Source organism: Fibrobacter sp. UBA4309 (genome assembly GCF_002395745.1).
Lineage (GTDB): Bacteria > Fibrobacterota > Fibrobacteria > Fibrobacterales > Fibrobacteraceae > Fibrobacter.
Genome location: NZ_DGUN01000016.1, coordinates 1 through 47,708 on the forward strand (window position 1 = coordinate 1; position 47,708 = coordinate 47,708).

Below are 47,708 nucleotides of genomic sequence, written 5' to 3' on the forward strand. Positions count from 1 at the left end.
CGGGGGGCTTTTTTTATATACCCGCAATTTTTCGCGGTGTGGATAACCTATCAACGCTAATAATATATCGATGCAAAATCCTGTACCGTTTTATCCCCTCAGAATCTATTTTCAACTAGAGTACATGAGGTTTGTGAATGTATCGTTGTTTGGGTTTGATTTTTTTCCTTATTTTTGCTGTTGCCGCCAATGCCACATTGACGGTGCACTTGCAGTCGCCTTATCGCGACGATGCCACGCGTGCCGAATTTATTCCGCATGTACTGGGCGGAGCGGGCGGTGGTTATAACCCGATTTTTGGGGAAGGCTCCCCGACAATCATGAAAAGCGAGGGTGACGGCTGGTATTCGTACACCTGGGACAAGACGATTGCCGACTTCCAAGACTGGATGACGTTCAATATCGGTTTTTACCCGAATACGGACGACAACAACTACAACAACAATAACGGTGTCTCGTGGCTCCAATTTGGTGAGATTAAGATTGCTGCGTTCTTCGGTAATGAAACGGAACTGTGGCTCTACACGAATACGACGAGCAAGAGCTATACGAAATCCTTCATGGCTCCGGGTTCCAAGATTGTCTGGTTCAAGAGTCCGTGGGGCAATCGCGCTCTCCCGCAGATGCGGTTTGGTGCCGACTCCGTGCTTATGCGCTTTGTTGAAGGGGACGCTTCGATGTGCGGATGGTTCTACGGATCCATTACGCCCGCGATGATGGCGAACAATCCGATCCAGACTGCATATTTCAATCGTTACATGGCACCGTGGCTTTCGGTGCCTACGGATAGGGAATCTACTATCGACTTGTCCGCTGCCCTCCAGATTCAAGATACGATATTTGTCGATGGGACTGCCGCAAATGCGGAGATTTCGTTCGAGAAGGGTTCCGCCGGGCAGTGCTTCGATCCGACGCGCAGGCTCCATATCTACCATCCGTGGCGCAACAACACGAGCTTCCGAGACAGTTCCTTCTTTATCACGATAGACAACAACATCATGAACACGCCGACCAAGCTGAGTGACGAGGGCGAATATCCGTTCTGGTACCATGTGGATTTCCCGGACACCCTGGTTTCTTCTGCGCAGTGGAATTCCACGTGGGCGTGGTTCCAGATTCTTCGCGGCAGCAACGAATGGCCGCAGCATCCCTACTTTGCGCAGGAAAGTCGCCCGCTTGCCCAGGACCTTTTCCCGACGGGCGTTTACGAGGTCTGGTTCTATACGAGTACCAAGATGGGCGTGAAGGATTTCGTTTACTATCCGCCGGAACCGAAAACGGTTCGCTTGCTTTCTCCCTGGGACAACATGTCTCCCTCGATGCTTGTGGGCGGCGATACGGTCAAGATGGGACCGATTTCTCCGGATACGTGCGGTTGGTACCAGGGAACGTACTACAAGCATACGGACGACTGGGGTGTAGTATTCAAGCAGTCCTTCGGTATGGAATTCTACGGCGGCAACGGTACCGTAGAGGAAGGAAAGATTGTAGACTCGCTGATTTCCCTGGACGAGGTGCTGGCTGCCGTTGATACGGTCTGGGTCTATCCGTATCCGGTGTCGAACAGCGCGCCGAAACTGGATTTGGCGTATCCCGAACGCCTGGGTGTCTGCCCCACGATGAAGATTTCTGCGCTTGTGGTGGACTGGGCCGGCGAATCGTTCCATGACAGCATCGACGTGGATTTCGGCAACATCTACGGTGGTAGCGAGTATACGACGGTTACCTACCTCGATTCTACCGGAACGCTTTCGACCAACAAGGTTTGCGGCGGGCTCGTGAAGGGGATGGTGCAGGACACGCTGGTGAACGGCCTGCCCGCCCGCGTTGATTCGTCCAAGTACCCGTGGGGAATGTGCTCGGCTGCGCGCGAAATCGAGAAGTGGTTCGTTCCCCAGGTTGTCGCGAGGAACAACGGAAAGGAATACACGAATGCCGTCTGTCGCGATATCGACCTGACGCTCGACGAGGAGGGCTTCTGGCTTGCCGATATCACGAACCCGACGGACTGTAACGATCCGCAGCATCCGGGATTCTACCCGATTGACGATTTCGAATTCCTGGACGAGGCGAAGACTATTCGCAATCCGAAGTACGACCACGACATCAGCGGTTGCAACCACAATTACAGTTTTGCGATGAAGGTTTCGGCCCAGTTCCGTTACGTGAGGGGACAGTACTTCGAGTTCCGTGGCGATGACGATGTGTGGGTGTTCATCAACAACAGGCTTGTGGTGGATATCGGTGGTTGCCATAATCCCGAAGAAGGGGCAGTGGATCTCGATACCATGGGACTTGTCGAGGGTCAGGAATATCCGTTCCATATTTTCTTCTCTGAAAGGAATGCGACCGGTTCGAATTTCAAGATGCGGACTTCCATCAACCTGCAGACGCAAAAGACATACTTGCCACGCGAGGTACCGCATACCGACGGCCTGATAGAATACAACATTTTGCAATTGCTGATAGACGAGTCCATCAGCTGCGACGTATCGAGCACGACCAAGATCGATACCACGCTTGCGCAGTCGATATTCGTGCTGTACGACGGGAACGGGTTCTTGCCCAAGGAAGGAAAACTCCTGGATCCGGGAACGAACTATGGCGGAATCTACGTCAACGAGAACATGGCCGGGTTCATTATCGATACGAGTGCAATTGTCCGCGCCCGCGCGCTTCCTTCGGGGAATTACCTGCTCCGCTATGCGCTGGCGTCGGATCCGTCGCAGTACAGCGAACTGATTTTCTCCGTCCCGGAATATCCGCTTTCGGAAATCGCGTTTGTCAACGAACAGGATGAACCGATACGCGACGTGGAAGGGAATATCGTCGAGGTCATCGACAATGTGGCCCTGGGCGAGTATGCTTTCGTGACGTATCCTGTAAGGATAACGCTCCTATTCTTGAATACGATTCTCGATTCCAACGTGGTGACGCTAAACCTGTCGACTTCGGATTCCCTGGTATTCTTCAACAAGAACAACGAACAGGTGACATCGATAGAGACGGACGGTACGGGCTTTGCCGATTTCTACGTGATGGGTACGGCCGACGTGGTGAACGGTTCGTTCACTATCGGCGGCAACGCGGTCGGGAATACGCTCACGTGGAAAAACATCAATCTCAAGAAACCTCCTGTCCCGTATGCGACAAAGGGCTGGATGTTCGACCGCAACGGTGACGGTGTGGGTGACAGCATCTGCGTCGTGTACAACGAGATATTCGATGAAGACGTCCCCGATACGCTCGACTGGATGTTCGGCGATTCGGTGAGCCACAAGATTTCTTCTGTCGCAGAAGTCCAGAAATATATTGAGCAGGATTCGATGATTGTCATCACTGCCGATTCCCTGCTCAACCATGTGTTCACGGGCAAGGACAACGATATATACAACGGCATGTTCCGTTACCACTATACTCATGTGGACGACGAGTCGGGAGATGTCGTGCCGCTGGATATGAAGGCCTCCCTTCAGGACAAGATTGGCCCGGTGCTCATGAAGGCGATGATTGTCCCGCAATCCGAAACGTATAGCAAGCTCACGCTTACGCTGAGCGAAGGGATGAAGTTCAACAACGAGGATGCCCGATCGCTCTTTGAATTCAAGATGTGGCGTATGGGCGAAGAGGCGTCTGCCAGGGCGGTAATTTCTTCTATAACGCAGAAGCGCAACAAGGCGCAGATGGAACTGCTTTTCTATGCTCCCGAAGGCGGCGTGATTCCGACTGTCGGCGACAGCGTGCGTCTTGTGCCTAACGGAGTTTTTGACCTGAGCGGGAATCCTTCCCATATAAACAATGCCTGGGTGCGCATCACGGGCGAACCGCGAGCCGAAACGGAAGTCGTGAATTTTGTGCGGGTCTATGCGGATACCTTGCCGGAATGGACGTACGAGAAGCCTGTAAAGCCGATATCGGTACCGATGGGCGAGTCGATCAAGGATGTCATGGGTCGCGAAGGCTATCCGGGATACTTGTTGCGTTATGAATTGGGTGAACTCGTCTTGTCCGATGAAATGCTTTCGAAGGTGAAGATAAAGTGGGAAATCAGCTACTTTACCAATCTGGGACAGTATGTGAACAGCGCGAGCGGCGAAATCGCCTGTAACGATTCGTCCGTGTTCAACCTGGAACCGTCCTTGCCGAAAAACTGCCGCGACAACCCAGGGAATATATTCCTGGAATGGAACCTGCGCAGCAAGGGCGGCCGTATCGTAGGGACGGGAGCGTATATCTCCAAGTTCTATTACAAGATTGTTGCCGGCAAGGATGCCGTTACGAGCAAGGACGACACGTACACTCTCGGCATCAAGCGGGTTAAATAGGATATTTGTCCTTGGCGGCCTCGAGTTCGGCGCTCGTCTTTTCCCACGCTTCGTATAGCTGGTCGACTTTTTTCCTGTTGTCGTCCATGTCTTTTGCGATGGCGGTGATGGCGTTGCCGTCGCCGCTTTCCGATGCGGTGACGAGTTTCGCCTCGAGTTCGCCACCGAGCGATTCAGCTTTCGCGATATCTGCTTCAAGGCGGGCGAGTTCCTTTTCAAGCGGCTTGATGACCTTGGAACGTTCGGCGATGTAGTCGGCACGGGCCTTGCGGTCCATGCTGGCGCGCGGTACGGCTGCCGTTGCGGAGGCCTTGCCGGTATTGGATGCGTCGCCTTCCACGTCGATGTTCGAAACCTTGATGTTCGCGGAATTGGATCCGCCCGGTTTCTTTTCGGACGCCCAGCCTACCTTTTCGAGGAAGTCAGCATACGTGCCTTCGAATATACGGCATGTCCCGCCGTCAAAGACGACGAGGCGGTTTGCGAAGGCGTGCAGGAGTTCTTCGTCGTGGGTTACCACGAGGGCGGTGCCTTCGTAATCTTCGAGAGCGTCGATAAGGCTCTCGATGCTTTCCATGTCCAGGTGGTTCGTCGGTTCGTCGAGCAGGAGCATGTTGCATGGGCTCGCGAGAATCTTTCCGAGCAGAACGCGGCTCCGCTCGCCACCGGAAAGTACCTTCACCTTCTTTAACGCGGCGTCGCCGCTGAACATCATGAGACCCGCGAGGCCGCGGGCGCGGCTCTTCTGCGAAACTTCTTCGATGGCGGTCGCGATTTCTTCTTCGACGGTATTGTCGAGATTCAGTCGATTGATGTTTGTCTGCCCGAAATAGTTTATCTGCAGGTTCGGATTGTAGCTGATTTCGCCTGCGCTCGGCTGTAGCTCCTTGGCAATCAGGTTCAGGAGTGTCGTTTTGCCGCGTCCGTTCGGGCCGATGACTGCGATGCGGTCGCCCTTGAAAACTTCCATCGTGAGATCGGTGATGAGTTCCGGACCGTTGGGGTAGGCAAAATGCAGTCCCTTGATTTGTAGCATTCTCTTGCCCGGGAACGGCGTCTCGGTAAAGCTGAAGTCCAGGTTCCTTTCGTGCGTGAGACGCTCGCCGTTGGCAAGTTTTGCCGCGGCCTTGATCTTGGACTGCACCATGGCGGCTTTCGCGGCCTTGTAGCGGAACCGTTCAATGACGCGTTCCAGCTGTTCCTTCTTGCGCTGCTCGTTTTCTTGCGTGCGCATCGCCACTTCTTCTTCTTCGGCGATGGTTTCGCGGAGCTTTTCGACGGAGCCCTTTACCTTGCGCATCTTGTGGCGGTGAATGCCGACGGTGTGCGTGCAGACTTCGTCCATAAAGTGGTGGTCGTGCGTAATCAGCAGCACTTCGCCCTTCCATGCGCGCAAGAAGCGACTGAGCCAGCGCATGGATACGATGTCGAGGTAGTTCGTGGGTTCGTCGAGCAGCAGCATGTCGGGCTCGCTCGCCAGTACTTTCGCGAGGTTCAGGCGGATCTGGAAACCGCCCGAAAGGAGCATGGGGCTTTTGTGCATGGATTCTTCGTCGAATCCGAGACCGAAAAGGATGGCTTCGACCTTGTGTTCTTCAATCCATCCGTCTTCGTTTACCTTGAGTACGCTGCAGGCTTCTTCGTGTACCGTGGCGTGCGTAAAGTTTATGTGCTGCTGCAGATAGCCGATCGTATAGTTCTTGGGAATGTCGATGCTTCCGCCGTCAATACATTCCTGGCCCAGGATCATCTTGAAGAGCGTGGACTTGCCGCAGCCATTGCGGCCCACCAGTCCGACACGTTCGTGGTCGCCAACGAGCATGCTGGCTCCGTCGAGCAACACTTGTTCGCCAAAGGATTTAGAAACGTTCTGTACCTGGATCACGTGGACAAATTTAGAATTTTTTATAACTTTTGGAATGATTTTATACAAAAAGGATATTACGCCCGTGATAAGTGGAAAACGTCTCTGGATAGGTATATGCGTGCTGGTTTTGATTGCTGCCTCGGCGGTTGAAATCTGGTATTCCTGCGAGAAAAGCTCAGAAGAAAGCGCCCTGGACGATGGTTCCCGGGTAGTGTTCAGCGACGAGGCCTTATGGAAATCCATGCTGGCGGTGAAGACGGACAAGGAGCTGGGCGAACCTTACAAGGTATATCCCATAGATGTCGCGTATCCGGACGGGAACAGCTATCATGCGACGCTTGTGGAATACCCGTTCGGGGAATCCCCGCGTGCCGTAAAGACTGCGACGGATTCCGTGCGGGTCGCAGAAGGTGCCGATAGCGCTAATGTGGTGCCGGTTGTAAAAGAAGAGAAGTTCCCTCGCGGTATTATGCTGTACCTTCACGGGTTCAACGATTATTTCTTCCACAAGGAGATGGCGGAGAAGGCCGACTCGGCCGGCTTTGCCTTCTTTGCGATCGATATCCATAACGCCGGACGTTCCTTGAGGGAAGGCGACCCGCGCTGCGATATGCGGAACATAAGGGAGTTCTTCCGGGAACTGGATTTTGCCGTGGCACTTAGCCGCCAGGTGGTCAAGGAACGCGTAGAGAAGATGGCTATCGCGCGGATGCGTGACAGCATAGGCGATGGCGTGCCGGATTCTTTGGCGCAGCAGTCGCTTCTCGATGCAGTGAACCGCGCGCTTGCGCTCCCGTACGTGCTGGAAGGGCATTCGCAGGGCGGGCTGATCATGTCGCTGTATGCGGATTCACGCCAAGGAGAAAATTTTGCGGCTGTCGTATTGAACAGCCCCTTTGTCGAGATGAATTTCAACTGGATCATGCGCAAGGCGGTGGCTCCGTTGCTTTCGGAACTGGCTATTTATTTCCCCGACGCCGCGCTCCCTGCTACGGGTAACGACAATTACGCAAAATCGCTGCATCGCGGTGATTATGGCGAATGGGAATACAATACGGAATACAAGACGCCGCTCCGCCCGAAACAGTATATCGGGTGGGTGCGTGCGATTCACAAGGGACAGCGGAAGCTCCAGAAAGGATTGCATATAAATTCGCCTGTCTTGGTGATGCGCAGCGGATGCAGTGTCGACGAAGACGAATGGGTGGAAGACTACATGCGTTGTGACGGCGTGCTGGACGTGGAGCACATCGGGGAATTCGCTCCGGGGCTCGGCGGCAACGTGACGCTGGAAACTCTCGAGGGGGCCCTGCACGATGTCTTGCTTTCTAAACGCGAGGTCCGCGACGACGCCTACGGGCGTATGTTCCGCTTTGTCGACGGCGTTCTAGGACGTCCGTAATCTACATTTATGCGAATATTTGCATAAATGCATTGACAAGATATAGTCTTTTTCTATATTTGCCTATCGAACGGATAGGAATGTTTTGCGATTGTGGCGACGGCCTGTGGCGAATTATCTTTCGTCTTTCGTCTATCGTCTTTCGTCTAACATACCTCACTATCTATATTTTAAGGCTATAACAAACAAGAGGCAAAAATGTCCAAGATCGAAACTTTGTGCGTACAGGGCGGCTGGCAGCCGAAAAACGGCGAACCGCGCGTCCTCCCCATTTACCAGAGCACCACTTTCAAGTACGAGTCCAGCAACGCGATGGCCGACCTGTTCGACCTGAAGGCCAGCGGCTACTTCTACACGCGCTTGCAGAACCCGACCAACGATGCCGTGGCATCCAAGATTGCGGCCATGGAAGGCGGTGTCGCTGCGATGCTCACGAGTTCCGGTCAGGCGGCGAACTTCTTCGCCGTGTTCAACATCTGCGAGGCGGGCGACCACTTCATTAGCACCAGCGCCATCTACGGCGGTACGAGCAACCTCTTCAGCGTTACCATGAAGAAGCTCGGCATCGAATGCACGTTCGTGGACCAGGATGCGAGCGACGAAGAAATCGAAAAGGCCTTCCGCCCGAACACCAAGTGCTTCTTCGGCGAGACTGTGGCAAACCCTGCCGGCAAGATTCTCGACCTCAAGCGCTTCGCCGACATCGCCCACAAGCACGGCGTGCCGATGATTGTGGACAACACGTTCCCGACTCCGATTCTTTGCCGCCCGATTGATTTCGGCGTGGACATCGTGACGCATTCCACCACCAAGTACATGGACGGTCACGCGATGGCCGTGGGTGGCTGCATCGTGGATAGCGGAAACTTCGACTGGGAAGCCCATCACGACAAGTTCAAGGGCCTCACCGAACCGGATCCGAGCTACCACGGCCTTGCCTACACGAAGGCTTTCGGCAAGGGCGCCTTCATCACGAAGGCTACGGCCCAGCTCATGCGCGACCTCGGCAGCATCCAGGCTCCGCAGAATGCGTTCCTCCTGAACGTTGGCCTCGAAACGCTTCACCTGCGCATGCCGCGCCACTGCGAAAACGCTCTCGCCTGCGCGAAGTTCCTACAGAACCACCCGAAGGTGGCCTGGGTCGATTACGCGGGCCTCGAGGGCAACAAGTACCACGAACTTGCCAAGAAGCAGTTCAAGGGCGGGCTCCCCTGCGGCGTGCTCACGTTCGGCATCAAGGGTGGCCGTGAAAAGAGCATCCAGTTCATGGACAACCTCAAGATGATTTGCATCGTGACCCACGTGGCCGACGCCCGCAGCTGCGTGCTGCATCCGGCAAGCCACACGCACCGTCAGCTCAGCGACGAACAGCTCATCGAAGCAGGCGTCGCGCCTGACTTGATCCGCTTCAGCGTGGGTATTGAGAACGTCGAAGACATCATCGCCGACCTGACTCAGGCTCTCGACAAGGTGTAATTGTCGACGTACATTTAAAAAGGCGACCGCGAGGTCGCTTTTTTTATCTGCTTCGCAGATTCTAAACATTGCGCCTCGGTCATGTGCAAGCTAGCTTGCACGCGACTCTCGGCTTGTCGCTTTTTTTTGTGCGCGGTATTCTTATTTCAGCCCGTTGTTCCTGTAGAAGGGAATGTCGGCGAGGACTTCTTCTACCCAGCGGCTCCTTGACGGGTTCTTGCGCCATTCGCTGTTCAGCCCCTGCATGTCGCGTAACGGGTAGAATGCGGCGATGGCGTCTTCTGTATTCTGGACGCTGTCGAGCGCGACCTTGAGCTGATGGGCTCCGGCGAAAATCTGTTCCAGCCCGTAGCCGGATTCGATTGCGAGCAGTCCCTTTTCGTGGTTGCTGCCTTCGTAATTGAAGTCGAAAGAAGACGTATGCCGAATGATGGACATCAGGAGTGCGGGATCGATTCCTTCGCGGATGCTCGCTTCCATCGCGGGTAGGCCGCAGAGCTGTTCATTGTCCCAGAGCTTGCCGCGGTATGCCACCTTGAGTTCGTGGCTGGAATTCCCGTTGATAATCTGGACAACATAACGCGGACCGAGTTTCTTCTGTATGCCCTTGACGATATTGATGCTGCGGTTCTTGAACTGCTTGTAGCCGTCGAAATAGATGACGATAATGTCGTCTATTTGCGAAAGGCGTGGCTTGGTAGGATTCTTTACGATGTCGTTGTAGACGCCGAGAATTGTCGGGAGCACGTAGGCGAGTTCCGGCTGGGGAGCGTACAGGTCGCAAGTGGAATCCATGATGAAGGCGCCCTGTTCCTGCAACGAGAGTATAAGCGATTGCGCATAGCCTTCGAAGATCGGCCTGGAATCGATTTCCTGGTCCTCGTGCGACGGGAGCAGCGCATAGACGACGATAATGGTGGCTATGGTTAAAATGACGACGACGAGCGCCTTGCGGACTTTGGCGCTCCGCCAGAGAATCCTGAGCCATCCCCTTCCCTTCGGGGTCCGCCCGAGGAAAATGGCGAGGAATAGGATAATCGCGAGCCATAGCGATATGAGGATATGGAAGACCACGATTTCAATATAAATTCTATTTTTGTACCGTATGATGGATCCGTTGAAAAATGTTGTGGTAATAGGCGATCGCGTGCTGATTAAACCGCTTGAAGCATCGAACAAGACCGATAGCGGGCTTTTCTTGCCGCCCAGCGTAAAGGAAAGGAATGCGGTGCATACGGGAATCGTGATGCGCGTCGGCCCCGGCTACCCGGTGCCCGTCACTCAGGATCCGGACGCCATGTTCCGCGAGGATGGCGGAAACCAGGTGAACTACGTCCCGCTGCAGGTGCACGAAGGCGACGAGGCCCTGTACCTCCATGCCAACGGCACCGAGCTGGAAATAAACGGGGAGCAATACGTAATCGTCGGGCAGAATGCGATTCTACTCGTGATGCGTAACGAGATTCCCGACAGTGTAGACGGCCTGTAACAGGCTAGAACGTCTTCTGGTTCGCGATGAGCTCGTGGGCCTCTTTGATCTTGTTGATGATAGTCTTGGTCGATTCGAAGAGATCGGTGACCTGTTCCTGGGATTTCTTGAAGAATTCCTTGTGACAGAAAAGGTCGTCCTTCGATGCCTTGATGTCGTTGAACACGTTGCGGAGAATCTGGAGGTTCTTTGTCTCGTGTTCTGCCGCGGCCTGGATTTCTACGCGGATTTCTGCCAGCAGTTTCTTCTTCTGTTCAATGACCTCGGGAGAGTTTTCCATGAGGATGTACGTGGGGAGCGTTCCGAAGTCTTCGAATTTGCCTTGCGGCTTGGTCTGCGAATTCTGGAGTCCGCGTGCGTACGTGTTGCGTAGGCCGATGCTCTTGACGGCGGAATCGATGGAAATGGTGCAGCTGGACGTTCCGTGGTAATTGCAACGGACGCGCTTCTCTTCTTGCTTGAGTTCGTTCAACGGGTTGAAATCGCCGTCACTTTCGACATAGCGGAGCGGGACATACAGAGGTGCGGGTTCGCCGGCGATATTTATTTTGTACAAAACGCAGGGCTCGTTGTTGAACATCTTGGTTTCGTACAGGTTGTTGCTGGTAAACAGGATGTGCTTTACTCGGGCGAGCAGGTCGTCGGCATCGTAAGGATTCTTGATGATATCGGGGATTTCCTTGAGAATCCTGTCGCGGACGATATTCTTGTAGTTGTCGATGATGGTCGTGTTCGACATGGTACGACCCCAGATGGGAGTCCCGAGGAAGAACGTGTCGGTAATGCGGGTCTCGGAGCGTCCGTTGAAGAACGCGGCGGCCTTGATGATGTTCGTGAGCGCGATCCACTTGCGGATAGGGACATAGATGTTGTTCTCGTCGCAAGTCTTTGCGATTTCGCCGATGATGTAGAGTGTATCTTCGGAGAGGGCGACCTTCTTGATTTCTTCGTTCCACTGGGTCACTTCGTCGGCAGAGACGGTTAGTCCGGCGGATACGTGAACGCTGGTGGTGTCGCCCTGGGTCATGAGCAGCTTGCAGAGCGCATCCGAGGAGATGCTGTCGGGGAGGGCGACGATGAGCGTAATCTTGTCGGTAATCTCGGTGCGGTTCAACGCGACTTCGGGACGGATGTCGCCCGAGATGATGAGCGATGCCTTTTGACGGTCCTCGAGGGCGATGTGGACGTTCGATTTGGATTTTTCTTCGAACGGGTTGAAACTTTGGAAAATAATCAGGTTGTATGTCTCGAGAGCCTTCGGCAGTTCCTGCTCGCGCTTGCCGAGCTTGAGAATCTTGACGTTCTTGAATGCCGCGGTGATGCGGTCAATGACGAGGGACTTTCCGGAACCGGAACGTCCGTAGAGATAGAATGGTTCGCCGACGAGTGTCGTGAGAAAGCCCAGCTGGATGCAGAATTCGCGTTCCGGTATGCTTGCGGTAATCGCCTGCATGAGCTCGGAGATTCTTTTTGTGAGTGTCATTTTCAATCCTTCTTCATTCCGTTATCAAAAAAAATAACATGATTTGCTTGGCGAGAACGGCCTTGCGTTTAAAAAAGGGCCGAAATGGCTCTCTGCGCGCTTGCCGAGACGACCGTTTCTTGATAGGCGATGTAGACTTGCCGGTTCTTGAGAGTCTGCGCCGCGAGCCTCGCGGAATCTTTTTCGGTGATGACGACGGTACTGCCTTGACACAGCAGTTTGGACAAACGTTGTCCCAAATAGGGGCTGTGGTCGGGCATCGCGATGTGCCGGACAGGCTTGATTCCCCGGGTGGCGAGATCCCTGACAAACCTTTCCGGGGAGCCGATGCCGCACAGGGAATAGTCGGGATTTTCCGGACAGGCTTCTCCGTCGGAATTGCGAACGCTGTCGATGCGGAACAGGATGTCTGGTTCTTCCAGTATCAGCGCCGGCTTGTCGTGATCCTGTTCCAGGCTGCGGTTCAAGCCTGCGGGCACGAGGTCGCGGATATGGCGGGGGAGGTCGCCGCGGTCTAGGCGGATGACGGTGGCGCCCGTGAGCCTGGAATCTTCGAAGCCGTCGTCGCACAGGATTATATCGAAATCGCGGTCCAGCTCGTGTGCGGTCCGGTATCGGTTGCCTGTAGTAAAGACTTTTACTTGCGGGGCGCCTGCCAGTTTGCGGCGGAGCATCTCGGCTTCGTCCTTTGCCTTGCTGTGGCAAAGGATGGCGACGTGCTGTCCCGGTTTGCCGAACGAGCCTTCGTCGAGCTTCTGAGCGAGCCAGGCGCAGAAGGGTGTTTTGCCCGCTCCGCCGATCCTGAAGCTTCCAATTACGTATAAAGTTGCGTATTCAAGCGGTACTCCTGGCCGCAGGAATAGTCGATGATGCAACCGGTAGGCTATTCGATAGCATTGCGCGAGGAACAGCAGCAAAAAGCGGAGCATTGTCTTGGACAGCTCGGGGAAAAATCCGAGACTAAAGAATGATTTTGTTCCGCAACTGCTGCAGGTACAGGTCGGCGAGTACGAGTGCCGCCATGCTTTCGACAATTACGGGCGCGCGGACGGCAACGCAAGGGTCGTGGCGACCCTTGGCGGCGAGTTCGCCGTTTTCGCCATCGCGGCTTGCCGTTTTCTGCCTTTGCGAAATCGTTGCCGTCGGCTTGAACGCCATGCGGCAAAGGATGTTTTCGCCATTGCTGATGCCGCCTACGATACCGCCGGCGTTGTTCGTGCGGGTATGGTAGGCCTTGCCGTCAAAGAAAATTTCGTCGTTGTGTTTGCTGCCGTGCATGCGCGTCCCGGCAAAACCGCTCCCGACTTCGAATCCCTTGCAGGCCGGGATGCTGAGCATTGCTTGGGCGAGCAGGGCGTCGAGGCGGTCGAACACGGGTTCGCCGAGCGTCGCGGGAACGTTTTTCACGACAAGGCGGACCGTTCCGCCGATGCTGTCTCCGGCGCTCTTTGCCGCAAGCACGGCGGCTTCCATCTGGGCGCTTGCCGCCGTGTCGGGGCAGCGTACCGGCGAAGCCTCGATGGCTTCGCGGCTAATCTTGTCGGCTTCCACTGCCGGGCATTCGATTTCGCCGATGGAGTCCACCCAGGCGATGAACTCGGTCCCTGCGAGCTGCTTCAGGAGCAGCTGCGCGACCGCTCCCGCGGCTACGCGGCCTATCGTCTCGCGTGCGGAGCTCCGTCCGCCGCCGCGATAGTCGCGGAAACCGTACTTCTGGTCGTAGCAGAGGTCGGCATGTCCCGGACGGTACCATTTGGCGATGTCGGCATAGTCGTTGCTATGCTGGTCCTCGTTGAACACGACGAAGGAAATGGGCGTTCCCGTGGTTTTTCCTTCGAAAACGCCGCTCAGGATCCTCACCTTGTCCTTTTCGTCGCGGGCGGTGGTCGTTTTGCCTTGCCCGGGACGCCTACGGTCCAGGAATTTCTGGATATCTTCCTCGCAAAGGGGGAGTCCGGCTGGGCAGCCGTCCAGGACGGCCCCGACGGCGGGTCCATGTGATTCGCCCCACGTTGTGACGGAAAAAAGCTTACCAAAAGTGCTTGCCATGCCCAAAATATAGATAAAGACTGCAAAAATCCTAATTATCCTTGTTTAAAACGCCAAAAGTTTATTATCTTTTACATTGGTTTTTAGGAGATGATTGTGCCAAGATTAGGATCCATAATTGCGCTCGTCGTGCTCGCACTTTCTATGGAAGTGTTTGCGCAGCGCCATACTGAGTTGGAATTTGCCGGCATTCCTTTTGGCGTATCTCGTGAAACAGTCGTCGAGGAACTTATGAAAATGGGCTACGACACCTATGACCAGGGCGGTCATACCCAGGTGCCGGTGTTCAAGTTCGGCGACCTCCCTGTCCAGGTAGACTTTATTTTTAACAAGAACGAGAAGTTCTATGCCTTCGAAATCCGCACGGGCCGTGTGGAAGAAGCCCGCAAGGGCAAGGCTTTCGAGGCAGTGGAATACATGTCGGAGCAGTTTACGCTCAAGTACGGCAAGCCTTCCGCAGACCCCACGATCAAGGAACATACGCTCCATTCGGGCCGCAACATCTACCAGGAATGGTACGGCGTGAAGCTCCTGAATGCCGCGACTTCCGTTATCAAGCAGGGTGAAAGGTATTTCGCCGTTGGCGTCGTCGAGCATCGCACGCTTGCCAAGGAAGCCGCCCCGACAAAGAAGGCCAAGGAAAAAACTTCGGCCGAACCGGTGTTCTAGGTCAGACCGGACCGGACACCTAAGTCCAAGTCAGAAAACAAGTTAAGAGACCGGACCGCCAGTGCCGGTGTGACCTACGTCACGCAAATTAGTTTGTATGAATGTCGCTAGGGCTTGGCGGAGTTGCACTTCGGGCAACGGCCGCGCAGGTAAAGGGACGCGCTAGAAAGGGAGCTCCCGCGGGGGAGCATTTTTTCGCATTCCGCCGGGGATTCCATGATGTCGATGACCGCGCCGCACCGTTCGCACTGGAAGTGGCTGTGCGGTATGGTTTCCCCATCGTAACGGAGATAGCCTTCGCCAAAATCGAGCGGTACGACAAGGCCGCACTTTGCCAGGAGCTCCAGCGTATTGTAGACGGTCGTTCGTGAAAGTCCCGGGTGTTCAGGCAACAGCGCCTGGTATATGGAGTCGACCGAGGGGTGGACCTTGTTTTCCCTCAGGTAGTCGAAAATCACCAGCCTTTGAGCGGAAGGCCTTATATGGTGATTCTGTAGGATTACTGCGCTCGATATCATCTTGAAAAACGGGGTGCGGCTAACTTCGGCAGGTCTGCTTCTCAAGGTAAATTGTAATAATTACAATTAGCTCTTGAACTTGTCGAGGGCGTTGTTCGGGCCGATAAGGAACAGTACGTCGTCTTCCTGGAGCACGATGTCGGCCAGGTTACCGATCTTGGGGGTCGGTTCCTGCGGGTCGCGGATGGCGATGACCTGTACCCCGTACTTGTGGGTGATGTTCAGGTCCTTCAGCGTCTTCCCGATGAATTCTTCGGGGCACACCACTTCCACGATGCTGAAGCCTTCCATGAACGGCAAGAAGTCGAGCATGTTCGGGCGGTTCAGGCGTTCGGCAAGTGCAATGGCGCTGTCGCGTTCCGGGTGGAAGATGTCCGAGACGCCGAGCTTTTCGAGGATGCTCGAGTGGGCGGCGCTACTGGACTTCGCGATGATGTGCTTGACACCGAGTTCCTTGAGGTTCAGCACGGTGAGGAGGCTTGCCTCCAGGTTCTCGCCAATGCAGACAATCACGGAGTCCGCCTTCTGGAGCGGGATGCTCGCGAGCTGCTTCTTGCGGGTGGAGTCGGCGACCATGGCCTGCGATACGGTGCTGGAGATGTCCTGCACTTTTTCGGGATGGTTGTCCACCACGAGCACGTCGTGCCCGAGGCTCGTCAGGTGACGGGCGAGGAAGATGGCAGAGTTGCCGAGACCGATAATGATGTACTGCTTAGATGCCATGGGCTATAATTTAGTAATCAATCCCTAATTATCAATTATCAATTATCAATTATCAATTGATGATTAGCCCACCATGATGTCTTCTTCGGCAAACCAGGTGGTGTTCTTGACCTGACCGGCCACTGCCGAGATGAGGAAGAGCGGCCCCATACGTCCGATAAACATGACGCAGCATATGACTATCTTGCCGACCGTGCTGAGCTCGCCCGTGAGACCCATGGAAAGCCCGCAGGTACTGTAGGCGCTCACCACCTCGAACAGAACCTTGAGGAAGGGGGTCCCGTTTTCGTTGAATCCGATTCCGGCGGGGATTTCGGTGCAGAGCAGAACCATGGTCGCAAGAGCGATGACCACGATGGCCACCACGAAGATTCGCACGGCCTTGTCGACCGTTGTTTCGGGAATGGTGCGGCCCAGCACCTGGGTCTTTTCGCGGCCGAGCAGGCGGTTGAAGCCGAGCAACCCGATGACAGCCGCCGTGGTGACCTTGATGCCGCCGCCGCAGCTACCGGGGTTGGCCCCGATGAACATGATGATGATAAAGAAGAACAGCGAGGAGGCGCAGAGGGCCGGGGTGTCCACCGTGTTGAGTCCGGCGGTACGGCTCGTGAAGGCCATGAAGAACGTGGTCTGGAGTTTGTCGAAGAAAGAGAGTCCGTTGAGGCTGTTGCCCCATTCGGTGAGCATGAAGGCGATTATGCTTGCGACGACGATGATGAGCGTGCAGAACGTCGCGATGCGGGTGTGCAATGAAATCTTGCGGAACTTGCGACGCTTGAAGTCGAAGGCGTACTGCAGTTCCGTGATGGCGAGGAAGCCGAATCCGCCCGCGAGCGCGAGGATGCAGGTGGTGACGTTCATGACGGGGTTCAGCTGGAACTGTACGAGCGAGTCGGGGAACAGCGTGAACCCGACGTTACAGAACGAGCTGACCGCCTGGAACAGGGAACAGAATATGCGGTCGTACATCTCCATCCCGCTGAACTGCGTGAAGTAGACGACCCCGCCGATAGCTTCGAGGATGAACGTGAAGGGGAGCACCGCCATGAGGATTCTCTTCGCGTCGACGTTGCCCTCCTGCGTAAAATTCGAGAGCAGTACGGACTGGTGGTTGAATCCGGGGTGCATGCCGGCAAGCAAGATGAGCACCGTAGATACGGTCATGATACCGAGGCCGCCCAGCTGCATCAGGACGACGAGGACCCAGTTGCCGAATCCGGTGAACGTGGTGCTGATGTCGATGACGGAAAGTCCCGTGACGCATACGGCGGAAGTCGCCGTAAAGAGAGCCTGCAAGAAGTCGATGGGTTCGCGAGTAGAGACGGGCAAACGGAGAAGTACGGCTCCGACCGTTATAATCATCAGGTAGCCCAGCACGACCAGCGTGAGGGGGTTCGCCTGTTTCTTGGCCTTGAAGACGTTCTCGGAAGTCGTATCCGTGAATGCCTGGTACTTTGAACGTAGCATAGAGCGAAATATAGCATTTTTCTAAATTTGACCGCATTATGAAGAATCTGCGGGCTATATTGATGCCGATTGCGATAATCCTCGGGATTCTTATCCCGCAGGCGCACGTGCTTTCGCCGATGATGCCGTTTTTGATCGGCTCGATGATGTTCCTTACGTTCGTGACGAAAATTCCGCCCCAGACGCACGGCTACACCTTCAAGATCGAAATCCGCGCTCTCGTGGTGAGTCTATTGCTCGTTGCTGCTCTCGCCGGAATCGTGAAGTTGTTTAACCTCCCGCGCGAGGTGCTGCTCGGCGGCGCCATCATCGCGCTTTGTCCGCCGGCAAACGCGGCCCCCGCCATGGCGAAGATGCTCGGCGGTTCGGCATCGCTCGCATTGAAGATTTTCTTGAGCGGTAACCTCATCGCCTGTTTCTCGATTCCCGTCGTGTTCGGCTACCTCACCGGTACCGAAGCGAACTTGAGCGAAATCGCGATGAAGATGTTCAACACCATCCAGCCCATCATCAGCATCCCGCTTGCGTTTGCGCTTGGCCTGCGCGCCTTTTATCCGGAACTTGCCGACCGCGCCGCGAAATTCCAGAAGTACACGATGTTCATCTGGACGTTCTCGGTATTCGTGATTTTGGCGAAGGCGAGTTACGATATCCGCGAGATGGGCTTTACGGAACTGTGGAATAGCGGCAAGCTCCCCTTGATGGCGGGCATCTCGCTGATTCTCTGCATTCTTCTCTATGCGCTCGGCTGGTATGTCGAAAGGAATCGCCGCCCCATCGAAAGCGCGCAGAGCATGGGCCAGAAGAATACGACGCTCGTCATCTGGATTTCTACCTTGTATGCAGGCCCCGTGGTGGCGCTTGCCCCGACTTGCTACGTGGTGTGGCAGAACCTGGTGCTGAGTTTCTTGTCGGCGCGCATCAAGCCGGAGGACCCTGCAGGTACGGAGCCGGCAAAGAAGGAGTAGTTTCCCGTGACTCCCGCTGAACTTGTCAAGCGCCTGCTGGCCGAACAGGATTTGAAGTACCGCGACTTCCATGCGTCGCTGTTGCCGAACATCGACAAGAAATCGATTATCGGCGTGCGCGTGCCCACGATGAGGAAAATCGCGAAGGAATTTGCTTCGTCTGCGACGCCGGTAGAACTCGGCAAGTTCCTGGACAAGCTGCCGCACAAGTATTTTGAGGAGAATCAGGTTCACCTCTTTGTGGTGGAACGCATCAAGGATTTTGACGAATGCCTCGCCCGCATAGAACAGTTCTTGCCTTACATAGACAACTGGGCGGTATGCGACGGCAAGTCGCCTAAGGCCTTGCTCAAGGACGAGACACGCTTTCTGGCGAGCATTGAAAAATGGCTCAAGTCGCGCGAGCCTTACACGGTGCGGTTCGGCGTGAACATGCTCATGAACTTTTTTTTGGATGAGCGGTTCGAAAAACGCTTCTTGAAATGGATTGCCGCTATTGACGAGAACGTTTTCGACGATTCCGATTCGGGCGCCGCGGGCGCTAAGGCACGCCCCACCGACCGCTACTACGTGCAGATGGTTATCGCCTGGTACTTCGCGACCGCCCTCGCCAAGCAATGGGACGCGACGTTCCCCTACATCAAGGGCCGTAAACTCTCGCCCTGGATTCACAACAAGACCATCCAGAAAGCATGCGAAAGCTACCGCATTACGGCGGAGCAAAAAGAAACTCTGCGCAAGTTGAAATAATTTGGGTGCGGAATCGCTCCGCTCGGTCATGACCAAGTACACTTGGTCGCGACTCTCGCCTTACGCATTTGTCATCACGCACCAGCGGCTTCGAGTCTCGCTACGTGGCAGTATGCAAGCTCTTTGGTTTTTTCATCACGGAGATGCAGGCTGGAGCCTTCGCAGTAGCGCCAGTATTTGCAATCCTTGCATTCGCCGATTTTTGCCCAGCTGCGGTCGCGCATCACCTGGTAGCGGTTCTGCCATACATCCCAGAAGTCGTCCTTGTAGATGTTGCCCTGGATGTAGTCGCCGCGCAGGCTCGGGCAAGCCGAGATACTTCCGTCGCAAAGCACCGATGCGATATTCACTCCCGCCCAGCAGAAAAACGGGTTGTTGCGGACGACTTTTTCGTAGCTTCCGAGGAACCCTTCGCAGTCGTAGTTCACGTTGATCATCTGCTTCTTTTTCGCTTCGCGGATAAATTCAAAAGTTTGGCGGAACTCGTCGTTCGTGAGCATGAATAGCGGGTTGTCCTTGGCGCGTCCCTTCGGGAACACGTTCGAGACTCTCCAGTTCCTGACACCGAGATTCACGAGCAGGTTGTGCAGCTGCGGGAGTTCTTTCAGGTTCTTCTTGTTCACGCACGTCATCACGTCGAAGGTGAGTTCCTCGACGCTGGCCGCCATGTGGATGGCCCGCACGGCGCGTTCAAAGCTGTGCGGGTTACCGCGGAAAAGGTTGTGGTTTTCTTCGAGGCCGTCCAGGCTGATGGTGAGCGAGCGCAGTCCCGCATTCATGAGATTGGTAAAGCGTTCGGGATTTAGGCCAAGCCCGTTTGTCACCATGCCCCAGGCATAGCCGCGATTCTTGATTTCCTGTGCGCATTCCTCGAGGTCGGCGCGCATCAGCGGTTCGCCGCCGGTAATCACTACGGCAAAGTTCCTGGGATCGATATGCGGCGCGATGCTGTCCAGTACCCGCAAGAAATCTTCGCGGGGCATGTCCGGAATGGCGTCGGCAACGCAGTCGCTACCGCAATGCTGGCAATGCAGGTTGCAGCGCAGCGTGCATTCCCAAAAGAAGTACGTGAGCGGGTGCGCCTTGATTTCGTTGTGACGATAAAGACGGTACGCCTCGAGTGCGAGTTTTTTCTTTATGCCGAGTTTCATTATTTTAGGGATGCATTACCGTGTTCGAGACGCCGTAAAGGGGCTGTGCTTCTACGAGGGTGTCGGGGCCGCAAATGTCGCTCGGGCATCCGTACAGGTCTACCGCGCCGTCTAGGATAGTGTACTTGGACTGGAATTCGGCATAGTTGTAGACCTTGCCGTCGTCGCACTTGTACGTCGTTTCCTTGACGACCACGGTGCCGTACTTGGCACAAACCTGGTCTCCGCTGCACTGCGGGGTCTGCTCCGTCTCCTTTTCCTCTTCTACGCAGGTGACGCCGTCTTCGCAGGCAATCTTCTTGCCCTTCCGTTCGCAAGTGAACATCACGCCGTACTTGGGAGCGACCATTTCGCTGCTGGAACTGGGCATTAAGACGCCGTACTTTGCCGCGACCATGCTGGAGCTCATCGGTACGCCATACTTGGGCACAATCATTTCGCCGCTGGAACTCCTGGCCACGGAACCGGAACTCCCGATGTTAGGGGTATCGGAGGAGCTGGCCGCCGACGTCCCGGTGTCAGAACTTTCTGCAGCCGTTTCGGACGAAGCCGGATTGTCGGTTGCGCTAGATTCCGGGGCTGCTTCGGTGGAGTTGGAAGATGCTCCTTCGGTCGAAGCGCTCGAGCCCGGGGGCGTTACCGCGGCGCTGGAGGCGGGCTGGTCGATGGAGGCGCTGGATGCAGGTTCTTCGGATGCATTGCTGGAGGCGGTGTCGTCACAGCTGGCCCAGAAGAAGGCGGTCATCGAGAGCAAGATTTTTTTCCAGTGCCTGTAAAACATCTGAAACTCCTTTTTGGACAAAGTGGTTAACCTTTTTAATATATATAAACAGTTCTCGCTTTGCAAGTAGGTTGCATTTTTACGTGATAAATGGGTTCGATAGATTCCAAAACGCCTTATATGGGAAAATGTTTGACATTTGAAGGGCAAAGGGGTATATTTATTTACATGAAGGGATTGGTTCAAAAATTTACAGCTGTTTCGGCGGCTTTCGGCGTTGCGTGCCTTGCGGGCATTGCATCCCCTGCGCATGCGCAGACCAAGGTCGTCGTGGATCCGGGAAAAAAGTACCAGGTTTTCGAAGGCTGGGGCACTAGCCTCTGCTGGTGGGCCGTGAAGGCGGGCGCCTGGAGCGAGGCGAACCGCAGCAAGCTCATCGGTGCGATTGCCGACCCCGATACGGGACTGGGCTACACGATTTTCCGCTACAACATCGGCGGCGGCGACCAGCCGGGCCATGACCACCTTACGAAGGGTGATGGTGGCGGCAAGGTTCCAGGTTACAAGCCGACAGAAAAAGGCGATTACGACTGGACGGCCGACCCGTACCAGCGCGCGATTGCATTGGAACTCGCCAAGCGCGTGAAGGACCCGATTTTCGAGGCGTTCAGCAATTCGCCCCCGTGGTGGATGACCAAGAGCGGCTGCGTTTCGGGAAGTAGCGACGGCAGCGACAACCTCAAGGAAGACTATTTCGACGACTTCGCGGACTACCTCTCCGAAGTGGCGCTCCATTTCAAGACGGAATGGGGGCTCACGTTCCGCACGGTGGAACCGTTCAACGAGCCTAGCGCCGGCTGGTGGAAGTCGAACGGCGGGCAGGAAGGTTGCGGCTTCAAGAACAACCAGTCCAGGATGATTGTGGAACTCGGCAAGGCGCTCCAGAAGAAGGGGCTCTTCCCGGAAACGTCGGTGAGCGCTGCCGACGAGACGTCCATCAAGCAGGCGCACGACCAGCTGGGCAACTACACCGCGGAGGCGCTCTCTTACCTGGGTCAGGTGAACACGCACAGCTATTCCGACGGCAGTTACCGCAAGCAGCTCTTCAACCGCGCCTTCGGCCTGAACAAGCGCCTTTGGCAGTCCGAGACGGGCCCGCTCAGCAAGAGCGGCGACGAGCATATCGCGCTCTGGATGGCGAACGTGATTATCCAGGACCTGCGCGACATGCATGCGGAAGCGTGGGTGGACTGGCAGATCGGCGACCCGGCCGAGAACTGGCGCAGCCTCGCGCTCAACCACAGCAAGCAGACTTTCACGCCGAACGCGCGCTACTACATGCATGCCGCTTTCAGCCGCTACATCCGTCCGGGATCCCGCATTATCGATAGCGACAACGGCAATACGCTCGCGGCACTCACGCCCGACGGCGCCCTGGTGCTTATCGTGCGCAACAGCGGCTCTAGCGACGTGAAGTACAGCTTCGACCTGGGCGAGTTCGTGAAGATTGGCACGAGCGCGAAGGTGGTGCGGTTCGAACTGCCCGGCAGCTTGACCAAACAATCCGATATCGCGATTTCGGGCAAGGCGCTCTCGATGACGGCGAAGGCCAACACGATTACCACGATGGTGATTGACGGTGCCGAGGGCGGCGCCTGCAAGCCGGATTCCATTATCCCGTATTCTAAAATCAACAATAACGATGGCTGGTCCACCGAAACCGAAATATCGCTTTCCAAGGGCGACTCGCTCTCGATTGGCCCGCATCCGTGGGAAGGCGGTCGCTGGGTATGGACCGGCCCGAAGGGCTTTACCTCCACGAACCGCGAAATACACCTCGGCAAGATGGACGGCACCATGAGCGGCTACTACAAGGCGGTCCACACGAACGCCTCGGGCTGCGAAGGCTCCGTGACGTTCAAGGTGGTGGTGGACGATCCGGCGCACCCGTTCGTGGAACCCGATACGACGGACACGACCATCACGGCGTTGCGCGGTTTCGACGGGCGTGTTTCGGAAATCCGTGCGGGAATCCCGGTGCAGGTATTTGACTTGCAGGGACACCTCCTGAAAAGTATGCCGGAATTCCGCCCGCAGGAGTTCCGTCCGGGAATATATGTCGTGAAGCAGGGGCGTCACGTGCGCCAGATTCGAGTACGGTAATTCTGAATTGCTATACTTTGTCCATGCTTTTACAGACAAAAATCCAAAAAATCGTTTTCTCCATTCTCGCCATCCTTCTCCTCGTTACCACGGTCAAGGACTGGTTTGACTTTCACGCTTGCGGCGCTGTGAGCGTCTGCCTTTCCGATGCCGGACAGCTCCAGCTTTATACGAAGTTCGCGATGTCCGTCATGCTGACGGCATTGGCTTTTGTGACGGCTGCCAACGGGTTCAGCGTGCGTGATGGCAAGATCTTGCGCATAGCCTTCATCTTCTCGCTGCTCGCCGACTTCAGCTTCAGCATGATCAAGGCGATTGCTCCCGATACGGGTTCGTTGAGCACGGCGCTTGGCATCGCCTGTTTCATGGTTTTCCAGACGGTCCTTATCTACAGGCATTCGCGTACGTCCGAATCCGACAACAGCATTCCCAAGATTTACTGGCTCCTGGCGGTCGCGCTTGTTGCCGCCGTGGTGCTCGGTGCGACCAAGATTCTCGATTTTACGGTCGCTCTCGTGGTCGCCTATGCCGTATTTCTCATCACCTCGATTGTCGTGGGTATTCTTGCTCCGCGCAAGGGCTTCTACCCCGCAGAGAACGCCAAGTTTGTGCGCATCGGCATGATCGTCTGGTTCTTCGGAGATGCGCTGGTCGGACTTTCCATGATATCCGGCGACGACCATAGCGCCCTGCAGATGGTTGCGACGTTGGCCAACAATTTCATCTGGTGGGTGTACGTGCCCTCGCAGCTCCTGGTAATCCGCTCTTGCGTCAAGCCCAAGGCCTAGCCTAAAAAAAGAAATCGCCCAGGGCCAATAAGGTGCTGGGCTTTTTTTTGTACAAAAAAAGGCATCCTACACGGTGGAACACTCGAAACTACTATTATGAAATGATAGCAGTGCCTTGGTGCTTCGTTTTTCGCGTCGTAGCGCGCCTAAACTAGACCACAAGAGCAACGAGCTGAATTAATCTTGTTAGATCGGGCGTTAATCCGTGTGATGCCTATATTCTAAATATAAACCCGGACAAAAGAAAAAGCAATAGCCTGGACGCTATAATTTGTACTTTGTTTGTCAGGTTTCTGTAAAAAAACTATTCCCAGTCCTTGGGTTGCTCGATTCCTTCTTCCAGGAGGCTGGAGATGTCCTTGATGCTCTGGTCTACCTGTTCACGGTACACCTTGGCCTGATGGAGCCTGCGTTTGGCTTCGAACAGCTGCTGGGCCATTTCCAGGGCGAGGAGCGCCAGGCGTTTCCCGGCTTCGAGGTTGTACCTGCCGTAGCTTTCGTAACGTTCGTCGATGTAGTCGACAATTTCCTTCAGGTCCGCATCGGAGAGGTCCGTGCGGATCTGGAGCCGTTCCTTGGCAACGTTGATACTTATGGATCTGTGTGTTTCTACGTCTGCCATTATTTCATTCCTACGCCGAATGGATCATCGTCCATCAGCCAGTTTAGCCGAAAAAATTTGTTTGCGAGCCTCCATTGCTCGCAGAGAATAAATCGTTGTCTTTTTCGTTAGCGCCATGAACTTCGATGGGGAGGTCTTCGTCTTCAGAAATCTGGTTGAAATCCAGGACAGGTTCTTCCTGGGCGGTTTCGTCGATAGATTCTGCGGCCTGCTCTTCGACAGCAGGTTCTTCGGCGGCAGGTTCTTCGGCAACAGGTTCTTCGGCAACGGGGTCGACTGCGGGAGCGGGTTCTTCGGTGGCGGCCGGTTCTGCCGCTGCCGCGGGTTCGTCCGGGGTCAGGGACTGGTCGATCGGGAATTCGGTCCCGAGTTCGTTTTCGATGGTGGCGAGAAGCTGCTTGAACTTTTCCTGGGCCTCGGCGATTTCTTCGCCCTGTGCCTGGATGGTGTCGTTCATCTTCTCGATGGCGTTCGCCTTTTCGGCGATGTCCGCGTTCAGGGCATCGATGGAGGCGCTCTTTTCGGCCAGCTGGTTGTTGAGGCTGTCGATACAGGAATCCTTTTCCGTGAGGGCGCTCTTGAGGGTCGCGATTTCTTCGCATTGGGCGGACAGCTGTCCGCGGAGCCCGTTGATTTCGTCAATCTTGATGTTCAACGCTTCTGTCTGGGCGGTCACCTGGTTTTCGCGGGCGGTGAGGGCCGCCTTGCATTCGACCAGCTCGGAGCTGGCGGTATTCAGGAGCATGTTTTTGTCTTGTAGTTCTGCCTTTGTGCCGGCAAGAGCCTGTTTTAGCCCTGCAACCTCTTGGCGAAGGTTGCGTATGGTGACAAGTACGCTGTCGACCTTTTGTGATAGAAGGTTGATGTTCTCTAGATTCATTTTCGCTCCGTTGTGTTCAAGGGGAAAATCCCTTAATAAGATATATAAAAAAACAGCGTAAGGTAGTAATTTTTTGAAAATTATGTATGGTTCCTTTTTTACTTTTGACAGAGTATGCTTCCCGTGAACGAACACATCGAACGCCGCCTGGCCGAGCTCCCCGCACTGCCGGGGGTGTACATCATGCGGAACTCGCAGGGGAAGATTATCTACATAGGCAAGGCGAAGGTGCTCAAGAACCGCGTCCGGAGCTACTTTGACGGCAGCGACCATGCGGGCCACCGCGCGGCAACCCTGATGCTGCCGCATATCCGCGACATCGAGTGGATTATTACGGAGAGCGAGTCCGAGGCGCTTATCCTGGAAGCGAACCTTATCCGTAAGCACACGCCCAAGTACAACGTTCTCCTGAAAGACGACAAGCATTTCCCGTACCTCGCGTTCTCGGTGCACGAGGACTTCCCGAGGCTGTTCCTCTCGAGGGCGGTCCGGAAGGACGGCTGCCAGTACTACGGGCCCTACATGAATTCCCGTATGATAGGCCAGCTGCAGGACATTGCCGCCCGCCTGTTCAAGATTCGCGAGTGCAAGCTCAAGCTCCCGCTCGCAAGGCCTGCGAGACCCTGCCTCAACTACTATATAGGCCGGTGCAGCGCCCCCTGCGCGGGGCTTATAACCAAGGAAGAGTACCGCGAGTCGGTGCTCCAGACGCAGATGTTGCTGAACGGAAAGCGCGACGACCTTATCGGGCAATGGGAGCGCGAGATGCAGGAGGCGAGCGACCGGCTGGATTTCGAGACCGCGATGAAGAAGCGCGACGCCATCGAGGCCTTGCGTGCGACGGGAATCCACCAGAAGACCGACGTGACGGACCCGAACCTCTCGCTGGACGTGCTCAGCCTGCGCCGCAACGGGACGATGGCGGCCGCCGTGATTTTCGAGTACAGGAACGGCGTGCTTAGCGGCCGCCGCCACTACCGCCTGGAATGCAAGCTCGAAGAAGACGAGGCGGGCATCCTGCAGCAGATGCTGGTGCAGTGGTACCTGGACGTGGAGCACATCCCGGGCGAGATTGCGACCGACGTGGCGCTGGAAGCGGACCGCGAGCCCCTGGAGCAGGCGCTCGCCAAGAACGCGGGCCACAAGGTGAATGTCACGAACCCGCAGCGCGGCGAGAAGGTTGGGTTCCTCAAGCTGGCCGGCGCGAACGTCGACATGATCCTTGTGGAGATGCGCGCCGAGGTGCAGAAGTACAGCGAGATAGACCAGAGCGTGTTTGAACTGCAGAAGGTGCTGGGCCTCAAGAAGACCCCCTTCCGCATCGAGTGCGTCGATATTTCGCACCTGTCGGGCACGAACACGGTGGCAAGCCTCGTCGCCTTCAAGAACGGCAAGCCCGACAAGGCGAACTACCGCAAGTTCATCATCAAGACGGTCACGGGCGTGGACGACTTCGCGAGCATGCGCGAGGTGATGACCCGCCGAATCCGCAGGCTGGAAGAGGAGGGTACGCCCATGCCCGACCTCTGGGTATGCGACGGTGGCAAGGGCCAGGTGGACGCCACCATGGAAATCCTGAAGGAGCTCGGGCACGACAAGGACCTGCCGCTTATCGGGCTCGCGAAGCGCCTGGAAGAAATCGTGTTTCCCGACGACCGCAAGAGCATCGTGCTGCACCGCACGAGTCCCGCGCTAAAACTGCTGCAGAACGCCCGCGACGAGGCGCACCGCTTCGCCATCACGTACCAGCGGAGCAAGCGCAAGAAGGACCTGGAAGTGGAATGGCTCAAGATGCCCGGCGTGGGCCACGAGACCCGCGTGAAGATCCTCTCCAAGTACAGGAGCGCCGAGGCCTTCATGGCCGCCCCGCTCGAGGATATCGTCGATCTGCTGGGTAAAGTCCGCGGGAACAGCGTCCGCGAACAGGTCGCGAAGTACTGCGCCGACTTTATCACTCCTCCGGAAAAATAAAGATGAGAATGCCAAAAAAAATCCCCGACCGTGTCGGGGTTTTTGGTCTAGGTCCTTCGCACAATGTGCTCGGGATGGCGTTCAGGTTATTCCTGCACGCAACGGACGCTGAAGAACTTGGACTTGGAGTCGACCTGGAAGAATTTCTTCACGGGGTCTTCCTTGTCGTAATCGGGGTGCTTTTCCACGATGATTACGGCGAAGCTGTCGCCCTTGTTGGATTCGAAGTTCTTGTCTCCGCTTTGCGGCTCGGCCGATGTCCAGTGGAATCCCATCTTTTCGGTAAAGTCGCAGCTGCCGTCCTTGCAGCGGCCGCTGTAACTCCACGTGTAGGAGGAGTCGTCAATCGCGGCCTGGGCTTCGGCTCTGGAGGGGAGTCTCCATCCCTGCGGGCAGGCTCTCGTGGCGACGATGTAGTTGTAGAGTCTACCGTAGGTTTCGCAGTTGCTGTCGTCGTCGTTGAAGCATTCGCTGTTGCTGGTCTCGTAGTCGAGGTCCTGGGTCATCCAGAGCTTCCCGCCGACTTCCTTGAGGCCGTAGGTCTTGCCGTTGCGGTTGTCGGTCAGCGTCGTGTGGTCGTCGCTCAGTGTCGGGGGTTCGTCGGACGGGATCTCGATAGTGACTCCGCCCTGAGAAGAACTGGATTCGGTGGACGGGGAACTCTTGGCTGCGGACGAAGAGGAAATGTTCGCTTCGCAGCCTTCGTTCCAGCAGAAGGTTGTGGCGCTGCTGTAGTAGGGACTGGACACCTTTTCGGTGTTTGTCGAGACGTAGACCTTGTCGACGATGGTATCTTTCTTTACCTTCGTGGAGTCCTTTACAAAGACGCTGTCCTGCATCGTCGAACCCTGGGAGCTGGATGCGGTTTTGCTTTCAGATGATGTGACTGTAGACTGTTCTTCCTGTTCGTCTTCGACCGCTGCCAGGTCGGAAGACGAGGTACATGCCGAAATAAGGGAAAGAGCGCTAAAAATGCTGAAAAAAGCGATGTAACGTTTCATATACTGAAATATACTTTAGTTTTTTGGACATGACGGAAAAAACTTTTTTACTATCTTTTTCGTCACTATGAGCAATGTTGAAGTTTTCGACACCACATTCGCCATAACCATCCTGGTTATCATGGCGGTCTGCATTCCTACGGTTCTCCTCCTGGCGAACTGGTTCCTGCACCCGGGTAAAATCAAGCAGGTTCTCATCAAGGGCTCTGCATATGAGTGTGGCCTGGCTCACGTTTCCGGTACGGCGAACGAACGCTATCCGGTGAAGTACTATATGGTGGCCATGCTTTTCCTGGTCTTCGACCTCGAAGTGGCGTTTCTCTACCCGTGGACCGTCCAGTTCCTGGGCGCCGGCTGGGAACTCCTGATCGTGCTTCTCGGTTTCTTGCTGATTCTTGAAGCGGGCTATATCTACCTGTACAAGAAGGGTGTGCTGGACTGGACGAGCATTAAAGATTAGTAGAGTGTTCTATCTCAAATAAATAAGGTGCGGACCCCGTTGCGGGGTCCGCGTCTTGTTATGAGACCGTTCGTGCTAGAATCAGTAAGACAAGTACAGGGCTGGCACTCACTCTCGCAACCGCCCCAGTTTAATAACTGGGGCTTTGTTGCTCACGTAAGACCGCTTGAGGTATGAAAAATGAGCCTTGGTGGCTTATTGATAAAAATAATTGATTAAAAACGCAAAAATTATGCATTGGACATTATGAATTTAAGGAGGTATATTAAAAGCGTAAACAAGAAAAGCCTTAACAAAGGAGCCTGAAATGAAACTCGTTAACAAAATTGCAATGACACTCGCCTGCACCTTGATCCTGGCTGTCACGGTCTTTGCCAAGAGCGCCTATGTCGCTGTCGACAACTTGCCCGAAACGATCAAGACGTTTGTCGCCCAGCAGTTCCCTAACCAGCAAATCCTCTATGCCGAAAAGGAAGGAAGTTATTTCGAAAAGGCCAAGTTCGAGCTCGGCCTGGATAGCGGCGCGAAACTCGAAGTCGATGAAGACGGAAACTGGGAGAAGGTCGAAAACAAGGTCGACGGCGTCCCTGCCATTTTTGTTCCCAAGGAAATTGCCAATTACATAAAGGCGAAATATGCGACCGTTGCCGTGACGAAGATTGACAGGGAAGACGGAGGTTTCGAAGTAGAACTTGCTAACCGGAAGGAACTGAAATTCAACAAGCGGTTCAAGCTGGTTAAAGTAGACGACTGAGTTTCTTATGCTCCAAGAACCAAGCAGTCCCGAACGGGACTGCTTTTCTTGTAGTCTTTTCTAGAAAGCTTCGCGGATGTAGAACGTGACGCCTATCTGCTCGAAGTCTATCCACGAGAAGTCGGCGCGGGCGTAGAGTTTCTCGCTCATGTTGAGCGCGAACTGGCCGCCAAAACCGAGCCCGGTGTGCCACTTGTTCCGCATGAGGTCGCTGAAGTAGTCGCCCGTCTTGCCGCCTTCAAAGAAGATGTTGCCCGCGAGCCGCCAGAACAGGGCCTTGCGGAATTCGGTCTGCAGGAATAATGCCTGTTCGCCGTTGAAATAGTTCGTCTTGACGCCGCGGAAGCGCTTGATGCCGTCGGGCCCGGCGAGCATGTCGAACGGGACGTCCCCGCTGACCCGCTGCCACAGGAAGCCTGCGGCCATGGATGTGTTCCAGATGAACTCGCTGTAGCCGCGCATGTCGAGCTCTTGCGAACGGAATGCGTAGTCGCCCAGTGCACCGGGATAGAACTTGTGGTCCCACTGGATTAGGTAGCCGTGCCGCGCCCAGTTGAGGTTGTCGCGCGTGTCGTAGCTGAAGTGGTAGCCGAACCCGTTGCGCCAGCCGTCTACGTTGCCGGGATGTTCTATGGGGCCGCTGTAATCGTCGAAATCGAATTCGCTATGGTTGATGCGGTAGACTATCCCGTATTTGAATGCCGACCAGCTTTGCGGGAGCAAGAAGTTCGTTTCTATCAGGCCTTCGCTGTAAAAAGTCGAACGCGTCAGCTGGCGGAATTCGTCCTTGTCGGGATCGTTGCCGAATCCGTAGAAGTTGGTGCTCCAGCTTTCGTAGAAGAGGTAGACCTTGCCCGATACGCGGTCGTGCATCAAGAAGAACAGCGGCGAGATGGACGCGGAATACTGGTCTTCGGTGGTGGCGTAGGCGATGATGTCGAGCTCGCTGGTGCGCCCGCCCTCGAAGGAGGGCTTGAAAAAGAGGTTGCCCATGAGGCCGTATTCGAACTTGGTCTCCTCGGTGTAGCCGAGTACGGGGACGACGGCGTAGCGCTGGAAGCTGTCTTTTTCGCTTTTGGCCGCAGAGTCCGATTGCGCGTGGGCCGATACCGCAAAGGCCGCGACGAGGGCGGCCATGGCGGATAGGGCTTTTCGGGCAAGATTACTCACTGCAAGAAATTTAGAAAAATACCGCCTCCGTGCGAAAGGCCTGTTTTTACAATTTGTAAACGATATAAATTCGGCCGGGTGGGAAGGGGGTTCCGAAAAAATCTAGATAAACCTATGGAAAGTATGGGATGTCAAAAGAGGAGGAGTTATGAACAAGTCGGTTCATTTTCTTTTGGCGTTGGGCGTTACCGCGGCAATGGCTGCGCAGGCACCGCTCAATTACGATGTCGAGAACCGGGGCAAGGACCTGGGAGCTACGGCAGGTGAACTCAAATCCAACAAAAAGTTGCCCAACCCGTTCGAATTCCACGACGGTTCCAAGGTCACCAAGTTTGATGACTGGAGCAAGCGCCGTAACGAAATCAAGGCAGATATCGAGAAGTACGAAATTGGCGACAAGCCGATTCCTTCCGACGTGAGCGCCACCTACAGCGGCGGCACCCTCACGGTGACGGTGAAGGAAGGCGGCAAGACGATGACAATCACGTCTAAGTTCAGCATTCCCTCGGGCAACGGGCCGCACCCGATTATCATCGGCATGAACAGCGGTACGGGTTCGCTTTCTTCGAGCATCTTCAGCGGCTTTGTGCAGGTGCCCTTCAGCCACGACCAGGTGGCGAAATACTCCATGAACGGCCAGAAGGACACGGGCGTGGGCTTCTACAAGTTCTATGGCAACAAGAATTCCAATGGTGACTATTCCGCATGGTCTTGGGGCGTGAGCCGCCTGATTGACGGTCTTGCGCTGATTGCCGACGAGTACCACCTCGATATGAGCAAGATTGCGGTTACGGGCTGTTCCTATGCGGGCAAGATGGCGCTCTTTGCGGGTGCCTTCGACGAACGCGTGACGCTCACCATCGCTCAGGAATCGGGTGGCGGCGGCATCAACTCGTGGCGCACTTCCGCAGACTTTGCGAGCCGCGGCACGAACATCGAGAAGATTGACAACACGAACTACAGCTGGTTCATGCAGAGCCTGCAGCGCCAAGACCCGTACAAGTTGCCGCACGACCATCACGAACTCATTGCCATGATTGCCCCGCGTGCGGTGATTGCTCTTGGCAACCCCGGTTACGAATGGCTGGGCGACGAATCGGGCTACAAGTCCATGATGGCGGCGACTGAAGTGTGGAAGGCCATGGGCATCGAAGACCGTATAGGTTTTGACTTTACCGGCGGCCATGAGCACTGTCAGGCGGCCAGTAGCCAGACCAAGTCCGTGACGGCGTTCGTGGACAAGTTCCTCCGCAACAAGGATGCCAATACCGATATCCACGTGAAGCCCACGAACGGCAAGGGATTCAAGATTGACAACTATGGTGACTGGATTGACTGGGAAACGCCGAATCTCCCGTTCGAGGCCGCTCCGGGGCCCGATACGACCGCTTCTATCGACACGAGCTCGACGGATACGGCTACCACGTCTTGTGGCACGGGCCTCGCCAAGCCGGAACTCGGCATGCACGTCTCGATGGGCCGTCTCGAAATTACCGGCGCTCCGGCCGGAGCCCGCGTGAAGCTCTTCGACGTGCGCGGCAATGTGGTGGCTCAGTTCGGCGAAACCGGCGGCATGCTGCCGAAGGCCGGCAAGGGCAGGCTCCTCGCTATTGTCGAGAGTGCTGCTGGCGTGCGTCTCATGACAAAGGTCATCAACAATACAGGCTTCTAAAACAATACTCCTCATGCAACGCCGCACGGGTTTCCGTGCGGCTTTTTTTATGGGCTTCGCATATGCTAAACTTTTTCTAAATTGCATTTGCGATGCCTATTCTTTCTGCACAGAACATCTTGCTCCGTTTTGGCGGCCCGCCGCTTTTAGACAACGTGTCGTTCGATATCGAGGCGGGTGACCGCATTTGCCTGGTGGGCCGTAACGGCGAAGGAAAGAGTACGCTGCTCAAGATTCTGACAGGCGAGATGGAGGCGAACTCGGGCGATATCGTCAAGAAGTCGGGACTCCGCGTGAGCCGCATGATCCAGGAAATCCCCGCCCATATGGAAGGTACGGTCCGTGATGTAGTGATGTCCGGGGTTGCTGCCGTGACGGGCAATCACGACGCCGGAGACTCCGCGCGCAATAGCCATGCCGAAGCCATCCTCGGAAAGACGGGTATCGCGGCGGACGCCTTGTACGACAGCCTTTCGGGAGGGCAGAAGCGTCGCGTGCTATTTGCACGGGCTGTTGCCGAGAATCCCGACCTGCTGCTTTTGGACGAGCCGACGAACCATCTGGACATTCCTGCCATCCAGTGGCTGGAAGGAATCGTTTCGCGCCTGGAATGCGCCGTGCTTTTCGTGAGTCACGACCGCGCCTTCGTGCGGCGCGTGGCGACCCGCATTTTTGAACTGGACCGCGGCCGTGTGCGTTCCTGGGATTTCCCGTACGACAAGTTCGTGCAGTTCAGGGACCAGGCCCTTGCCGAAGAAGAAAAAGCGAACGCGCTTTTCGATAAGCGCCTGGCCGAAGAAGAAGTCTGGATACGCAAGGGCATCCAGGCGCGGCGGACCCGGAACGAGGGCCGCGTGCGTGCGCTGATCAAGATGCGGCAGGAACGTGCGGAACGGCGCACGCGCACCGGATCGGTGAACATGCAGATTACGGAGGCCGAACGATCCGGGCGCCTGGTAGCGCGACTCACCGACGTCACGTATTCCTACGAAGGGGCTCCCCTGATAAACGGTTTTTCCGCCGAAGTCTCCCGTGGCGACCGCATCGGCATTGTTGGCCCGAACGGTTCCGGCAAAACGACTTTATTGCGCTTGATTCTGGGCGAACTCAAGCCCGACTCGGGCGAAGTGCGCCTGGGGACGAACTTGCAGGTTGCCTATTTTGACCAGATGCGTACGCGCCTGCGCGAAGACAAGTCGCTTGTCGAAAATATCGGAGACGGCCAGGCCTACATCACCTTGAACGGTGTCAAGCGCCATGTGTTAAGTTATCTGCAAGATTTCCTGTTCTCGGCGGAGCGGGCACGCGGTCCCATTAGCGCCCTGAGCGGCGGCGAAAGGAACCGACTTTTGCTCGCCTGTCTCTTTAGCCACCCGAGCAACGTGCTCGTGCTCGACGAGCCTACCAACGACCTGGACATGGAAACGCTCGACCTCTTGGCGGAACTTTTGGCCGACTACAAGGGAACGGTTTTGACCGTAAGTCACGATAGAGCCTTCCTGGATTCTGTCGTAACAAGTATTTTTGCCATCGAAGACGGCGGAAACGTGTTTGAAGCCGTCGGTGGATACACGGATTACGAAAATAAACGCAAGATTCGCGAAAAAGAAAAGGCGAATGCTGCTAAAATAGCCGAAGAAAAGGCGAATTTCAAGAAAAATGCCCAGGCGCAAGGACGCTCCGGTGCTGAAAATGCGGAAAATTCGGCAAATACGGCCAAAAAGCGCAAGCGTAGCTATAACGAAGAACGCGAATATGCCGCTCTTCCGGAGAAAATCGAGAAACTTGAAGCTGAAATTGCCGGTATTCAGGCGGAACTTGCCAAGCCGGAAGTCTATACGGATGCAAATCGCATTATTGAGCTGCAAAAGTCCCTCGCCGAACACGAAACGGACCTCGAAAACGCCTATAATCGGTTCGGCGAGCTTGATGCCATCTAAAAACGCCCTTTTTGGACTGAATTCGCCGTTGTAAATTGTCCAAACTAAATTTCGGCTCCCTCTTGTGACAAAGCGCACATTTTGATATAATTTTATATAGTAATGTAATTAAAAAATAACAAGGGAGACTCCGATGGCTACTGAAAGAAAAATTTCCTCCATGCTGGTTTTCGGCGTGGTTGCCTGCATGTTCTCGGTGACGTCCGCCGCTACGGCAGAACGCATTGTGTGGGATGAAGACGGAGTTAGCGAGACGTATCCCCCGCAGAATCCGTACAAGTACACTAACCCGGCATCCAATTCGGAAGTGACCCTTACTTGGAAAAAGCCCAAGGCTACGGACGTTCCCTATGTTCTTGGCGGTACGTTCACTTCTAGCAACGCAAAGACGGACGATGGCGCCGGATTCGGATTCGTTTGGGCTGTGGACGAGGAGTATGAAACGCAGACGACTAACCTTTCTGCGTTTACCGGCGTCTGTCTGAACTATTCTGCGACAAATCCGGTTCGTCTGGATTTTGTGCAGGCGACAATTGATGATTACAACTATTTCGGCACCCTGCTTCCGACGACCAATGGCCAAAAGATAAACAAGTTTGTGGCTTTCGCCGATCTTGAACTGGGCTGGGCTAAAACGACTTCGACCAATAAGTGGAACGTCAAGCAACAGAATGGCCTCCAGTTCAGCTATAAGGGAGAACATGTTAAGAAATATGGTGTCAGCAACGAAGTTTACATTTACGCCGTGCGCCTTGCCGACGAATGCCCGCAGCATGCTCCCGAAGTGAATGCCAGTTTTGAAACGGAGTATGAACTGAACGAAGGCGAAAAGCTTGTTCTCAAGATGTCCGATATTTTCAGCGACGCTGACGGTGACGATCTGTCGATATCGGCGACCTTTAGCGGGAACAAGGACGTGGTCTCCTCGTACGACGATACGCAGCACACCACGTTGAAGGACGCTATCGAGTTTACGGTGAATCCGAATCCGAAAACCGATAAATATACCATGGTGATTACGGCGACCGATCCGTCTGGCAGAAAGGCCTCGGTGTCCATCGCCATTACTCCGATAGACATCCCGCATGCACCGACAATCAGGGATACGACGTACGTGGTGACCCAGGGCCAGACTGTTTCCTGTACGGGCAAGAGCTGCACTCTCTATGATTTCGCTACAGATCTCGACGGGGATGAAATCGATCTCGTTCTTGACGAAGAACCGGAAACAGGATCCTTCACGTTTGATAAAGATATGGGACATTTTACCTACAAGGCTCCTGGCGATTTCTATGGCGAGGTCTACTTCTCGCTCTATGCGGTCGAGACAAAAAATCCCAAGAGCGTAAGCGATACGGTGAAGTTCAAGATTAAAGTCCTGGACATCAACGACCCGCCGGTTGTGGAAATCCTGGATTCGATGATTACCTATACGATAGGCGACGGTGACGAATTCGTGGTGACTCTCGACGATCCGAAGTCGTTTATTTCGGTCGACGAAGATTTCACGGACTCCATCTGGGTCCTGATTTCTGATGAGAATGCCGTGTTTAGCGACGTGGACTCGGATATCGAAATGCGCGTGAAGACCAATGGACTGGTAAAGGCCGAAATCAAGAAAGTCGGCAAGGTTTCGTACATTGTGGTTACCGCCAAGAAGGATGCCAATGGCCTTGCCAAGGTGACGTACTATGCCGATGACGGAGAGTTCACTGCGGGAGTGGATTTCTACGTGAAGGTTGCCCCGGTGGATGACCCGCCGCTGGCTGTTGCCGATGCATACGATGTCTTCGAAGACAGTACTATGACCATTGCCGCCAAGAACGGTGTACTTGCAAACGACGTGAATCCGGACGATTCCGAAGTCCTGCTGGTTGCAGTGCTTGTCAAGGGGGCCAGCCATGGCGAAGTCAAGCTGTCGAAGGATGGCGGATTTACGTACACCCCGACGGCGGACTATGTCGGTGAGGACTTCTTCACCTACTATGTCTATACGGACGACGAAAACAAGACCAAGTCGGATACGGTCAAGGTGACGTTGAACGTGCAGGATGTGAGCGATGGCCCGACTATCACTATCGATCCGGCGATAGTCGATACGACCATTGAAGAAGACAATGCCAAGGGAATCATCTTCTCGAAGGTGGTTGTCGCTTCCTGGTTCCAGAGTGAGGGAAAGATAACCTTGGCGGCTTCCAGCGACGACAAGAAGACTACTTCGGAAATCACTACCGCAAACGCCCTTTCTATCAAGCTGGCAAAGGATGCCGTGGGCGATGCCTATGTGACGGTGTCCGCGACGGATGAAGAAGGCGGTACCTCGAAACTGAAGGTTCACGTGAAGATTACGCCGGTGAACGACAAGCCGGTTGTGTTGAAGACGGATACCATCAATATCAAGGAAGTCGACGATTGGACCGTCAAGATTGCCATGACGGATTACGTGAAGGATATCGATGGCGATACGCTGGAATACACTCCGAATCTTGCCGCCATGCTGGCTAGGAAGGTGGATGTCGTAGTCAAGGGCGATACGCTGGTGCTTTCGGCCAAGGAAACGGCAACGTTTGAAAAGGGCGACCTGCTTGCCTTCGGCGTAAAGTGCGCCGATGCCACCACCTATGTGACCGCGAGTATTTATGTCCGGGTGGGCTCTGATGGCGCTATCGGTACCAGAGCTATCGCTGCCGCTCCGACGGCGAGCTGGCGTGGTGCCATTGCTGCCAATCGTGGCGTGGCTGCCATGATGGATATGCAGGGCCGCGTGATGTGGAAGTCAGCGTTGCCTGCGTCCGAAGCCGACGTGCGTAACGCCGCCGCAAAGGTGCAGGGCCGCAAGATCCTCCGCGTCAACAACCAGACCTGGACGATTAAGTAACCCGCATTTGTCATCCCCGCGCAGGCGGGGATCTTTTATAAATGAGAAAAGCCCCGCGGAAGCGGGGCTTTTCTGTAATGCGTTGATCGCTTATTTCACAAGAGCTTCAGTATCCAGCGCGATGAGCAACTCTTCGTTCGTTGCGACGACCATCGCGGTCGGGGTACCGTCCTTCGAAATGATGTGGCCGGATTCCTTGCCGTTCTTCTCGTTGCGGGCTTCGTCGATCTGGTAGCCGAGAATCTTGAGGTTGTCCATCGCCATCTTGCGGACAAGCTTGCTGTTCTCGCCGATACCGCCGGTGAACACCAGCGCGTCGATGCGCGGGAGAGCCATGGCGATGCCGCCGATTTCGCGGGTAAGCCTGTAGGCGAACGTTTCGAGAGCGATCTGTGCGCCGACGTGGCCTTCGCTTGCGGCCTGCGTCAGGGTGCGCATGTCGTTGCTGAGCCCGGAGAGGCCGAGCAGGCCCGATTCCTTGTTCACGAGCTTGTCGAGGCGGTCGATATCGTAGCCGTACTTCTTGCTGATGAAGAAGAGGATGGCCGGGTCGATGCTTCCGGAGCGGGTGCCCATGATGAGGCCTTCCAGCGGGGTGAATCCCATGGTGGTGTCTACGCACTGGCCGTTCAAAATGGCGGAGCAACTGGAACCGTTACCGAGGTGAGCCGTAATGAGGCAGACTTCTTCGGGCTTCTTGCCTAGGATCTTGGCGGCCTCGCCGGTCACGAAGCGGTGGCTTGTGCCGTGTGCGCCGTAGCGGCGGATCTTGTCTTCTTCGTAGAACTTGTAGGGAATGCCGTAGAGGTAGGCCTTGCGCGGCATCGTCTGGTGGAAGGCGGTGTCGAATACGGCGACCTGCGGGAGCTTCGGGAAGAACTTGGTGGCGCATTCCATGCCGGTCGTGTGTGCGGGTTCGTGCAGCGGGGCGAACAGCGTGATGCTGCGGATGTAGTCGATGACTTCCTGGCTGACCTTCTCGCTCTTGATGTACTTGCCGCCATGCACCACGCGGTGGCCGATGGCCTCGATGGTGTCGATGAGCTTCTGTTCGGCGAGGAACTTCTGCACTTCGGCGACGGCTTCGGCGTGCGTCGGGCAGTCGAAATTGAAGTCGATGTTGCCTTCGGGGCCCTTGGCCTTGACGTGACCATTCACGCCGATGTTTTCGACGAGGCCGCTAGAGATGGATTCCTTGGTCTGGGTGTCGATAACGGCGAACTTGACCGAGGAGCTGCCGCAATTGAGAACGAGTACGCGCATATTAGTAAACAGTGGTTAGTGGTTGGTGGTTGGGGGTCCGCGAAGGATCCTGTGCCGATGTTCTTGAGAGAAATTATAGCATTTTGAGGTGTGGCTGGCTTTGGAATGCGTATTTGAATTATCTACATTGGGGGCGATGCCCTCCAAATCCACCCGTACATTTGTTTCGCACGAGTTTCCGGCGGTTTACGACAGGAATTCCCGTGTATTGCTGCTTGGCTCGATTCCTTCGCCCAAGTCCCGCGAGATGGGGTTCTATTACGGGCATCCGCAGAACCGCTTCTGGAAGGTGCTCGCGCAGGTCCTCGGCGAACCTGTCCCCGAGTCGATTCCCCAGAAAAAGGCGATGCTCAAGAGGCATCACGTTGCGCTGTGGGATGTGCTGGAAAGCTGCACTATCGTCGGTGCGAGTGACACGAGCATCGAGGATGTCGTTCCGAACAAGATAGGCGAACTCGTCAAGAAGTCGAAGGTCTCGCACATTTTCTGTACGGGAGCCACGGCCCACAAGCTGTACCAGAAATACTGCGCCAGGGATGTCGGTATCGATGCCGAAAGGCTTCCGTCCACTTCGCCCGCGAACTGTGCGGTTTCCCTGGAAGAACTGGTCGTGGCGTACAGCGCGATTGCCCAAATATTCTAAATTCATGACGATGCTCAAGAAAATCGCAGATTTTGACAACCGTGTTTCGGTATACTGGACCAACCGTCACTTTTCGGAAAGGGTGAACGGCTGGCTCAAGTTTTACGTGCGCCTCGGCGACGGCTACATTTGGGCCGCTTTTGCGCTGTTCGTCTTCTTGAAGGTCGGCTGGGACCGCTTTTTGCCGATCCTCTGGCAGGCGCTGATGGCGCTCGCGGTTAGCCTTGTGCTTTACGAGGTGGTTAAACTCAATACCAAACGCCCGCGCCCGTTCGCGGCGAACCCGCAAATCAAGGCGGAAGTTCCGCCGCTCGACAAGTACAGCTTCCCTTCGGGTCACACGATGAACAACCTGGCGGTGGCTTCGGCGGTGTTCTTCGCGGTGCCGCAGTACGGCTGGCTCATGATCCTCTTGCCGCTTACGTGGGGACTTTTGCGCGTGTACTTTGGCGTGCACTGGCTCACGGACATTTTGTGCGGCTTTGTCCTGGGCATTTTGAGTTTTGTCATTGGGCACTTGATTTGGATAACGATTTTTTAGGGAATTGTGTCATTCTTGGACTTTGTTTTGGGAAAAGATTTTTTTGGGTCGCTGGCGAGTGACGAGCGCGTGTTCCTCCTGATACGTCACGGAGAACGCAACCACATTACGCCTAACGACCCCGATTACGGCGCGCATGTGGGTCTTACGGAACGCGGTCGCGAGCAGGCTTTCTCGCTTGGCCGGAGCATCCCCGACGGCGACATGGTCTTTTTCTCGAGCCCGGTAGGACGCTGTATGGAAACGGCCCGTTGCATCGGGGAAGGGCACGGGCTTCGCGAGGTCCATGTGGAACCGCTCGGTTGCCTTGGCGATTTTTTCGTGCAGGACCAGGGCGAGTTCGAAAAGGTGCTGCGCGCCGGGTTTTACGAGGGAATCTGTGAATGGCTAGAAAGTGAGGCATCGGGAGTACCGCGCACCGGCGCTGGCGCATTCTACCCGTTGGCAAGCCGCTCCAGAGAGATGCTTTCGACGATGCTCGAAAAGGGTTGCGCACGTTTCAATATCTTCGCGACGCACGACGCCTGGGTGGTCCCTTGCCTCACGCACTTCTGTAAAATGCGTTTCACGCCCCAGCGCTGGATGAACTACCTCACCGGAATGGCCGTGGTGACTGGCCCGGAAGGGAAGACTCCGCGCAGGATCGTTCCCGTGACCGGTCTCGAAACGGGGTGGCTGGAGTTCTAGTCCTATGCCTTTAAATATTGTACGCAACGACATTACCAAGGTCAAGGCCGACGCAATAGTCAATTCCGCGAACAGGAAGCCTATTTGCGGTGGCGGTACCGAATACCATATTTATGAGGCCGCCGGTCGCGAAGATTTGCTGAAGGCCCGCGAGCAGGTAGGCCCGCTGAATGTTGCCGAGGTGGCGGTGACGCCCGCGTTCGCGCTAGACGCGAAGTACATCGTTCACACCGTGGGCCCCAAGTGGAACGACGGCAAGTCCGGCGAAGTTGCCGCACTCGCAAATTGCTACCGTAATGCGCTCGAGAAGGCAAAGGAACTGGGCTGCGAATCCATCGCCTTCCCGCTTATTTCTAGCGGGGTGTTCCGGTTCCCGAAGGATTACGCTGTAAGGATTGCGACGCAGGCCATTGGCGATTTCTTGCAGACAAACGAAATGCTGGTGACGCTCGTGGTTTTTGACCGCAAGGCGTTCGAAGTCTCCGAGGACTTGTACAGCGACATCCAGGCGTTTGTCGACGACAATTACGTACAGGAAAAGTACGGAGAACGCAACATTCCCGACGAAGAGCGGTACTATGCACTTGAAGAACCGCGCGGTAACATTCCTCTGGAGGAATGTAGCGACGAATTCATCGAAAATAGATTATCTATTGCCGATGGACAAGCGAAGAAACATGCGGAAAAATGTTCGGCAAGCCTCGATGACATTCTCGCGAAACCAGGCGAAACCTTCTGCGACAAACTTTTCAATCTCATTCACGAGAAGAACCTGGACGACGTGGATGTCTACAAGAAGGCGAATCTCGACCGCAAGCACTTCTCAAAAATCCGCAGCAACGTGAAGTACAAGCCCACCAAGAAGACGGTCCTCGCGCTCGCCATTGCGCTCCACCTGAACATGGACGAAACAAAAGACTTGCTCGCCCGCGCGGAACTCGCGCTTTCGCCCTCCAACAGGGGCGACCTGGTCGTTTCGTACTTTATCGAGCGCGGAATGTACGATATCTGGGAAATCAATAACATGCTTTTCAAGTTCGGGCTGCCGACTCTAGGCGTATAACTGCCAAAATTCGCTCAAAAACGCCAATTTAAAATGTCGCCTGCCAGGCGACCAAATCGCCTCACCTAGCATCTATTATTGCCATCGTTAACCGGTCGCAAACGCGAAGGTGCGAACGCACCAAGCCAGTGACCACTACCTAAGCCGCACGAATAGCGGCACGGAGGCAATCATGAAACAGGGACTCACCGAAATCGTATTTATCCTGGACCGCAGCGGTTCCATGAGCGGGCTCGAAAAGGATACTATCGGGGGCTTCAACAGCACCATCGACAAGCAGAAGCAAGAGGCGGGCGAAGCATTCGTTTCCACCGTGCTCTTCGATACCGAAATGGAAGTGCTCCACGACCGCGCCCCGCTCGCGCGTATCGAACCCCTGACCGAAAAGGAATACTATGCCCGCGGCGGCACCGCGCTCCTTGACGCCATCGGCGGGGCAATCCATCACATCGGAAACGTGCACAAGTACGCCCGCGACGAAGACCGTCCCGAAAAGACCATCTTCGTCATCACCACCGACGGCTACGAAAATGCAAGCCGCAAGTATTCCGCCGAACGCGTGAAGCAGATGATCGAGCGGCAGAAGCAGAAGTACGGCTGGGAATTCATCTTCCTCGGTTCAAACATCGATGCCATCGAGACCGCAAGGAACTTCGGCATCGACGAGGATCGCGCCGCAAACTTCGTGAACGACAAATCCGGAATCGGAGTCATGTACGAGGCGCAATGCTGCCTGATGAGCGATATTCGCCATAACCGCAAGAACGCCCGCCAGTGGAAGGCAACGGTCGATGCCGACTACGCAAAGCGTGGTAACCACAACGGGAAATAGCCATGTGTGGCGGCTGCGAATAATGTCATTTTATGACATTACAAGAATATATATTTATGGGCGAAGCATTTTTCGGCGAGGGCAATATGGAAAAGGTCGAATTGATCAGGAGATACTACCCCGAGGGGGAACTGTTCGAAGAAGCGGAAACCGTGAACGGGGTGAAGCATGGCAAGAGCGTTCTGTTCTACAGGAGCGGCGCCCGTTTGGGCGAGGATAACTTCTGCAACGGGTTGCTGGAGGGCGAATCATGGAGTTATTATGAGAGTGGAGCGGTCCGGTGGCGCTGCGAGTACCGCAGGGGCCTAGTCACGGGCAAGGAATACGGCTATTACGAGAATGGTCGATTGATGAAGGTGACCGAGTATGTTGATGGGATGGTTGTGGATTCCGACATTCCCGTTTACGACGAGTTGGGGATCCTGAGGCATACCGAGAAGTGGCGGAACGGGTACTGCCGCGCATATTTTCGCGATGGCCGCATCATTTACGAAGGCGCCCGCGTGAATAACGAGCGTGTCGGCATCCAGAAGCAGTACAATCCGGACGGGAGCCTCCGCCGTGAGGAATTCTACTGGAGGGGCCGCCGGTATGGAAAGCTCCGCCAGTTCGACAGGTCTGGGGTTCTCTTGAGCGAAACCGAATATGCAAACGGGATGCGCCAGGGTTACGAGCGGCTCTACAATCCGGACGGAACCGTGTACAGGAAATCGTTGTACGTGGATGACCAGTACTGCGGCGGAAAGTCGCTGGATTACGACGAGGGCGTACTCCGCTCCGAATGCAACATGAATTATGAACTTCCTGACGGCGAGGAAGTGAACTATAACGAAAACGGTACGGTCCAGTCAAGAATCCCGTACAGCAAGGGTATGGCTGTAGATGGCAAGTACGAAAGTTACGCAGAAGACGGAACTGTCGACGGCTATATCGAATACGTGAATAACAGAAGCGTTATTACCGATCTCGATGGCAACTTGAAATACGAGGCCGTATTTTACCGCAATCATCTGAACGGGCACTGTTGCATGTACACCTCTGAGTTCGAGAAGTTAGATGGCTATTTTGTCGATGACGAGTTCTACGAAACCAAGGAGGAATTCCTGGACGTGAGCTTTGAACTCATGGCCAATATATGCCTTGAGAATTTTGCAGATGCGTTCCCGGAATATACCGTGGAAACGTACAAGGACTTTTTTGCCGACGCTTACGAGAAGGCGGAAAACTCTCCTGCGGCGCAAACAGTATACCACGACTATGCGGAACTCGAGAATCCCGGTCCCGATGGAATTCCCGAAGGGCGGCTCGTGGATTACCTGGTGCGCGAATTCGTGCTCAGGCTGCGCCTTCCCAACGATGGCGAAACCGAGAGGGATATTGTTAAGGGCCTGAAGGAACTCCTGGAAATGCAGTAGTTCGGGGCGCTGTACCCACTTACCAAAAATTAGTGTATATTCATGAGTATGAAAAGTCGCATGTTCATACTCGCGCTAGCCCTCGCGGCGGTGCAATCCTTCGGCGCCGTGTATTACGTGGCGACCGACGGCGACGATAGCGCGGCGGGTACAAAAGACAAGCCCTTCGCCTCGCTCAACAAGGCGAATACCGTGGTGCATGCGGGCGACACCGTGTGGGTACGCGGAGGCATCTACGACCTGCGCGATACCGTCTTTTTCGCACGGTACAAAATGACTGCGGCAATAGTCTTGACGGCAAGCGGCGAGAGCGACAACAACCGCATCCATTACCTCGCTTACCCGGGCGAGCGCCCGATTTTTGATGGCGCGAACCTCCCCGTGGCCGCAGGCACGGACCATAGCGACGGCACACCCGAGGGCGCGATGTACACGTCTCCCATCGTGATTTCGGCAAAGTATTTGCACTTGAAGGGTTTCGAGGTGCGGAACACGCCCATGAAACACAACTCGAATTCCGGCGTTTTCCTTTACGCGAGCAAGCACATTTTCTTGGAAAATATGGACAGCCACCATAATGCGGGCCCTGGATTCTTCGCGAACGATGGCGCACCGGATGGCGGCGGACACATCTTCTTGAACTGCGATGCCCACGACAACTACGACCCCTTGGGCTGGCAGGGCGACGGCGAAAACGCCGACGGCTTCGGCGCGCATTACCAGAAGCCGGGCGAGGGCGATACGACCAAGTTCATCGGGTGCCGCGCCTGGTGGAACAGCGACGACGGCTTCGACTTCATCAACCAGGAATTCCCCGTGGTGCTGGAGAACTGCTACGCCATGGGGAACGGCTACAGCGATTACGGACTTGGAAACCCGAAGAACGGCAACGGGCACGGCATCAAGATGGGCGAGAGCACCCTCGGCGGCGGGCGCCATACCATCAAGTTCTGCGCCGCCTGGAAAAACAAGGCTACGGGCTTTTACGCGAACTACACCGGCGTGGGCAGCAAGTGGCTCAACAACACGTCTTACATGAACAAGGACCGCGAATTTGCCATGGCATCGACGCTCTTCGATTCCGAAGGGAACCGCATTGCCGAAGTAGCACCGCTCACCGGCGACAACGCGCACGTGCTCAAGAACAACATTGCCTTCCCGAACAAGAATTCGCAAGTCGGGGAGTGCTGGGAGTATATACCGAGCCAGAACATCGACCGTTATGTGGAATGCCCCGCCGGCGAGAACAACACATGGAACCTGAAACTCGACCTGACGGTCGACGATTTTGAAAGTCTTGACGACCCGAGCATGACCGTCACGGGCAAGGACCTCTCGACCATCGCGGGAATATTGGGCCCGCGTAACGCGGACGGTAGCTTGCCAGACGTGGGCTTCTTGAAACTCAAGAAAGGGAGCCGTGCCATCGACAAGGGCGAAGATTTGGGATTCCCGTTTGCGGGCGATGCGCCCGACCTTGGCGCATTCGAATACGGGATGAGTTCGTCACGTCATTCCGGGCTTGACCCGGAATCTAGTGGCTCTGTCGTCGGGTCGAGCAGCTCGTCACGTCATTCCGGGCTTGACCCGGAATCTAGCAGTTCCGCGGAAAGCGCTGCCTCCATCGCCATGCCCCGCAACGGGTATTTACCTGGGCTGCACGCCACCCGTGGTGCCGCACTTGTTTTCGACCTACAGGGCCGTCATATCAGAACGATAAAAGTCCCCGGCACCTATATAGTGCGCTACGGCAGTGAAATCCGGAAAGTGCAGGTGAACCCTTAGCCAAACTTAAATATCTTGATATCCACTAGTACCAACTTACGGGAAAACCTTACCCGCGAAGCTAGGTTAACTACATTTGCGAAAGCGCATATAGCGGACATATTTCAACATGGCGGATGGCGTTATTATCAAGGGAATCGACATAATCGAATTCGCCAAAGTTTTCAAGGGAACAGCGATAGGCGTTCGTCAACTTCTTTTCCCGCATCATAATCCAAAGGCTTTTCATTCCGCCTTGCGTTCCCGCCTTCACCTCTATAGGTGTTACGCGTGCATTGCGGGCATCTAGATAATCCACCTCTGCCAGGCTATTTCTTTCAGTTCGGCTCCAGTAGAAAATTTCATGACGAATATTTGGCGTCTTATATCTGAGGATTTCCAGCCCCGCAACCATTTCGGCTAAAGCGCCCTTGTTGACCAAATCAGCTCCGCTCGCAGTTAATATCTGCGAAACAATCTCGGAAATATCGCCCAAATTCAAATTTTGGAGCCTAAGTTGTAGGCCAGGATCCAACAAGAGAACTTTTTGCGTTCCCGAGTCAGCTTCACTCCCCAAGGGAAGGCCGTTGGCGCTTGACCTTGCAACAGGGATGGCAAGCCCAGCAAGAGTCAGCAGATGCAGGGCTTCCTGAACTTTTTCAGTCCTATATTCCCCGACCTTCGAATAAGTGAATTTATGCGTAATCTGGGAAGCGATACTTCGAAATGTTTTTCTTAACAAGGTCGGGTCAACCTTCTTTTTGTATTTCGCAAAATCATCTTCGTACGTGACTAGAATGTCGTCTTGGATAGTCTGACATTCCAGGTAATTATGGCTTTGAACCCACCTTACCACGGATTCGGGCATTCCGCCTACCAACATGTATGTTCTGAAGTACTCCACCAGTTTGTCGTGGACCGTTTGTGGCAATGGCTTTTGCGGGGACGATTGGTTCCTGACTTTTAACAGGGCCATTTGCCCATTTGCTTCGAGAAACTCATCAAAAGTCATCGGATGCATGAACATGGAATGGATTCGCCCTACGCCGAATGTCGGTATGTCGTTAAGAGCAAATTCCAACAGTGATCCCGCCGCCACGACATGTAAATCGGGCATGTCTTCCTTGAAAAAGCGCAGGGACATAATAGCATCCACACATCCCTGAATTTCGTCCAAGAATAGTAGAGTTTTCCCTACAACAATCGGAGTCCCCGTAATGGCGGAAAGTTCAGAAACAATGCGGGATACATCCAAATTAGTCGTAAAGACAGCCTTGAATTCAGGATGCTTTTCAAAATTTATCTCGACCATGTGTTCGAAATTTTCGCCTAGGTGGCGGACAGCACTGGACTTGCCCACCTGGCGGGCCCCCCGCAATAAAAGCGGTTTATGCCTGGGGGAATTGGCCCATTCCGATAAATACCTGTCAATCAGCCTGCTAAAGTACATTTTGACCGTCTTCTGTAAAAATCTAAAGATAAATATATAACTTTTTAGTAAAAATCCAAAGAAATAATTCAATAAATTTTGTAAAAATCCAAAGAAATGACATAATTTTGCACCTCAAGATGACCTTTTCTTCAAAATCGGCTTTTTTCAAAGGCGAAAGGGAAAATCCCTTCGAGAGAGTGGACCAGAACAAGGCGATGCTCTGGTTCTACGAGCAAGGTTATTCCATCACGGGCGATGAAAGAGGCTTGATTGACGAATATAGGTGCTACGTGAGGGAATTTCGTGAAGACGACGGCGTGCCTGAAGGTTTCAAGGCGCTACTGTTCAACCGGTACATGAAAATGTCCTTTTCCGTAGTTGACTCAATCCCAGATTTCAAGGCCTTTTACGAGGAATACTACGGATGAATTTATTGGAGGGGGAGGCCTTCCCCTCGCTCCAGACCAAGCCGTGGCATGAGCCTGCCCCGGACTTGTTCCGGGGCTACTCCTTCTCCTAGGGGCTCCGCCCCTAAAACCCCGGAGTCGGGAAATCACACGAACTCGACTACGAGTTGTTTGCCGAGGGCATGCGCTAGCTTGTAGAGTGTTTCGACGGAAGGCGAGCCCTTCGGAGTCTCGAATCGCTGGTACGCTTGCGGGGTGATGTTTGCGCGACGCGCCACATCGCTTTTCTTTTGACCCCTGCGCG

Annotated in this window: 40 protein-coding genes; 23 read left to right on the forward strand and 17 right to left on the reverse strand. The window is 55.0% G+C overall.

Translation table 11 applies throughout. The features are described from left to right. Positions 1-155: 155 nt before the first annotated feature. Positions 156-4,325, forward strand: a complete 4,170-nt coding sequence (locus B3M32_RS01670; RefSeq protein ID WP_290742927.1) for a fibro-slime domain-containing protein — start codon at positions 156-158, stop codon at positions 4,323-4,325. Here B3M32_RS01670 and B3M32_RS01675 read toward each other — a convergent pair. Beyond that, positions 4,318-6,210, reverse strand: coding sequence for an ABC-F family ATP-binding cassette domain-containing protein (locus tag B3M32_RS01675; protein ID WP_290742930.1), 1,893 nt, complete (start codon positions 6,208-6,210; stop codon positions 4,318-4,320). The genes B3M32_RS01670 and B3M32_RS01675 overlap by 8 nt on opposite strands. 64 nt (positions 6,211-6,274) lie before the next feature. Between B3M32_RS01675 and B3M32_RS01680 the strand changes: the two genes are divergently transcribed. Together B3M32_RS01680 and B3M32_RS01685 are read left to right on the forward strand one after the other, a co-directional pair. Then, the gene (locus B3M32_RS01680; RefSeq protein ID WP_290742933.1) at positions 6,275-7,594 is read left to right on the forward strand and encodes an alpha/beta hydrolase; all 1,320 of its coding nucleotides are present in this window, start codon (positions 6,275-6,277) and stop codon (positions 7,592-7,594) included. A 198-nt stretch (positions 7,595-7,792) separates the two neighbouring features. Then, positions 7,793-9,070 (forward strand): O-acetylhomoserine aminocarboxypropyltransferase/cysteine synthase family protein, encoded by a 1,278-nt coding sequence (locus B3M32_RS01685; RefSeq protein WP_290742936.1) that lies wholly within the window; start codon positions 7,793-7,795, stop codon positions 9,068-9,070. 141 nt (positions 9,071-9,211) lie between these two features. Here the strand turns inward: B3M32_RS01685 and B3M32_RS01690 are convergent, their stop codons facing one another. Further along, on the reverse strand, positions 9,212-10,144 hold the full coding sequence (locus B3M32_RS01690; RefSeq protein ID WP_290742939.1) for a hypothetical protein: 933 nt from the start codon (positions 10,142-10,144) through the stop codon (positions 9,212-9,214). 31 nt (positions 10,145-10,175) lie between these two features. On the opposite strand from B3M32_RS01690, the gene B3M32_RS01695 reads away from it, so the two are divergent. Next, on the forward strand, positions 10,176-10,559 hold the full coding sequence (locus B3M32_RS01695) for a co-chaperone GroES (RefSeq protein WP_290742942.1): 384 nt from the start codon (positions 10,176-10,178) through the stop codon (positions 10,557-10,559). Between the two features lie 4 nt (positions 10,560-10,563). Here the strand turns inward: B3M32_RS01695 and B3M32_RS01700 are convergent, their stop codons facing one another. From B3M32_RS01700 to aroC, 3 genes are all read right to left on the reverse strand, one after another. Then, entirely contained in the window at positions 10,564-12,042 is a 1,479-nt protein-coding gene (locus B3M32_RS01700; RefSeq protein ID WP_290742946.1) for a hypothetical protein, read from the reverse strand. A 68-nt stretch (positions 12,043-12,110) separates the two neighbouring features. After that, positions 12,111-12,971, reverse strand: a complete 861-nt coding sequence (locus B3M32_RS01705) for a tetraacyldisaccharide 4'-kinase (protein ID WP_290742949.1) — start codon at positions 12,969-12,971, stop codon at positions 12,111-12,113. Positions 12,972-13,002: 31 nt separating this feature from the next. Next, entirely contained in the window at positions 13,003-14,091 is a 1,089-nt protein-coding gene (gene aroC / locus B3M32_RS01710; protein WP_290742952.1) for a chorismate synthase, read from the reverse strand. A gap of 90 nt (positions 14,092-14,181) precedes the next feature. Between aroC and B3M32_RS01715 the strand changes: the two genes are divergently transcribed. Continuing rightward, entirely contained in the window at positions 14,182-14,760 is a 579-nt protein-coding gene (locus B3M32_RS01715) for a hypothetical protein (protein ID WP_414655164.1), read from the forward strand. Between the two features lie 107 nt (positions 14,761-14,867). Here the strand turns inward: B3M32_RS01715 and B3M32_RS01720 are convergent, their stop codons facing one another. From B3M32_RS01720 to B3M32_RS01730, 3 genes are all read right to left on the reverse strand, one after another. Further along, positions 14,868-15,323 carry a Fur family transcriptional regulator gene (locus B3M32_RS01720; RefSeq protein ID WP_290742958.1) on the reverse strand — a complete coding sequence of 152 codons (456 nt, stop codon included), beginning with the start codon at positions 15,321-15,323 and terminating at the stop codon, positions 14,868-14,870. A gap of 21 nt (positions 15,324-15,344) precedes the next feature. Further along, entirely contained in the window at positions 15,345-16,001 is a 657-nt protein-coding gene (locus B3M32_RS01725) for a potassium channel family protein (protein WP_088638658.1), read from the reverse strand. A gap of 63 nt (positions 16,002-16,064) precedes the next feature. Continuing rightward, positions 16,065-17,468 (reverse strand): TrkH family potassium uptake protein, encoded by a 1,404-nt coding sequence (locus tag B3M32_RS01730; protein ID WP_290742963.1) that lies wholly within the window; start codon positions 17,466-17,468, stop codon positions 16,065-16,067. A 38-nt stretch (positions 17,469-17,506) separates the two neighbouring features. On the opposite strand from B3M32_RS01730, the gene B3M32_RS01735 reads away from it, so the two are divergent. Further along, positions 17,507-18,436 (forward strand): bile acid:sodium symporter family protein, encoded by a 930-nt coding sequence (locus B3M32_RS01735; protein ID WP_290742966.1) that lies wholly within the window; start codon positions 17,507-17,509, stop codon positions 18,434-18,436. A gap of 6 nt (positions 18,437-18,442) precedes the next feature. Continuing rightward, the gene (locus B3M32_RS01740; protein ID WP_290742969.1) at positions 18,443-19,186 is read left to right on the forward strand and encodes a DNA alkylation repair protein; all 744 of its coding nucleotides are present in this window, start codon (positions 18,443-18,445) and stop codon (positions 19,184-19,186) included. A gap of 74 nt (positions 19,187-19,260) precedes the next feature. Here B3M32_RS01740 and B3M32_RS01745 read toward each other — a convergent pair whose 3' ends face one another. Then, positions 19,261-20,337, reverse strand: a complete 1,077-nt coding sequence (locus B3M32_RS01745; protein WP_290742972.1) for a TIGR04133 family radical SAM/SPASM protein — start codon at positions 20,335-20,337, stop codon at positions 19,261-19,263. Positions 20,338-20,341: 4 nt separating this feature from the next. Further along, the gene (locus B3M32_RS01750) at positions 20,342-21,118 is read right to left on the reverse strand and encodes a hypothetical protein (protein ID WP_290742976.1); all 777 of its coding nucleotides are present in this window, start codon (positions 21,116-21,118) and stop codon (positions 20,342-20,344) included. Between the two features lie 168 nt (positions 21,119-21,286). Between B3M32_RS01750 and B3M32_RS01755 the strand changes: the two genes are divergently transcribed. Together B3M32_RS01755 and B3M32_RS01760 are read left to right on the forward strand one after the other, a co-directional pair. Next, the gene (locus B3M32_RS01755; RefSeq protein WP_290742979.1) at positions 21,287-23,221 is read left to right on the forward strand and encodes a glycoside hydrolase family 30 protein; all 1,935 of its coding nucleotides are present in this window, start codon (positions 21,287-21,289) and stop codon (positions 23,219-23,221) included. A 23-nt stretch (positions 23,222-23,244) separates the two neighbouring features. Beyond that, entirely contained in the window at positions 23,245-24,009 is a 765-nt protein-coding gene (locus tag B3M32_RS01760) for a hypothetical protein (protein WP_290742982.1), read from the forward strand. Positions 24,010-24,313: 304 nt separating this feature from the next. On the opposite strand, the gene zapA is transcribed toward B3M32_RS01760, so the two are convergent. Both zapA and B3M32_RS01770 read right to left on the reverse strand, forming a co-directional pair. Next, a complete protein-coding gene (gene zapA, locus B3M32_RS01765; protein WP_290742985.1) occupies positions 24,314-24,631 on the reverse strand; it encodes a cell division protein ZapA in 318 nt (105 codons plus the stop codon). Positions 24,632-24,674: 43 nt separating this feature from the next. After that, positions 24,675-25,511: a hypothetical protein gene (locus tag B3M32_RS01770; RefSeq protein WP_290742988.1), complete on the reverse strand. Its 837-nt coding sequence runs from the start codon at positions 25,509-25,511 to the stop codon at positions 24,675-24,677. Positions 25,512-25,625: 114 nt separating this feature from the next. On the opposite strand from B3M32_RS01770, the gene uvrC reads away from it, so the two are divergent. Continuing rightward, on the forward strand, positions 25,626-27,482 hold the full coding sequence (uvrC, locus tag B3M32_RS01775) for an excinuclease ABC subunit UvrC (protein ID WP_290742991.1): 1,857 nt from the start codon (positions 25,626-25,628) through the stop codon (positions 27,480-27,482). 86 nt (positions 27,483-27,568) lie between these two features. On the opposite strand, the gene B3M32_RS01780 is transcribed toward uvrC, so the two are convergent. After that, on the reverse strand, positions 27,569-28,483 hold the full coding sequence (locus B3M32_RS01780; RefSeq protein WP_290742994.1) for an FISUMP domain-containing protein: 915 nt from the start codon (positions 28,481-28,483) through the stop codon (positions 27,569-27,571). Between the two features lie 67 nt (positions 28,484-28,550). On the opposite strand from B3M32_RS01780, the gene B3M32_RS01785 reads away from it, so the two are divergent. Further along, positions 28,551-28,943 (forward strand): NADH-quinone oxidoreductase subunit A, encoded by a 393-nt coding sequence (locus tag B3M32_RS01785; protein WP_290742997.1) that lies wholly within the window; start codon positions 28,551-28,553, stop codon positions 28,941-28,943. 307 nt (positions 28,944-29,250) lie between these two features. Further along, complete coding sequence (locus tag B3M32_RS01790; protein ID WP_290743000.1) at positions 29,251-29,697, forward strand: PepSY-like domain-containing protein; 447 nt, start codon at positions 29,251-29,253, stop codon at positions 29,695-29,697. Between the two features lie 60 nt (positions 29,698-29,757). On the opposite strand, the gene B3M32_RS01795 is transcribed toward B3M32_RS01790, so the two are convergent. Beyond that, positions 29,758-30,867 (reverse strand): hypothetical protein, encoded by a 1,110-nt coding sequence (locus B3M32_RS01795; protein ID WP_290743003.1) that lies wholly within the window; start codon positions 30,865-30,867, stop codon positions 29,758-29,760. 148 nt (positions 30,868-31,015) lie between these two features. Between B3M32_RS01795 and B3M32_RS01800 the strand changes: the two genes are divergently transcribed. From B3M32_RS01800 to B3M32_RS01810, 3 genes are all read left to right on the forward strand, one after another. Further along, the gene (locus tag B3M32_RS01800) at positions 31,016-32,539 is read left to right on the forward strand and encodes a hypothetical protein (protein WP_290743006.1); all 1,524 of its coding nucleotides are present in this window, start codon (positions 31,016-31,018) and stop codon (positions 32,537-32,539) included. A 92-nt stretch (positions 32,540-32,631) separates the two neighbouring features. Then, positions 32,632-34,479 (forward strand): ATP-binding cassette domain-containing protein, encoded by a 1,848-nt coding sequence (locus tag B3M32_RS01805; RefSeq protein WP_290743009.1) that lies wholly within the window; start codon positions 32,632-32,634, stop codon positions 34,477-34,479. 133 nt (positions 34,480-34,612) lie between these two features. After that, entirely contained in the window at positions 34,613-37,357 is a 2,745-nt protein-coding gene (locus B3M32_RS01810; protein ID WP_290743012.1) for an Ig-like domain-containing protein, read from the forward strand. Between the two features lie 90 nt (positions 37,358-37,447). Here the strand turns inward: B3M32_RS01810 and B3M32_RS01815 are convergent, their stop codons facing one another. Then, positions 37,448-38,620 (reverse strand): acetate/propionate family kinase, encoded by a 1,173-nt coding sequence (locus tag B3M32_RS01815; RefSeq protein WP_290743015.1) that lies wholly within the window; start codon positions 38,618-38,620, stop codon positions 37,448-37,450. Between the two features lie 136 nt (positions 38,621-38,756). On the opposite strand from B3M32_RS01815, the gene B3M32_RS01820 reads away from it, so the two are divergent. The 7 genes from B3M32_RS01820 to B3M32_RS01850 all read left to right on the forward strand — a co-directional run bounded on the left by B3M32_RS01820 (position 38,757) and on the right by B3M32_RS01850 (position 45,586). Continuing rightward, the gene (locus B3M32_RS01820) at positions 38,757-39,263 is read left to right on the forward strand and encodes a DNA-deoxyinosine glycosylase (protein WP_290743018.1); all 507 of its coding nucleotides are present in this window, start codon (positions 38,757-38,759) and stop codon (positions 39,261-39,263) included. Between the two features lie 10 nt (positions 39,264-39,273). Continuing rightward, entirely contained in the window at positions 39,274-39,804 is a 531-nt protein-coding gene (locus B3M32_RS01825; protein ID WP_290743021.1) for a phosphatase PAP2 family protein, read from the forward strand. A 27-nt stretch (positions 39,805-39,831) separates the two neighbouring features. Then, positions 39,832-40,491, forward strand: coding sequence for a histidine phosphatase family protein (locus tag B3M32_RS01830; RefSeq protein WP_290743024.1), 660 nt, complete (start codon positions 39,832-39,834; stop codon positions 40,489-40,491). Positions 40,492-40,495: 4 nt separating this feature from the next. Beyond that, complete coding sequence (locus B3M32_RS01835; protein ID WP_290743026.1) at positions 40,496-41,554, forward strand: macro domain-containing protein; 1,059 nt, start codon at positions 40,496-40,498, stop codon at positions 41,552-41,554. A gap of 172 nt (positions 41,555-41,726) precedes the next feature. After that, a complete protein-coding gene (locus tag B3M32_RS01840; protein WP_290743029.1) occupies positions 41,727-42,386 on the forward strand; it encodes a vWA domain-containing protein in 660 nt (219 codons plus the stop codon). Positions 42,387-42,442: 56 nt separating this feature from the next. After that, positions 42,443-43,801: a toxin-antitoxin system YwqK family antitoxin gene (locus tag B3M32_RS01845; RefSeq protein WP_290743032.1), complete on the forward strand. Its 1,359-nt coding sequence runs from the start codon at positions 42,443-42,445 to the stop codon at positions 43,799-43,801. Between the two features lie 48 nt (positions 43,802-43,849). Then, positions 43,850-45,586: a right-handed parallel beta-helix repeat-containing protein gene (locus B3M32_RS01850; RefSeq protein WP_290743035.1), complete on the forward strand. Its 1,737-nt coding sequence runs from the start codon at positions 43,850-43,852 to the stop codon at positions 45,584-45,586. 70 nt (positions 45,587-45,656) lie between these two features. Here B3M32_RS01850 and B3M32_RS01855 read toward each other — a convergent pair whose 3' ends face one another. Beyond that, positions 45,657-47,015, reverse strand: a complete 1,359-nt coding sequence (locus B3M32_RS01855) for an ATP-binding protein (RefSeq protein ID WP_349679850.1) — start codon at positions 47,013-47,015, stop codon at positions 45,657-45,659. A gap of 179 nt (positions 47,016-47,194) precedes the next feature. Here B3M32_RS01855 and B3M32_RS01860 point away from each other — a divergent pair, with 179 nt between their 5' ends. After that, positions 47,195-47,425, forward strand: a complete 231-nt coding sequence (locus tag B3M32_RS01860) for a hypothetical protein (protein WP_290743043.1) — start codon at positions 47,195-47,197, stop codon at positions 47,423-47,425. Positions 47,426-47,550: 125 nt separating this feature from the next. Here the strand turns inward: B3M32_RS01860 and B3M32_RS12400 are convergent. Then, positions 47,551-47,708, reverse strand: a 158-nt coding sequence (locus tag B3M32_RS12400; RefSeq protein WP_414655165.1) for a helix-turn-helix transcriptional regulator, incomplete at its 5' end; no start/stop codon positions are given.

What these genes read in the sequence shown, in the direction of transcription:
- B3M32_RS01685 (WP_290742936.1), top strand. Translation starts at nt 7,793, where the DNA reads ATGTCCAAGATCGAAACTTTGTGCGTACAGGGCGGCTGGCAGCCGAAA.
- B3M32_RS01695 (WP_290742942.1), top strand. Translation starts at nt 10,176, where the DNA reads ATGATGGATCCGTTGAAAAATGTTGTGGTAATAGGCGATCGCGTGCTG.
- B3M32_RS01700 (WP_290742946.1), bottom strand. Translation starts at nt 12,042, where the DNA reads ATGACACTCACAAAAAGAATCTCCGAGCTCATGCAGGCGATTACCGCA.
- B3M32_RS01705 (WP_290742949.1), bottom strand. Translation starts at nt 12,971, where the DNA reads ATGCTCCGCTTTTTGCTGCTGTTCCTCGCGCAATGCTATCGAATAGCC.
- aroC (WP_290742952.1), bottom strand. Translation starts at nt 14,091, where the DNA reads ATGGCAAGCACTTTTGGTAAGCTTTTTTCCGTCACAACGTGGGGCGAA.
- B3M32_RS01715 (WP_414655164.1), top strand. Translation starts at nt 14,182, where the DNA reads ATGATTGTGCCAAGATTAGGATCCATAATTGCGCTCGTCGTGCTCGCA.
- B3M32_RS01725 (WP_088638658.1), bottom strand. Translation starts at nt 16,001, where the DNA reads ATGGCATCTAAGCAGTACATCATTATCGGTCTCGGCAACTCTGCCATC.
- B3M32_RS01730 (WP_290742963.1), bottom strand. Translation starts at nt 17,468, where the DNA reads ATGCTACGTTCAAAGTACCAGGCATTCACGGATACGACTTCCGAGAAC.
- B3M32_RS01735 (WP_290742966.1), top strand. Translation starts at nt 17,507, where the DNA reads ATGAAGAATCTGCGGGCTATATTGATGCCGATTGCGATAATCCTCGGG.
- B3M32_RS01745 (WP_290742972.1), bottom strand. Translation starts at nt 20,337, where the DNA reads ATGAAACTCGGCATAAAGAAAAAACTCGCACTCGAGGCGTACCGTCTT.
- B3M32_RS01750 (WP_290742976.1), bottom strand. Translation starts at nt 21,118, where the DNA reads ATGTTTTACAGGCACTGGAAAAAAATCTTGCTCTCGATGACCGCCTTC.
- B3M32_RS01755 (WP_290742979.1), top strand. Translation starts at nt 21,287, where the DNA reads ATGAAGGGATTGGTTCAAAAATTTACAGCTGTTTCGGCGGCTTTCGGC.
- B3M32_RS01760 (WP_290742982.1), top strand. Translation starts at nt 23,245, where the DNA reads ATGCTTTTACAGACAAAAATCCAAAAAATCGTTTTCTCCATTCTCGCC.
- zapA (WP_290742985.1), bottom strand. Translation starts at nt 24,631, where the DNA reads ATGGCAGACGTAGAAACACACAGATCCATAAGTATCAACGTTGCCAAG.
- B3M32_RS01770 (WP_290742988.1), bottom strand. Translation starts at nt 25,511, where the DNA reads ATGAATCTAGAGAACATCAACCTTCTATCACAAAAGGTCGACAGCGTA.
- uvrC (WP_290742991.1), top strand. Translation starts at nt 25,626, where the DNA reads ATGCTTCCCGTGAACGAACACATCGAACGCCGCCTGGCCGAGCTCCCC.
- B3M32_RS01780 (WP_290742994.1), bottom strand. Translation starts at nt 28,483, where the DNA reads ATGAAACGTTACATCGCTTTTTTCAGCATTTTTAGCGCTCTTTCCCTT.
- B3M32_RS01785 (WP_290742997.1), top strand. Translation starts at nt 28,551, where the DNA reads ATGAGCAATGTTGAAGTTTTCGACACCACATTCGCCATAACCATCCTG.
- B3M32_RS01790 (WP_290743000.1), top strand. Translation starts at nt 29,251, where the DNA reads ATGAAACTCGTTAACAAAATTGCAATGACACTCGCCTGCACCTTGATC.
- B3M32_RS01800 (WP_290743006.1), top strand. Translation starts at nt 31,016, where the DNA reads ATGAACAAGTCGGTTCATTTTCTTTTGGCGTTGGGCGTTACCGCGGCA.
- B3M32_RS01805 (WP_290743009.1), top strand. Translation starts at nt 32,632, where the DNA reads ATGCCTATTCTTTCTGCACAGAACATCTTGCTCCGTTTTGGCGGCCCG.
- B3M32_RS01810 (WP_290743012.1), top strand. Translation starts at nt 34,613, where the DNA reads ATGGCTACTGAAAGAAAAATTTCCTCCATGCTGGTTTTCGGCGTGGTT.
- B3M32_RS01815 (WP_290743015.1), bottom strand. Translation starts at nt 38,620, where the DNA reads ATGCGCGTACTCGTTCTCAATTGCGGCAGCTCCTCGGTCAAGTTCGCC.
- B3M32_RS01820 (WP_290743018.1), top strand. Translation starts at nt 38,757, where the DNA reads ATGCCCTCCAAATCCACCCGTACATTTGTTTCGCACGAGTTTCCGGCG.
- B3M32_RS01825 (WP_290743021.1), top strand. Translation starts at nt 39,274, where the DNA reads ATGCTCAAGAAAATCGCAGATTTTGACAACCGTGTTTCGGTATACTGG.
- B3M32_RS01835 (WP_290743026.1), top strand. Translation starts at nt 40,496, where the DNA reads ATGCCTTTAAATATTGTACGCAACGACATTACCAAGGTCAAGGCCGAC.
- B3M32_RS01840 (WP_290743029.1), top strand. Translation starts at nt 41,727, where the DNA reads ATGAAACAGGGACTCACCGAAATCGTATTTATCCTGGACCGCAGCGGT.
- B3M32_RS01845 (WP_290743032.1), top strand. Translation starts at nt 42,443, where the DNA reads ATGGGCGAAGCATTTTTCGGCGAGGGCAATATGGAAAAGGTCGAATTG.
- B3M32_RS01850 (WP_290743035.1), top strand. Translation starts at nt 43,850, where the DNA reads ATGAAAAGTCGCATGTTCATACTCGCGCTAGCCCTCGCGGCGGTGCAA.
- B3M32_RS01855 (WP_349679850.1), bottom strand. Translation starts at nt 47,015, where the DNA reads ATGTACTTTAGCAGGCTGATTGACAGGTATTTATCGGAATGGGCCAAT.